Here is a 50,726-nt window from a genome sequence, read left to right as displayed (position 1 = left end):
TCTTCCCCTCAGTCAGGGTGATTCAGGTTTCTTTCAACCTGACGGGTTTGCCAGCTTCGCTGGGCAAACAAAAAAGGAGGCCAACATGACCTCCTTTCATTCAAACTGTAAATCAACCTGTAACCTTACAATTAGAAGGAAAACACTTTCAGTGTTTGACGGTTAATTCCCGCCTTATTCTAACAGGTTATTCTTACTCGTAGTTGCGTTCCATCCACATTAACTGCATTTTAAGCTCGTTAATTTCTTTTTGCGCTTCCGCCAACTGCTCTACCACAGAGCGTGATTGCATAACGTTTTCTTCGGAAGTATTTACTGAAACTGCGCTGTCATTATGTGCCATGAGAATTCAACCAAGTTAATTATTAATCAAAGATTCAAAGTGAAAGTCACTTTGTAATATTACATTTTTAATTACACAAAGTCATGTTTTCAACACGCAAAAATGCATAGTTTTGCTAAATAACCACAGTTTTTTTAAGGAATGAAACACGAGCAAAGATTTGCTTCTAGATGAGTGGCCATCACTTTAAGTTGCCTAACAAAAAAAGAGACCTTATGGTCTCTTTTTCAATAATATCAAAGCGATAACGTCGTGAAATAACACGACGTTAGATGGAAAACTAGATAATTCTGACCCTATCTCGCCTTCACATCCGAGCTACGTAATTAGCCGTGCTTTTCAGCCAGGTAAAGCCAGGTTTCAACCACGGTATCAGGGTTAAGTGATACCGAATCAATCCCTTCTTGTACCAGCCACGCGGCGAAGTCTTCGTGATCTGATGGACCTTGACCACAAATGCCCACGTATTTTCCACGCTTCTTCGCTGCCTGAATTGCCATTGACAACAGTGCTTTGACCGCTTCATCACGTTCATCAAACAAGTGCGCGATAAGACCACTGTCGCGATCTAGACCTAGGGTTAACTGCGTTAAGTCGTTAGACCCAATAGAGAAACCGTCGAAAATGTCTAGGAACTTATCAGCAAGCAAAGCGTTTGATGGCAGTTCACACATCATGATAACGCGAAGGCCATTTTCACCTTTCTTAAGTCCCTGCTCTTCAAGAAGCTCGATAACTTGACGACCTTCTTCTAATGTACGAACAAACGGGATCATGATCTCAACATTGGTCAAGCCCATTTTGTTGCGAACGCGCTTTATGGCTTCACATTCAAGGGCAAAACAATCGCGGAAATCTTCAGAGATGTAGCGGCTTGCACCACGGAAACCCAACATTGGGTTTTCTTCGTCTGGCTCGTATTGATAACCGCCCACTAAGTTGAAGTATTCGTTCGATTTGAAATCTGACATACGAACAATAACTTTCTCTGGCGAGAATGCAGCGCCAATGGTTGAAATACCTTCCACCAATTTCTCGATGTAGTATTCCGTAGGCGACTCGTAGCCTGCAATCATATCGCTAATTTCTTCTTTCAACTCTTCAGGCTGGCTGTCGAAATTAAGTAGTGCTTTAGGGTGCACACCAATCATGCGGTTGATAATAAACTCAAGACGCGCAAGACCAACACCTGCGTTTGGCAAGCGAGCAAAATCAAATGCGCGGTCGGGGTTACCCACGTTCATCATGACTTTCAGCGGTAGGTCAGGCATTGCGTCAATGCGTGACGTCACTACATCGAACTCTAGTTCGTCACCGTAGATAAAACCGGTGTCACCTTCAGCACAAGACACAGTAATTTTGTCGCCGTTCTTGATACTGTCAGTCGCGTTCCCACAACCAACCACCGCTGGAATGCCCAACTCACGCGCGATGATTGCCGCGTGACACGTACGGCCACCACGGTTGGTAACAATAGCAGAAGCCTTCTTCATGATGGGTTCCCAGTCAGGGTCTGTCATGTCAGTTACCAGAACATCACCCGCCTGGATTTTGTCCATCTCTTCAATTGAATCAAGCACTTTCGCTACACCAGCACCGATTTTGTGACCAATTGCACGGCCTTCAACAACGATGTTGCTTTGACCTTTTAGTTGGAAACGCTCAATGCTCTGTGAGTCTTCACGGCTGCGTACTGTTTCAGGGCGAGCCTGAACAATGTAAAGCTTGCCGTCTGCGCCGTCTTTGGCCCATTCAATGTCCATAGGACGCTTGTAGTGCTGTTCAATAATTTGTGCCTGCTTAGCAAGCTCCATTACTTCATCGTCTGTTAGTGAGAAGGTTTTGCTGTCAGCTGCATCAATATCGACAATAGACACCTGTTTACCGTGCGCTTCATCGTCTGAGTACACCATTTTAGTAAGCTTACTACCAAGGTTACGACGAACGATAGCAGGCAGGCCTTTATCAAGTGTTGGTTTGTGAACATAGAACTCATCAGGGTTAACCGCACCCTGCACCACCATTTCACCTAAACCAAATGAGCTGGTAATAAATACAACGTCTTCAAAGCCAGACTCGGTATCGATAGTAAACATAACGCCTGATGATGCGATATCACTGCGCACCATGCGTTGAATGCCTGCAGATAGCGCCACACCTTTGTGGTCGTATCCTTGGTGAACGCGATATGAAATAGCGCGGTCGTTAAATAGCGATGCGAACACGTGCTTAATTGCCACAAGCACGGCTTCATAGCCTTTAACGTTTAGGAAAGTCTCTTGTTGACCTGCGAAAGACGCATCAGGCATATCTTCAGCCGTGGCTGATGAACGCACTGCAAATGACGCTTCTTCACCTGCATCACCCTGTAATGTGACAAACGCAGTTTTGATTTCTTCTTCTAGCTTTCCTTGGAAAGGTGTGTCGATGATCCACTGGCGGATATTCTTACCCGCTTCGGTCAGTGCGTTTACGTCATCTACGTCTAACGAGTCTAAGACTTCGTGGATACGCGCTTCTAGGCCACTTTGCTCTAGAAACTCATTAAATGCCTCGGCGGTGGTAGCAAAACCTCCCGGCACCTGCACACCGGCGTTCGCCAGGTTTGAAATCATCTCGCCTAATGATGCATTTTTGCCGCCTACGCGACCCACATCATGCATGCCCAGTTCTTGATACCAAAGTACGTATTCTTGCACAGCCCAAGCCTCCAGCTTTTTTATGTGTAGGGTATGAGGTTAATTTCAGGTTTGTGCTTTTTGTCACCTGAAACTCATCAAATTGTAGTCGATATGTGGTGAAAACCACTGTTAACGCTGTCCATTACGTTTGACAGCAAACCTATTGATATTTGCCATCATTCACAAGAACCGTGTAGCTTTTCGACGAAATCATCTTAGAATGGGGAAATTCAGAATGTAAACCCTTTATTACTTTTGTAATAAAATTACACCAATGTTAAGGATATGTTGTGCGCACAGCTTTTTATATTTCAGATGGTACAGCCATCACTGCAGAGGTCTTCGGCCACGCCCTGCTTTCCCTGTTTCCCGTTTCTTTCAATCACAACACCATTCCTTTCGTTGAAACTGAGGAACAAGCTCACAAAGTTTTACAGCAAATTTCTGAAAGTTTTCAAGACACCGGAGAAAGGCCGCTCGTTTTTTATACAATTGTGAATGTAGATATTCGCAAAATAATCTCGAAATCTGTGGGCATTAACTATAATTTTCTCGATCAATTCGTAGCGCCACTGGAAAAAGTATTGGGTGTTCCTTCAAAACCAGAAAAACATCGTACACACAGTATCCACGAAACCACCTACGATATTAGAATTGAGGCCGTGAACTACGCATTGGCTAATGACGATGGCTCTAACCTAAAAGATTACGATGAAGCAGACATCATTCTTACTGGTGTTTCACGCTCGGGTAAAACGCCAACAAGTCTTTACTTAGCACTTCAATACGGAATAAAAGCAGCGAACTACCCTTTTACAGAAGAAGACATGGGCGACATGCTTAAGCTTCCCCCTGCCCTACGCAGGTTCAAACATAAGCTTTTTGGGCTAACGATTGCAGCGGATAGACTCCATCAAATACGTTCAGAGCGCCGTGCAAACAGCAAATATGCATCGCTGCCACAATGTCGAATGGAACTGCGTGAAGTAGAAAACTTGTATAGAAAGGAAAAAATCCCGTTTTTAAATAGCACTAAGTACTCGATTGAAGAGATCTCAGCAAAAATATTGGCAGAGACGGGGCTCAAACGTCGTAAGTACTAAGCGGGCTTTTAAGTATTCAGTAACTTTGTACGAAGCTGCCATATTTACCCGCTGTATTTTATACAACACTTTTTATGTCGCGGTGGTGCCTTTAACTATGTAAAGCGACAAGGCACCACATTACCTAGATTCTGGTCAAGTTTAGGCTAACTAGGCGATAGTAGCTCTAGTATTTGCGGTCTCGCTTGCCCTTTTATTATTTACTATTGAAGCGTCACTTCTTGTTGCTTTCTACCAATTCTTCAAGCGCTACACCTGGGTCTTCTTCACCTGCAACAGATGATGCATAAGGGCTCGCAGCTTCTGCATCCTGATGTGAAACGTCCGCTTTACTATTGGATTGTTTTTCTTCATCTGAAGACAACGTCGTTTTTTCTTGTGAACTTTTTTCTTTTGCTTTCATACCTCTAATCAACTCCTCTACATAAGGTAAAAATTCTAGCACGGTAGCAACGGCGATAACTGATAGTAAATACCATGTTGGAAGGGGCTCTTGCTTAAACCGCAGACCAAAATCAGCAGGACTTTCGCCCAGTCCGAATAACGCTATAAAATGAGACCAATGTCTGGCAATTACCAAAATTAATGCGAGCAGCGGTATCATTTCCAAAAAGCTGTGCACATGCTGCTCAATAGGCCCCACTCTTCTTTTCGATACCGCATAGCTAACGTCCCACAGTGCTGTTAATTCATGTAAGAAGAAAAACAGAATACCTGCAGCAATAATTAAACTATTCACCTCAAAGAGGAGAACCATAAAAAGAGGAATTCCTACCTCTATAAACATCAGTAGATGAATTAAGGACTCCTTCGGCCCCGCGGTAGCAGCAATATTACTGCTGCGGTGGCAAAACCAGTCGACTATCCCTGCTGTGAACCACAGCGGTATGATGAAATACATCAATATTAGCTGTGTAACGTCATTCATGACTAAACCTTCTACATTAAGTCTAAGCATTACAGATGTAATAGCTTGTAAACTCGACATCAGATAACGTTGTAACGTTGAAAACAGAAGATTAGATTAAGAATGATTAACATTTTTTAATGTCTAATAGGTAACAGGTTTTCTTATTGAAAAAATTGAAGTTATGCAATCGACAGGTCTTAGCGCTTGCTGATAGAAAATGACTATCACGGATAAACAGTTACAATTCATTAATTTATCGATATTGTAAACAAATCATAATGATACAATATAACATTGCACATTATCTTGGGAGAAATAACATGTTCACAGAAGAAATGGTTCATACCGCACTACAAACTTGGTGCGACAATGTAGTAGCGGTAGGTAAAGTGCACGCTGAAGGTGGCGATGTAAAAGCATTCGCTTCACAAGTGCTGTCAGATAACTACGACTACGATAATGGAAAAGTACTCTTTAAACCTACGCTTACTTTTGGCTCTCAAACATTTCGCCCAACAAAAGAAGGCGCTTTATCTTATTTCGTAGGCGGTAATAGCGACTATCCAAACGACAATGGCTTTAAATTAAAGCCATGGGTGAAGGTTTGGTATAGCGAAGAAGACTTTATCTTAAACGGTGAGCTTGCCATTGTTCAGTGTAACGTACACTTTATCGGCGAAGACGACAGCCATATTTTTGTAAACAAGAGCTTTGTTTTCAAACAATGTGAAGACGGAAAAATTCGCATTATCCTTCATCAATCTTCGCTTCCGTATCAGCCTTAAAAGGTAGTTGATACGTTTTAACTAATTAAAAAAGAGTCATGACTTAAAGACAGCCATGACTCTTCATTTTTGACTATCCATTAATTATCTGGCTTTGAGGTGTCTCTGCCTAGTGCTTGTTTAAGCTCAGCTAAATAGTTTTCGAAAGGCTTCCACTGCCCCATCCCTGTTTTGTATATAGGTTGGCGAACCTGTTCAGAGCTTGGCGTCTTTATCACCCGTTTGGTTTGGTGAAACGCTAAGCATGCTTCTTCAAAATCTAACCCACAAAAATCTAGAATGCGTTTAACTTGCCCTTCCAAATCATCCAGAACATCTTCGTGCTGTACAGTAAGAATTTCCCCAGGCAACACACTATGCCAATGATCCATAAGCTGTTCATAAGCATTATAGTAACGGCCAATATCGTCAAGCGAATAGCTGAACTCTTGCCCCTCACCGAATAACTGTTTAAAGCCACTAAAACAGCAGTCCATTGGGTTTCTGCGTGCATCAATAATTTTGGCGTTAGGCAGTATCTTTTTAATTAAGCCTATGTGAATGAAGTTATTGGGCATTTTATCAATGAAAAATGCCGCGCCTTGTCGGTAAGCTTTAGTCTGCTCAATATAACGGGCACCAAGCTTTTCGAGGGTTGCACTATCTAGTTCGCTCACGTTAAACGGATAAGGTGTTTTTTGATGACTTAATGATGAAGCAATACCTAATATATCGTGTAGCTCCATGGTGCCGTCTACCTGCGAATGTGACGCGAGGATTTGCTCTAATAATGTCGAACCAGCGCGAGGCAAGCCCACAATAAAAATAGGATCGGGAGCTTGGCAGCCCTGTTTTGAACTGAAAGAATCCGCCGTGAAAGCCTGCTGCTGAGCGTCTAAGGCCTTCTCTGTTCTACTAATATCAAATTGAAGCGTACTGTGTTTAAGTTTATTGCCTTGGTCATAGTAGGCAAACGCTTTATCTGCCTGGCCTTTGTCTTCAAACCCTTTACCTAACGCAAAACAAATGTGAATTTTATCGTCTAACTTTATCGAGCTAGCTTCAACTTGCTTGCACATTTGCGACAGCATGTTGTCGCTAAATTTGTAGGTTTTTGTATTCGCTAAACTCCAATAAGCGTCGCCGTAATCATTCGCGTATTCAACCGCTTTTTCATAGGCGTTAACGGCATCCGTAGTATCGCCTTTTGCTTTTAACGCATGGCCCAATGCAACCCACACTTTAGGTCTATCAGCATTTTGTGACAACACTTCTTTGTATAGGCTTATTGCTTCATCTAACTGACCGACGCCAACAAGTGCATGGGCCAAGCTGGTTTTAATAGCAAAGCTTTCTGGGTTCAGCGCTAATCGCGCCTTCGCTACCTTCACCGCATCTGGGAATTTGCCTAGTTTAGATAAAACATTTTGATAGGCTAATGCGGCACGCTCATTGTCAGGATAAAGCTCAACGCAGCTTTCTAAAAGAAATTCAGCATCGCTATATACCTTAAGCTGCATGCCTATTTCAGCAAGTAACATCATTGCTTCTGGATGATGTTTTTGCTTAGTTAAAAACTGTCGGCATACTTGCTCTGCTGCTGAAAACTGCTTTTCATACATTAAATCGTAAGCACCGAGTACCGGTGCAGGAAACGACTGCAAATGTTCGATTTGCTGGGTCGCCATTGATACTGCAGGTACGTCGTCATGGCTTTTATAAATGGTAAGGAGCTTTTTCCAACTGCTAATTAGCGCGGGGTTAAAATGCGTAGCTTTAAAAAATGCGTTAGCCGCTGCTTGATGGTTGCCGGTGGCTTCATGGCAATAAGCTAACTCTTGATATCCTCTACCATAATCTGGCTTAAGACCAAGTAGCGCATCAATATGTTTAAACGCTTCGTTATATTGTTTAGACAGCCTTTGAATAACCGCTGTTAAATAGTGTGTTTCCGCCTTCTGTTGATCGCTCAACGATGCAGAAAAAAGCGTTTGCATGCTTTCCATTGCAATTGAGAACTGTCCACGCTGCAGTGCCTGCTTTACAGCGCGTACTTGTTGTTGAAATTCTTCTGGTGTCATAGCCTACTTTATTATTCTATTTGCGAAATATAGCGCGCTTTTATGAGCCTAATTAAATACATAAATACGAGCGTTTCAGCACAGCTGCTATTTTAGTATACGCGTTAGTTACTAAATACAGATACTACCGAAATTTTTAGCTTTAGTAATGAGAACGGCAGACTTATGTCTGCCGTTTGATAACGCTATTGCGTGGTTAACGTTACATCAACCACTGATAACTATTAATAATAGTCGTAAGAGAAGCGAAGACCTATAGTACGAGGGCGATTAGTCACAACCTTAGGCGTATACTGCTGTGTATCAATGTTCAAGATTGCTGATTTGTCGAAAACGTTGTCAACGAATGCTTCAACTTTCCAGTTTTGATACGTCATCCCCACAGATACATTACCAATCACGTAACTTTCCTGAATGTAGCGGCCACCGCGAATTGTTTCACCATCTGCACCTGGGTACGTTGCACCTTTAAACTCGTCACCCTCATCTTTAATTTTCAGACCCGAGCCCGTGCCATAAATCAATCGAGTTGCATCTTCCATGGCATAGGCGTTCATCACCATGCCAGCAAGACGGTCGCCGGTGTAGGTAAGTGATGCATTAACATACCCTTCTTTACCGCCATCTAACTCAAAGAAATAACGTGCGCTAATGTTACCTGAGAAATCAGCAGAGTACGGAAGCTCACTGCCTACGCCAGCCGCAATACCTTCTAGTTCAGGGTTAATACTAACCAGTTCAGTATCCAGTACGCTAAATGCTGCGTTAATGACTAGGTTATCTGTCGCTAACCACGTAATGTCTGCATCAATCCCTTTAACTTCTGCATCACCAACATTATCGGTAAAGACTAAGAAACTAATATTCGCAGGATCGAAACGCGACGTTTGCAAGTCGCTGATTTCTGAATAGTAACCAGTGGCATTAACACGCAAAATACCGTCTAAGAAGTCACCTTTCAGGCCAATTTCGTAGTTATCCAGCGTATCTGTTGTTGAGTAAACCGGAACACGGAAATCCGCAAACGCCCCAGTGTCATTTGCCGCTGCGTCACCGCCTAGTCTGTTTGTTACTGGTGGACGGAAGCCTTCTGAATAGTTCGCGAAAAGCAATACGTTTTCATTTACTTTCCAGTCGAGGCCAAATTTGAAGATGGTATCGTCAACCGTGAGTACTCCGTCACCGTCTAGTAAGCCAATTTCCAATGAACCATCTTGGATAGCATTGACAACACCTTGGCCGTCAAGACCCAAACCATCATAAACGGCGGGATCTAGCACGCCTTGACCATAGGCTTCTAATCGACCTGTTACGTCGCGTGTTGATGTAGCGCCGCGATAAATATCGTCAATTTGATACCAGCGCGCACCAATGGTAGCAGTAAGCGTATCAGTAATTTCATAGCCTAGCTGACCAAATACTGCGATCTGCTCGATAGTATGCGTAACGTCGTTTACAAAGCTAATTTCAGGAGAGAAAGGGCCACCATCGCTGTTAATTCCACGGTCACCCGCCAGCGCATTCCATGAACTTGCAAGGTTCTCAAAGATTTCAGGGCTTGCGATTTTAAACTGGCCTACCGAGCCTACTTCCTGTTCGTCATAAAACACACCCGCCGTCAGCTGCCATGGTGTATCCATCGTTGTGCTGAAACGTAGTTCGTGGGTTAAGCGAGTGCTAGTAGTGTCTTCTTTGTAGTATTTACTTGGATCGAGGCAGCGCGCGTCATCTGGATTATCTGGCGTTTCATAGTGCGTACACACATAGTACGCGGAAAATAAGCCGCCGTTGGTGTAGCCGGTGTAATCGGTAAGCGTGTCTATTTCACGATCAAGGTAACCACCGGTATACACCACATCTAGTTTTTCCAAACGACCATTTAGGGTCCATGTGGTTAAGCCAAATTCGTCAGAGTTTTCATCGCTTTGAAAGCGTATTGCCGAGCTTTCGCCTTCCACTGTTGGGTCGTAGGCAAACACACCTTCAGTATCAAGTGTTTGTTGAGTGTGTTGAACCAGAACATCCCAATCTTCGTTGATAATGTAAGACAACCCGAATCGCGCCCCTGAGTAGACCGCGTCATTAAAGTTATCTTCAACATGTTCGCTGTTTCTTGGCGACACAACAGCGGCTTCACTGCGAGTAAAACCATTAATTTCACGACGTGCATCCATCGCAGCCGGATCGATGCCCTGTTTCTGCAATGCATTTCCAGAAATACGATCAATAACTACTGCACTTCCAATGTAACCACCATTTCCTGGCTCATTTTCAATGTTATCAATCCAACCGCCCTGACTTTCATTGTAGGCAGCCACACGCAGCGCAAGATTGTCAGTTGGAGTAACGTTGAAATACGCCTCCACCGTGTTACTCATATCTCCGCCTTTTGTGGTAGAGATACTGGTATCGAAGCCTGCAGCAAATCCAGAATGATCTGGCTTGTTTGTAATTAGGCGGACTGTACCTGCCTGAGAACTCGCACCAAATAACGTACCTTGCGGCCCAGGTAGAACCTCTACACGCTCAACGTCGGTAGCAAAAATATCTAAGTTTCGGCCAGCCATAGAAACAGGCATTTCATCAAGATAGAAAGCCACTGAGGGCTGAAGTGCTTGAACAGATGACAGGGTAATGCTTGATTGCGTGGTCGCCGCACCACGAATGTATATTTCGTTTTGCCCTGGACCTGTACCTTGGAATACCACATTCGGTAAAAACTCTACGTAGTCTTGGAAGTTATCAATACCGAGGTTTTCTAATGCTTTTCCATCTAACGCAGAGACTGCGACAGGGACATCTTGGATTGATTCACTTCTTTTCGTGGCGGTAACTTCTATGGTTTCAAGTTTAGCGGGCGCCTTAGATTCTTGCGCAGCCAGAGAGGTGGATGCCAGTGCAGCGATGATTGCACAGCTAAGCTGAGTTTTTCGCATTTGTGTGTGTTTCCTTCAATTGTTTTTTTATTCTTCGGACAGTGTTTACTTAAAACACATATCAAAAAGATCATATATTACGATACACAATCTATTAATTATTTCTACTCTAACGATTAATAATTAACCAAAAACACCTAAAACCTAGCAGAAAGTCTAATTTTTATCGTAAAAACAATTGCAAAAAAAAGAATGCACTTTGACTCATTGACCAAATACATACAAATCAAATAATTTCATCTGATGTTTATAAAAAATGCTCCATGCGGTATATTTCTGCGTATAAACCGAAATTTATAAAAGGTGAAAGGAATTTACTGCGTGATTGAGAACGAAAATAAATCTCCACTCAACAAGCCGGTGTTTATTACATCGTCAGCTTTAATCCTATGTTTACTTATCTTCGCTGCTGGTACTCCTGAAACAGCAGACGCGCTTTTTCAAAAGCTTCAGAGCGCAATTGTGACCAACGGTAGTTGGTTTTATGTATTTACTGTCGCAGTAATTGTGGTGTTTGTTGTTTTCCTCGGCATGTCACGCTACGGCGAAATTAAGTTAGGCCCAGATCACGCAAGCCCCGAATTTAGCTTTGGGACTTGGCTTAGTATGTTGTTTGCAGCAGGAATGGGAATTGGGCTTATGTTCTTTGGCGTTGCCGAGCCCTTAATGCACTTTTTAGCGCCCCCCACTGCACAGGCTGAAAGTATTGATGCTGTTCGCGAAGCAATGAAAACCACATTTTTCCATTGGGGTGTTCATGCTTGGGCAATTTATGCGGTAGTGGCGCTGATTTTGGGCTATTTTGCGTACCGTCAAAACTTACCTCTTACACTGCGTTCTGCTTTATATCCTTTGATTGGTGACCGGATTTACGGCTGGCCTGGGCACGTGGTTGATATATTCGCGGTTACATCAACGGTGTTTGGTGTATCGACGTCGCTAGGCTTTGGCGCTTCGCAAGTAAATGCGGGGTTTAACTATTTATTTGGTCTACCGTCAAATACTGGTGTTCAAATAGCTATAATGGCAGGCGTTGTTGGCTTAGCCGTAATTTCTGTAACTACTGGCCTGGAAAAAGGCATACGCCGTCTGTCAGAAACCAATATGGTTTTAGCCTTACTGCTACTTTTAATTGTTCTTGTTTTAGGCCCAACCGTATTTTTACTACAAGCGTTCATGCAAAACACTGGGGCTTATCTGTCTGATTTAGTGCGTAACACATTTAACCTGTTCGCCTATGAAAAAACGGACTGGATTGGTGGCTGGACTATCTTCTACTGGGGTTGGTGGTTAGCTTGGGCACCGTTTGTTGGCCTGTTTATCGCGCGTATCTCATACGGTAGAACCATCCGTGAATTTGTAATGGGCGTACTGCTTATTCCATCAGCATTTACACTATTTTGGATGACCGTATTCGGCAACGCCGCTATTGATCAGGTGTTAGTACAAGGCAAAGACGTACTTGCACAAATGGTAAATGAAGATACCTCAGTGGCACTGTTTGTATTTTTAGAGCAGTTCCCTTTCGCTTCAGTACTAAGCCTTATAGCAGTATTGATGGTCATTGTGTTCTTTGTAACCTCATGTGATTCGGGTGCCATGGTTGTCGATATGCTGTGTTCACACGGTGAAAACAATACGCCGTTGTGGCAACGAGTATACTGGGCTGTTGGTGTTGGTGTGGTGAGTTCAGTGCTGCTTTACGCTGGTGGGCTTGGCGCGCTGCAAACTATGACGATTGCCGCCGCACTGCCATTTGCTATTGTGTTGCTTATCGCTATATCGGGACTATTGAAAGCCCTTCGTATCGAGGCGTACAAACGTGAAAGTTTACAAGTACTAACGGGTACACCGCAGCATAATGACTCTGACAAAAACTGGAAAGAGCGCCTTGAAAATATTGTGACCTTTCCAGATGAAACTGCCGTTCGTCGTTACATCAACAAAGTGGTGAAGCCTGCGCTAACAGAAGTAAGCGAGGAGTTTAAAGCGCAGCAATTCGAAATAAAAATTGAAGATACCGACGAAGCACTCGTATTAACCGTTGATATGGGCAATGACCCTGAGTTCATTTATGCTGTGCATCCTGTATCGACAGAACAGCCTGAATTTGGTCCAAGTGACACACCAGCACTGGACGAAAACAAAAAGGCCACGTACTATCGCGCCGAAGTGCACCTTAGTGAAGGTGGTCAGAACTATGATATTATGGGCTGGTCGAAGATTTCGGTCATTAATGACGTCATCGATCACTATCATAAGCACCAACATTTTATTCATTTGCTTAAGTAACCGCTGGGTTACGCATTTGTTGGAAGTAACATGCGAAAAGAAGAAGAACTATTAGTGGCACTACGGCGCGTAATACGCGCTGTAGACCTACGCAGCAAGCAGCTAAGTAAACACGTGGGTTTAACAGGCCCACAGCTATTGGTGATGCAAAATATTGAAGAGCGCCCGGGTATAATGGTGCGCGAAATTGCAGAGAATATTAACTTAAGCCCTGCAACCATCACGAATATTCTAGATAGACTAGAATCACGAGACTTAGCTACGCGCATAAGAAGTACGCAAGATAAACGAAAAGTGGGCGTATTCTTAACCGAACGCGGTAAAGAGGCAGTGGTTGACGCACCTCGCCCGCTTCAAGAACACTTTGTCGAGCGTTTTTCACAGCTTAAAGAGTGGGAGCAAAGCCAAATGGTCGCTACCGTTCAGCGAATTGCTAGCATGATGGATGCTGAAGATATTGATGCCTCCCCTTTCCTGGAGTTAGGCAGTATTTCAGAAAAAAGCTAATAGCCTTTGTCTTCTTTAAAAAAAATGGCCTTCACTTGAAGGCCATTTTTGTATCTATCTTTGGTGCTGGCGTAGAAGTGCTCAGCTGACTGCTATGACTTCGCCTTAAGTGGATTTACCTTTCCACCTGTGATTTTGTCAGCGCGCCCTTCCTCTTTCGCTTTCTCAGCACGGCGCTTGCGGATTTCTTTAGGGTCAGCAATAAGCGGGCGGTAAATTTCAATACGGTCGCCATCGGTAAGCGTGTCGCGAAGCTTAACCACGCGGCTCCAAATACCCACTTTCGTTGCTTTCAAATCAATCTCGGGAAACTGCTCAAGCACGTTAGACGCGTTTATCCCTTCTTCCACCGTCGCATTTTCATGAATAGCAACATCAATGATAGTTTGCTTGGTGGGTAACGCGTAGGCAACCTCAATATTGATGAGCTTCTTACTCATGCGTACACGCTCCGCGCTCGGTCTGTAAACGCTGCAACCATACTGCTGGCTAAACTGTTAAACACTTTACCAAAAGCCATTTCAGCTAGCTTATTGCTGAATTCAAACTCTAGGTTTAATTCAATTTTACAGGCTTCTTCTGATAACGCTGAAAATGTCCAGCCACCGGTAAGCGAGCGAAACGGACCGTCGACCAGTTGCATTTGAATACTTTTACCTGGCTCTAACACGTTGTGCGTTGTAAACCATTGCTTGATACCAGCTTTTGCCACTAACAATGACGCTTTCATGCTTTGCGCTGACGTGTCGAGGATCTTGCTATCGGTACAGCCTGGCAAAAACTCTGGGTAGGAAGCTACATCGTTGACTAAGTTAAACATGGCTTCTGCGCTATGAGCTACCAGCGCGCTTCTATGAATACTTGGCATTGATTCCACTACAATTAAAACTCTTGGCCGCATTGTATCACAGAAAATTTGGTTCGCTCGTATTCGGTTTTGAACCAAATGCCCCAATATAAGATAACAATGACAACTAAAGACATTCCTTTGAACAATCAGTATAATAGCCAGCATGAAAAAGAATAAAGCCAACAAAAACACCACAGGAAATATCGCGCAGAATAAAAAAGCGCGTCACGACTATTTCCTAGAAGACAAGTTCGAAGCCGGACTTGAGCTTCAAGGGTGGGAAATTAAAAGTATTCGTGCCGGTAAAGTGAACATTACCGATGCGTACATTATTATCCAGAATGCCGAAGCGTATTTGGTAGGGTGTAGAATTAGTCCGCTGAATCAAGCCTCTACCCACGTTATCGCTGCTCCAGAGCGTGCTCGCAAATTGTTGCTGAACAAACGAGAAATTGACCGCTTAATGGGTGCACGAGACCGCCAAGGTTATTCAATCGTTGCCACGTCTATGTATTGGAAAAAGTGTTGGGTGAAACTAGAAATTCACCTAGCAAAAGGTAAGCACGCCCATGACAAGCGTGACACCATTAAAGACAAAGATTGGCAACGTCAAAAAGAACGAATGATGAAACACAGCGTTTAACGCTGTGTTTTTATTTGGGCTGCCAAAAAAGAAGTGTAATAGGTTTAACCTACGTCTCGTTTCGTCATTTTCTTGCGATGTAGCATATCAAGAATCAGACTCCACAGCGGTGACGGGTTTCTTAAAGTGGTTAGGTTGTTCCCAAGGCGTCTAAGTTGTCTTCGCACCATGGCCATATTCGCAAGGCTTGCAAGCGATTTATCTTTCCAAGAGCAGTGTGGAATTATGCCCGAATACGCCCATTCTTGTTGCCACTTTTTAGCTAAGTCGGGCGTAATAGCAAGGGCGCTGGCTAATCCAACAAGAGCACAGCCCTGCTCAATCACTTCCTCTGCTACCTCGGCCCTTTTTATACCGCCTGTTGTCATAAGCGGAATATCAGTTTTACTCACCAGTGCCTGCGCAAATTCCAAAAAGTACGCTTCTCTGGCCAGTGTGGTGTCGTCACGGGTTTGCCCTTGCATGGCAGGCGCTTCATAACTGCCGCCAGACAACTCTACAACATCAACACCCAAGGCTTCCAAGCGATTTACCACCTCACAGGCATCATCAAAAGAAAAACCATTTTTCTGAAAATCTGCAGAGTTAAGCTTTACCATAACAATAAAGTCTTTAGCGCAAACCGCTCGAACCTGACTGACTATGTTTATCAGCAAGCGGGCGCGATTAATAATAGAACCGCCCCACTCGTCTTGACGCTGATTAGTAAGCGGAGACAAAAACTGCGTAAGCAAGTAACCGTGAGCGGCGTGAATTTCAACGCCATCAAACCCGGCTTTTTCAGCTTGCTTAGCAGTTTGAACGAAACGTTTGCACACATCGTGAATGTCTTGGCAGGTCATTTCTCGTGGTTGAGCAAACAGCTTGGAGTGTTTACCCATATCAAGCGGTACAGCAGAAGGCGCAATAGCTTTGCCTTTCATCGCTTTAAATACCTGTCGTCCAGGGTGATTAATCTGCATTATGGCTAAAGCGCCATTAGACTTAATGATTTTTGCCCACTTTTGAAACGGTGCGATGTCGGTATCTTTTTCGAGTGCAACGCCACCTGGCCCTGTCATGGCGCCTTTATCGACCATAACGTTGCCTGTGATCACCATGCCTAAATTGCCGTGGGCCCAATATCGATAGAGTGAGTACAAAGACTCTCCGGGAATATTTCCCATACTCGACATATTTTCTTCCATAGCAGCTTTAACAAGACGGTTTCGCGCTGTTACGCCACATGGCAAGGTATACGGAGAATACAATATGGAATCTGAAGACATTTACACTACAAGCCTTTTAATTATGCTCACGTACTTTAATGGTTCTTGCTACTAATTGCATCATTACATCAGCACTATTTCCTTAAAAATTCGCTAAAGTAATCAAATAAAAAGCGCTATTTTAGTTTATAAATTGCGTTTCTTGCACAGCCCTTGTGCGCTCGGCACTTGAATTTTACTCAAGCATCCTCATATCTATGGTAGTTCAATAATACTCAATGTTTGTGTGTTGCTGTTTAAGCAAAGCTTCAACTGAAAGCCACACAGCTAAGCTTTTGAAAAACTAGATGTTATTTTTGGTTGATTTATAGCCAAACCCTTAAAATTTATAGTAATTTTCAAAAGAATGTATTTAACCATGTAACAATTGTGCTATTATTGAAAATCACACTCGGGGCTGATTAGGATTCGACAGGATCTAGGAAGCCGGAGGTGCATGCAGAGGAGCGGTTTGCCTCTTAAAAAGCCGCATTTAAATAGTCGCAAACGACGAAACATACGCACTAGCCGCTTAATAACCGGCATAGGCCCTTCCACCCTAGTCTTTTCCTGCTAGCGGGGATTCGGAAGGTCATCCAAGTAGGATAGCGAGGGAACCTTGTCTAAGGGTGAACCGCGAAACAGTATTAGGCCAGCTGCAAGGAAATCCTGTTTGTCGGAGTTCCAAGCAGTTAAATAAATGACAAACTAAGCATGTAGTACCAAAGGTAGACATTTTCTGGACGCGGGTTCAAATCCCGCCAGCTCCACCAATTTCAAAGGCTTGCCACTCGGCAAGCCTTTTTCGTTTCAGCTTCCGAAATTTGTAAATTGTTTCTAATTAAGACAAAACACACACTACCTAAATAAAAGCTATTCCCATCTAGATGGTTATATTATAACATTGCAGCACGATTCTAATGTATAGCTTCTCCAAACAATGCAAACAAATTCAGTGATATGCGCGGATGCGCTTACCGTGTGTGTTGACGATCGCACGCTTCTAGACAATCTAAATTTTAATGTAGGAAAAGGCGAAGTATTTGCACTTTTAGGTGGAAATGGTGCAGGTAAATCCACCACCCTTAAAACTTTTTTAGGGCTTTTGAAGGCAAGTAGCGGTAGCGCCACTGTATTAGGGCATAACGCCTCTACCCAGCCAAACCAAGTTCAAAAGTCTGTTGCCTACTTACCCGAATCTGTCACCTTATATGGCCATCTTTCTGGCGTAGAAAACATTCGTTATTTCTTGTCAGTGGCTGGAGTCGATAAGTCTGACGACGATATGTTCGCCGCACTTCGCAAGGTCGCACTTCAAGAAGATTCGTGGAATAAGGCGCTATCTAATTATTCAAAAGGCATGCGTCAGAAGACCGCAATTGCCCTGGCGCTACTGCGCAATGCGCCTGTACTGTTCTTAGACGAACCGACATCTGGGCTAGATCCAGCAGCCATCGACGAATTTAATGCGCTAGTGTCAGAGCTGGCAGCGGGTGGCGCTACTATTTTTATGGTTACCCACGACGTTTATGGTGCCTGCCAAGTTGCCCATCGAATTGTGCTTTTAAGTAATGGCAAATTAACCGGTTCCTTCGAGCGCGCTGGCGATACGCCAATAGATACTGAAGCCGTTCACGCAGCATTTGCAGGGCGTAATGTATGATACTGAATGTTGCTAAAATCATTTGTGCAGAACAGTGGCGCTATTGGATGCGAACAAAAGTAGCAGCGACCGTTTTATTGCTAGGCGCTATGCTTACCATAGCTGCACTGGTAGTTAACGCCTTTCACGTCGATGAGGCTGCCCACACCAGAGACCACCTTCAAACAGAAGCTGAACAACGCTTTGAGGCACAGCCTGATAAGCACCCTCATCGCATGGTGCATTATGGTCATTATGTATTTCGTGCCCCCACTCCACTGAGCGTAATTGAACCGGGTGTCGATACCTACACGGGGAACGCTATATTTTTAGAAGGGCACCGCCAAAATAGTGCGATGTTCGCCGAGCAGCGCCAATCCGCAGGACTTACACGCTTTAGTAGTTTAACACCCAGCTTTTTAGCTTTGGTTCTTGCACCTTTATTTATTATTCTAATTGGCTACGGCAGCGTGTCACGTGAACGCGAAGCCGGCACGCTAACCCTACTGCTTTCTCAAGGCACCACCCGTTGGCAATTGCTCTTAGGGAAGCTTCTGGCGCTTATAACCGCTAGCAGCCTATTTTTACTCCCGCTACTGCTTGCCTGTCTTTATGTCGCGTTTTCAAACGAAAGTGCACTTGTTGTAATACTCTTTTGCTTTAGTTATGTGGTTTACTTTTTACTGTGGGCCACGGTAGTTACTGCGTGCTCGGCAATATTTGAGAAAAGCAGCGTTAGCTTCACTGTACTTGTTGTCATTTGGATGAGCGCTTGTGTGTTACTTCCTCGTTTAGGGAGCAGCGTTGCCACAAACGTTGCCCCTTCAATGGGAAAACTTGAAGCCGATTTCAAAGTGGAAAAAAAACTTAGAAGTTTAGGTGACGGTCATGACGTTAACGATCCTGCATTCAAAAAGCTAAAAGAAGATTTGCTCGCTAAATACAATGTAGATTCAGTTGACGACTTACCCGTTAATTTCAGGGGCATTGTTGCCCAGTACTCCGAAGGTCGACAAGCCAAAGTGCTTAATGAGTTTGCTGAAACGCGAATGTCCGAAGAGTTGGAACAAGCCCAAATAGCACGGCAGTTTGGCTGGCTTTCGCCCACAGTTGCGGTGCGCTCTATTTCTACGATCCTTGCGGGAACTAGCCTCGAGACACATCACCGCTTTTTAAGGGAAGCGGAAACGCTAAGACTTGAGTTTGTTCAGGCTTTGAACAAGGTTCACGCTGAAAAACTCGATTACAAGTTAGATATGAACCGCAACGCCAGTGAAGAAGCAGCAGACAAAGCTGTGGTTGGCGCAGATAACTGGGCGATCTTAGTAGAGTTTGATTTTAAACCAGAAGCAGGAAGCACACGCATTAGTAACGCGTTGATTTATTTTATTCAGCTGTTGCTTTGGATGGGACTTACCGCACTACTTCTTCAAGCTGCAGTTAGGAATTTAAATCCATGATGCGTTATAGCGATATTAAACGAGAAGCGGGTTTCGTATTTGGCCATCGTCAGATAAAACTAACGCTTTTGGTCGTCTTTCTTTTAAGCTCGGTGTCGTTGTGGTCTGGCTATTCGGAAATGCAAGAGCAGCAAGCCACTATAGAGCGCTTGTTAGAGAAAGATGAAACAGAACGTAACGCTGTCCTTGCTCACCAATCTAATTATGGCATGGTAGCCTATTACGCCTTTCATTTGACCTATGCCCCGCCCTCGCCGTTGGCGTTTGCTGCCGTAGGAGAGCGCGATGTGTTTCCGTGGAAGCACCGTATTAGAATGCTAGCGCTAGAAGGTCAGATTTATGAAAGCGATACAGACAATCCGGAGCTTGCTTTCTTAGGGCGTTTTGACTTTGCTTTCGTTACCAGTGTGCTGTTGCCTCTGTTTATCATTTTGCTCCTTTACGACTTAAAAGCGAAGGAACGCGAAGCCCGCCGTTTTGACTTACTTAATGTAACCGCACGCAATTCGCATGCTATTTGGTCATCACGCGTATTGGTAACCCTGGTGCCCTTGGCACTAGTTACACTTATTCCGTTTATTGCCTTTAGTGTAGTGAATGGCGCGTCTGTGTTTCAAACAGTAACGGTTTGTACCATCGTCATTGGCAGCATAATTGTTTGGAGCGCTATTGTGCTTGCTATAGGTGCTGCTAAGCGTTTTGCCAATTTCAGCGCCACGCACCTAGCTTCAATCATGTTAGGCGTATGGCTTGTCACAACGGTTATTGTGCCAGTTACCGGGCACACCATAATTAATGCGTCGGTCGATACACCTGAGGGCGGCGACATTGTGCTCACGCAGCGAGAAGCCGTTAACAGTGCATGGGACAAACCTGTTGAACAAACATGGGATGCGTTTATTGAAACTCACCCACAGTGGGCGGATAAAACCGACTTTGATCCACAGCGAGACAGTTCATTTAATTGGAAGTGGTATTACGCATTTCAACAAGTTGGCGACCAAACGGCAAAGGAACTTTCAGAGGCTTATCAAGCCGCCACCTTACGCAAAGATAAAATTGCAAGCTATGTTGCTCTGCTATCCCCGTCTTTGTTAACACAACGCTTATTAACGAGTGCGGCTGATACCGATGTTAAAGCCATGGTTAACTACGAAAATAATGTTCGCGAGTTTCATGCGTCGTTGCGCAAATTCTACTATCATCACTTGTTTGAAGCCCCGGAGTTTTCATCGGCCAGTTTTAAACAGCTACCTCAATTTTCACCAAAAATAAGAAAGACACAGGAAAACACTAATGAAGACTAGTTGGGTAAAATTTACCCTCGCCCTTTCTATCGCAACGCTTTTGAATGCGCCTGCAAATGCGCAAAACACTAATACTCAATCGGAAGCGGATGTAGAGAAAATTACGGTGCATGGTATGCACCGTGCGTATCAAGGGGCATTTGAGTATAAAGAGGTGCCGGCAGCAGCGCAGGATATCGACCTTGGTCTCATCAATGATACAGGCGCTATAAACCTCAACGACGCTTTAGACTTGTCCGCTTCGGTAGCCAGACAAAATAACTTTGGTGGCCTTTGGAACAGCTTTGCTATTCGTGGTTTTTCAGGTGACGAAAACTTACCTAGCGGGTTTCTGGTAAACGGTTTTAACGCAGGACGCGGATTTGGCGGACCTCGTGATCTTTCTGGCATTGATCATGTTGAAGTATTAAAAGGCCCTAAAGCTGCGCTGTTTGGTCGCGGTGAACCAGGTGGAGCGGTAAACCTTGTTACAAAACGCCCCCAGTTTCGTCAAGGTGGTGAAATTAAAGCAACTTACGGAAGCTGGTCACAAAAGCGCATTGAGGCTGATGTACAATCGGTTGCAGGCAGTGCTGAAAATGTAGGTGTACGCTTAGTAGGCTTTTATGAAGATGCTGAAAGTTTCCGCGATACAGTAGAAACTGAGCGTTTGGGCTTTTATCCATCGGTTACGTGGGAAGCATCAGCAGACACCACGGTTACGTACGAACTCGAATACACCGAGCAAAAAATTCCTTTCGACCGTGGCGTAGTGGCCATCGATGGTGAATTGGGCCACCAGCCAATTGAAACCTTTACCGGCGATCCTAATGGCGACACCATCGATACGGAAGTGGTTGGTCATCAAATTGAGGTTTCTCATAAACTTGCTGACGAATGGAACCTGCTTTTGGGTGCTGGCTTACGCGATACCACTTTCGAGGGTAATGCATTAGAAAACAACTTTGGTGGCCGCCAAACATTGTTTATCGATCCTAATCAAGCTTTGTTGTCTCGTTTTAAGCGCTACCGTAATTTCCAAACCGATTACTTCGTTTTACGCGGCGAAATAGCGGGACAATTCGATACTGGGTCGCTATCACATCGCGTGATTATTGGTGCTGACTACGATAAGTTTGAAAATGACCAGATTATTCTGCGCTATCGCCCGCCATTCTTTTCAAGCGATACTGACATTAACGACTTGGACTTAGAACAGTACTTAGTGGTCGATATTTTTAATCCGGATTACTCACCACTTCCAGATGTGGAATTGTCTGACAACTTGGACCGTTTTGAAGTTCAGGAAGCGTGGGGTATCTATTTCCAAGACCAAATCAACATCACTGATAATTTCCAAGTTAGGCTGGGTGGTCGCTTCGATAAGTTCGAGCAGGAAATTGATAATCGCCTGGCGTCACCTGTAAGTACCACATCACAAGACGACACACGCTTTTCTCCACAAGTGGGTGCTGTTTATCTGTTTGATGACACCACAAGTGTGTACGCAACTTACGGTGAAGGTTTCCGTCAGCTGACGGGGTCGGATTTCGCCGGAAACCCGTTTGAACCTAACGAATCGAAGTCTGCGGAAATTGGTGTTAAAGCCGACCTCACATCAATGTTTAATACTATACGGGGTGATATCACCTTCGCCGTGTTTAATATCGAGCAAAGTAACATCCTTGTTTATGATGATAGCCCTGAGGCGTCTGACGGCTTCTTCTTAACCCCTGCTGGCGAAGCGCGTAGCCGTGGTGTTGAGTTAGACATTAACGCTGAATTTGAAAATGATATTTCGCTTTGGGTGTCGTACACCTTCGTAGATGCTGAAAGTACAAACGATGCGGCGGATGCTAACTTTGTTGCAGCCATTGAATCTGGCGATCCTTTAATTAACGTTCCAGAAAACCAATTGAGCATTCAGTTGAGCAAGGGACTTATATTTGCTGATATGCCAGTACGTATCGGTTCAGGGCTGTTGTATGTTGATGAGCGTTTAGGTCAAACCGCTACCGACTTCTACTTACCAAGCTACACCACGGTTCGTGCGTTTGCTGAAATAGAGCCTATAGAAAACTTGTCAGTTAAAGTTGCAGTAGATAACCTGTTTGATGAAGAGTTTTATACTAACTCTTTCGCAGATGTGTGGGTTGAACCTGGCGCGCCTCAACGCTTTAGGCTTACCGCCGCCTATCGCTTTTAAGGTCTAGAATTTAACGTAAAAGGAAGCGGGACTTATTACCGCTTCCTTACTACGACTTTTGAATGTTTAATTTTTGTGTAAATTAAGAGTTTTGTAAAGTCTGGATTGGCTCGATGTCAGACGTATTATTCTTGATAAATGACTCTATATCGTTAATTTTCTCTTTAGAAAATCCGAGTCTTGCTTCTATACCAGTAGTTCCGTCAGCGTTTTCAATGATATCAAACTCGTTTACACCTAAGGTGCGCGAAAATGCAGTGTGAACCTGATTATTGTTGATATCGACAATTTTAATTTTCGTCGACGTTCTGTATATAGCCAGTGGACCTGACTGCGTTTGTACCCAATTGATTGACCAGAAATAGTGACTGTAATTAGGTAAGCCAAGTTTTGTGTAAAGCGACTCTTTGAAATCCACGTTTTCGCACTTGTTCATCACAGCATTTTGACGTTCGCAGTTTGAGTATTCTGCAACATCCTTACCTCCTAATCCAACATCCATTGGAACGATGGTCTTTCCGTCTAGGCTAACTAAAACATAGTCATCAAACTTGTTAAGTCCAAACGTATTACCTATTTCTTTAAAGGAGTCTAGCAATCCGCCCACGCTGTCGCCTTTGTCTCGAGGATCTTTCTCTAACAAAATAAAACCTGTAGATGCAGCATCGCCTTTCTGATGTTTAGCGATGTGGTAGTTATCTAAGAGTGTTATATTTTTTACGTTATCATTGTCTATAAAATAGCGAAAAGCAGACCCCGGACGGCCAATAATAAAACCGTCTGAAGTAGGAATTACACTACTACCTGTTGCAGTTTTTCCAGTAACTGTTTTTACTTCATACCGGTCACCACGCTTCCACACTGTTGCAATTTTTATAGGTGCTTCAGTTGATTTGGCTTTGTGATATTTGAGTGTAAATGAGCCATCGAAATTTTCTACCGCATAGGTAAACTCACCAGTAAATCTATTACCTCCGAAGTTGGCAACTTGTCCTTCGAAGTCATGAAACATCTCCCCATCTATCATGATGCCATCTTTCTTACGATAAAAAATCGCTGCTCCGCCGGTTTCGTCAATTTTCTGTTTTTGTGCTGTAAGTTCAGTCGCACTGATAACGATTTCCGGCTGGGGTGCAGCTTGCTGTTGCTGTTGGGCTGCAACAGGTAAGGACATGCCTTGAATTTTCGCAAGAAACGCCTGCTTCATTTGGTTCGCCATTGCCTGCTCTTCTGGCGAGGGTGGTGTACTACCACACGCAGTAAGAAGTGAAACTGCTAATAAAGATGGAACTAATAGTTTTGCATTCATGTGTTTTCTCTGTTTTTCGCTTTAGCTAAAATATTTAGAACTGAAGCTTTTTTATGAAAACAAAGGATTGCACATGACGAGACTTCACCATGCCGTCCTGCATAGTTGAGTGTACTATTAAAATGTCGCAATCCCTTGCGAGCACTATTAAAGGATATTCCAGTCTTTTTTTCAATTATAAGATTCTGTTTTTAGTTTATTTTTTAGTCACTTAGCATCGAAACAAATGAGTATCTAAAAACGAGCTCAAATTTCATTGGAGACAGGCCACTCTCGCTCTGTCAGAATATATGTATTGATAAGACGTTGACGCTTACTTTCAATAACCTGTTTTAATTCATCTCTAATTAATCTTACCGCTGGCGTAATAAGATGTCGGCTAGGCAGCATGAGCCACATTTCAGTTAGCGGTACGTGGTAACCAATCAAAATACGCTGCAGCTTTCCGCTCAGTAAATCCTCCGCAACGTCTATACATGACTTTTTAGCGATCCCCTCTCCATCTACGCACCAGCGTCGAACAATATCACCGTCATTCACAGCGCGATTACTGTTCACTTTCACTTTAACTCTCTCGCCCTCGTTGATAAGTTCCCACGTATTGTGGGTTTGGTCGTAGAGCTTATAAAGAAGTGCGTTGTGCTGCGCTAAATCAGTCAAAGTTGTAGGCTCACCGTTTCTTTCTAAATAATCGGGAGACGCGCAAATCACATGCAGAATATTGCACACTTTAAAACCATACATCTGCGATTCTTTAACCGCTTCTTTTGTCATGGCTCTAAGTGCTACATCTACACCATCGCGGTAGAAGTCCACCCGACTGTCGCTCACATGTAATCGCAATGAAAGTTCTGGATTTTCGCGTTGCACTTTATTTAGCAGTTCACGCATTAAGTTGCGACCCATTTCCGAAGACATCGCCATGCGAAGCTCACCATGAATGCTCTGCTTCTGCTCTGTCACTAATGCAAGGCCCTGCTGTAAGGTGTCGAGTGCCTGCTTTGCCATAGGCAAATACTGCTCTCCTTCAGGTGACAATCGAATTTTGCGTGTACTTCGCACAAATAGCGCTACGCCAAGCTGCTCTTCTAAACGTTTAACCGCCATACTTGCAGCAGATGAGCTAATATCAAGTTTTATCGCAGCAGTGGTTATCGAGCCCACTTCAGCCACCTTTACGAACACAGACAGGTCTTCGGTTTTCATACTTCCCTCAACGTTTATTTCACTCTTTTGATTTCAAGGCGAAAAAGACAAAGCAAAATGGATCACCTCTATTATCCACATTTTCAGGAAAGTCTTTATTGATTTTGGTCGTTTATGAGACTTATTCGAAATAATAGACTGTGCCTGTCTGTTAAATACAACCTACGACCAACAATTAGGAGGTTTGAATGAAACCAACGAACCGAAGCAAGCTGACAGTAGCATCGCTATTATTGAGCACCTGTTTTCTTCTTGTACCCGGCGCACACGCACAAGACAACGTTATTGCAGCCAAGGATGTAGAATGGGGTTACTTGAACCCAGCCCGTGGCGACAAAAGCCCCGGGGCAGCAGACTTGTGGGGAGACCGAACAAAAGACACGGCAACGGGGATGTTAGTGCGATTTAACAAAGGCTTTGAATCGCCACCGCACATTCACAACATAACCTATAGAGGTATTGTGATTGAAGGTGAAATGCACAATGACGATCCAAACGCAGCAAAGATGTGGATGCCAACAGGTTCGTTTTGGACTCAACCTGCAGGTGAAGCTCACACGACTGCAGCAAACGACAAAACCAACCTGATTTACCTGGAAATTGATGAAGGCCCATACCTTGTAAAGCCATCAAAAGAACATTTTGACAACGGTGAAAGGCCAATCAACGTTCACGCAGACAATATGGTGTGGCTGCAAAAAAGCGACCTTGTAAATATAGCGGCCGACGGTGTTTCTGTTGCCTATTTGTGGGGCGAGACAAGTAGTGTATACGGTACCCTTGTCAAGCTTCCAAAAGGATTTAAAGGTTCAATAAAATCTAATGGTGATGAATTTAAGGCAGTGGTTATCAAGGGAAGTATCAATTATACCCAAAACAATACCCCCAGACAGATTGAATTAAACGCAGGAAGTTACATTGAATCATCAACTGCCGCACACCATTCTGTTGAAAGCGCAAACCAAAGCGAAACCATTGTATACGTAAGAACGTCGTCAAAATTTAGCGTTACAGATTAGTACGCTTTTTTCAGCTCACTTACGCGGGGCATTTCCACGCTTGCTTCGCGTATTTTCTAGGTGTTCAGCAATCATAGTCAACAAGCCTTTGCAAAAGCAGTACGTTAAGGAGGTTTGCTAAGACTTTATGGGTAATTGCCCTAATGCCGCTGCGCATGCCAAGCCAATGGCAAAGGTCATCGCCACACTGGTGAAGGTGCCCAAAAGTACATATTCAGTTAGCTTTCTGTCTTGGTGTTTAGTGAGGTCGCCAAAGCGAAATATAGATTTAGCCGCAATAAGAAAACCTATGGCAGAAAATTGATTTAACAATACAAAGGTAAGCATGAGTACGCGCTCTAAATAGCCAATTCGTTGACCTGCCAGTGATAAAGTTTGTTGTGCCTCTGTACTTATTGTGGGCGGGTCATTGGGATGAGAAGACGGCATTTTGTTAGCCAATACTTCATCGCTCCAAGGCGACAGCAGCTGTTTAATAATAACTGAACTGGGCTTGAGTACCGCCAAATAGGCTAAGACCACTAATAGATGCGATGTACCTACCTGCTGAAGTAGTCCCACTGCCTCGCGCCACTGGTTGGTGGCATACAAAAATACGCCAAAGATCACGACAATGTGCGCTATTTGATCGACAACAAAAGATGTAGTGTTTTGCTTACAATACGATTTAATCACGTCAATTTTGAAGTGAGAAACGGCGACTACAATTGCCCCAATACCTACACTTGCGATACTTATCGTTGATGAAAACGAGAACATTGCTGCTGCCGCGAGTATACCGTGAATGATTGCGTGTAGGTATAAGGGCAAAGCCAGTGCGTGTCGTTCGTTTCTTTGCTGTACCCAGGTAAACGGTTGAAAATAAAAGTCTGCTAATAGATGCGCTAACACAAGTGCCACCAGCAGTTGAGGTTCAGCAAGCATGTGGCTCTCCTATCACAAGCATTATGTTTTTTGTATAACCCGTCATCACGTTAGTATTCCTTGGTCAATTGTTCCGTTTTTAATGAGGTTCCACCTTGAACCCATAAAATGAGCGCTCTCTCCATATAGTCGAGATATTCTGCTATCAGTTTATAGTTACTGGCATTGAGAATTCGACTTACATTGCTGCGATTCTTATCTAGTATGGCCGCTACACTTTCATGGCTCTTATCCGTGGCTTCAAGATACGCGAGTAAGGTTTGCGACTGGGTTTGTGTCAGTCCATTGATATGCGCGTCGGCAAAACGTGTTAAGAGCTGCGTTTTGTCGTCGAGTGTTTGTTCACCGCTACAAAAAGTAAGATGGTGCGGCTTTATGTTATCTAACCCTCGTCCTGACAACACAAACGCGTCTCCAGTCCCAGTTTTTACTTCTGAAGGGCGAAATTGCGCTTCTCCCACAGCAACACTCATTCGCACGTCCACACCTGAAGCGTGCGCCTTAAGAGCTAGCCGCAATCCAACTGCGGCTGCAATGCTATGCTGTGGTTGTGCAACAACTAGCTGGAATGCGTCTCCTCGATAAATATCAAAGTCTCCACCGTAGTACTCGGCGTAGTATGTTAAACGCTCTCTCAGCGTAGCAATTATCTCTCTGAATTCAGCATCAGAATAAGACTGAGAGTTGGAGACGTCACCGGTAATCACACCAGCGCGCTTTTTTGTATTGCTTGTTAAAGCACTCTTTCTTGTCATTTCACTATGCGCCGCGTTGTCTTTTCTACTTTCAATAGACACTTTTTTCCCGTTCAGGGGTCCACTATGACACGCTACCATCTCAAATTCAAAAACAATCACACAGCAAAATGTGATTATTATTAATCACAAATTCACATGTGACTAAATTGCGTAACGGAAAGCAAAATATAACAAAGAACGTATAGCGGCTGTTGATTAAGTAGAATACTTATTCTACCCTAGAGTAGAATATTCATTCTACTTAAAATCTGTTTAATTGGATAACAAGCGATGTGCCAAGCAGACGAAAATAACAAACGCTTTCGAGGAGACCCGGTATGACCGCGCCCAAACAATCTGAGTTAGCTTCGAAACTAGAGCAAGCTTTTGCCCTTTACGGATTCGCAGAGCCTAATGTGGCTAAACTCAAGGACTACACTGGCACCACACTTAAAACCTTGTACAAATACTTCCCTTCAAAAGAAGACATGATTATTGGCGCGCTTGACTATCGTCACAGCCGTTACATCGCGTTTCTGGAAGAAAACTGTCCCTCGACGCGTAACGAAGCAATTAACCACATATTTGAACGCTTGTCGGTGTGGCTAACGACATTCGCTCCCAGAGGTTGCATGTCATTGCAGGCTTTGGCGAGTTACCCCAATAACCTTCAAATTGAAACCGCTGTGAACAACCACAAACACGCGGTGCTAACGTGGCTGAATGAAAAGCTCGAAGACCCAGCCCTTTCAAACAGCGTGTTCCTGCTACATGAGGGCATGTCATCAGCATGGCCAACGATTGGTGATGAAGTGTTAACCGCAGCGAAAGGCGCACTAACAGTGCTACTTGATTAGCCCTTCTTAGCACTTGCATCAACCATTACCTTTCTCGTCTAAAGCAAAAATTCTGGAGGACAATATGAAATCATTGCCAAATGAAATGTACGGCGTGCAGTTAACCAAACATGGCGCTCTCGACGCGCTTACATTTAACGAAAACATACCTTTGCCTACACTCAGCGACAACGATGTACTTATTGAAGTACGCGCTGCGGGGGTAAACAACACCGACTTAAATACGCGAAAAGGTTGGTATTCCAAAGGCGACAACAATGCAGAAGATGCTGGATGGGCCGGCAATGCGTTAAACCTACCTCTAATTCAAGGCGCCGACGTATGTGGCTATATTACCGCTGTGGGTAATAACGTGAGCAAAGAACGTATTGGTGAACGCGTCATCATTGAGCCTTGTTTGGTAGAAGTTGACAGTAAACCGCTAAGTACCCCTTGGTATTTCGGCTCGGAATGCAATGGAGGTTTCGCACAGTTTACTAAAGTCGCATCGCGCCACGCCCATGCAGTAAATTCAACGATGACAGATGTGGAACTAGCCTCGTTCCCCTGCTCTTACTCTACAGCCGAAAACATGCTGCACAGAGCAAACGTAAAAACAGGTGAGCGAGTATTTATAACCGGTGCCTCGGGCGGCGTAGGCTCAGCTGCCGTACAACTCGCTAAAGCACGTGGCGCCTATGTTGTTGCAGTAACCAGCGAACAAAAGCAATCAGCCATACAAGCATTAGGCGCCGACAAGACCGTTTTGCGTGATGAAGATTGGCAACACATGGCAGAAAGCGAGCCGTTCGACGTTGTTATCGACCTTGTTGCGGGCCCACGATGGCCTGAGCTACTTGAGATCCTAAAACCGTTTGGCCGCTATGCTACGTCGGGCGCAATTGCTGGTCACGACGTTTCTTTGGATGTTCGGACTCTGTATTTGAAAGATTTAACCCTGTTAGGCTGCACTATTTTAGGACACGATGTATTTGCCAACTTAGTAAAACACATCGAAGCAGGCAATATTAAACCACTAGTATCGAGCACATTCCCACTAAGTGAAATACACCTAGCGCAGCAAGAGTTTGAGCAGAAAAAACACATTGGTAAGATGGTATTGACGTTACAGCCCAAATAACGTCGATATGCCCGAGAGAACATAAACCAAAGTCCTTTGACGACGGGCGTTCCTATGAGCTTCGCCGAGTAAATGCTTGGCGAAGCTCTTAACACTAATTCTTACACAGCTGAGCATAATTTTCTGCCAGCATATCTTGCGCGATAACGTGCTTCGTCGGATTGTTCTACAAGCCAGGGCATTATAAGAAAAGCCACTGCTAATCGCGTTTTCAAACATAGGTATTTGTTTTTGTACTCTTTGTAACATTAGGTACTATTTCCTGACATTTTAGACCTGTACTTTGGTACAGCCTGTAAAACGCAGGCGTCTAAAAACAAAAGGAAATATAATGAAAAAGCTCATCGCGTTCACACTAACAATTTGCGCATTTAATGCGTTTGCTGATAACTGTGTTTACAACTGCCCCACTGGTCAATCTGGACAAACCATTACCCGTTCCATTTACACCCTAAACAATAATGCACAAACAAAGTTCGCCAACTGGGTGGCCTATCATGTAACCCCAAGCACTATTGACGGCCCATCAAGAAGTCGTAATTGGAAAGCTGACCCTTCAATTAACTCTGCGAATACTTTAGAGCCGAACGATTACAGCGGAGCATGGGCTACAATTGGCACTGACCGCGGCCATCAAGTTCCTCTTGCTTCGTTCAGCAACACAGCCGATTGGCAAATGTTAAATTATTTATCAAACATTACACCTCAAGATTCAGACCTAAACCAAGGTCCTTGGGTGGATCTAGAAAATGCGGTGCGTGATGTAGTGAGAACTGGGCAAGACGTTTATGTGGTTTCTGGGCCGTTATATGAGTGGTATTTCGCTACTCTGCCAGAGGCAGATGAGTCGCACAGCATTCCTAGTGGATATTTTAAAGTCGTCATTACCGATGTTAACGGCTGGGTGGAAGCCTCTGCTTTCATCCTAGAGCAAAACGCAGCTCGCAGTGATAACTTTTGCGCAACTGAGGTAACGGTTAATGAAGTTGAATCCAGAACAGGTCTAAACATTATGCCGTCACTACCAAGCTATAAAGAAAATGCTGTTGAAGGGGGATTAGGAGGCTTAACCGCTGCGCTCGGCTGTTAATAACCCATCTAAAAAGGCAGGGATGCCTACCTCTTTTTAAATGGCTGCTGTAAAAGCGCAATGATACTTGCGTTCTTCTTAGTGGCTGGCACGTCTTTTTGACCAATGGGCAATGTTTCGTCGCTAAACGCAGCGCGAGGCGTAAAACTATTAAAGAGCCTATCCCACCACGATACGCTAAAGCCATAGTTAGAATTAGATTCATTTTTAGCCTGGCTATGGTGAATGCGATGTAAGCGCTGTGTGATTAGCACAAGCCCAATTCTATCATCCCACTTTTGTGGCAACCTAATATTGGCATGATTAAAAAGGGCAAAGCCATTTAGCGCTACTTCAAAGATAATAATAGCAATAGCTGGCACGCCTAGTATCACTACCGCCCCGGCTTTAATCCCCAAGCTCATAGCAATTTCAACTGGATGAAAGCGAAGGCCTGTAGTGGTGTCGACATGACTATCGGCATGATGCATTTTATGAAAGCGCCACAACATAGGCACGGTATGAAAAAGTCGGTGCTGCCAATAGATAAGCATATCAAGTAGTAAAACACTTAAGGTTACGATGGCTATATGAACAAGATACGTTGAAGAATTACTGAGAGGCTCACCACTGTTTAGCAGTTGATTAGAGCTTGAGGCATCAGCCGGCACGGCATCCAGTAAAACGTTGAACACACCTATGCCTTTCTGCTGCGCCCATAAAGACACACCGACGAGTGTGGCCGGAAGCAAAATACGCGATACTAGTGCCCCCATTACCACCATGGACAAGTTACCCAACCAGCGTGTTTTCCTACTAAGCACGGCTTCACGCGCTGGCAACAGTGCTTCAAGTACTGCCATAAGCACAAAAACGCCAAGAAATACGCTTAAGCGAATAACCGCGGTATTATCCAAAGCAAATTACCTTTATCACGTTAATTACTTTCAAAATTCAGATTACTTTTACTGCTACGAGAACTTTCACCATCATTCATAACCTGAAGAAGGCACTGTACGTTCTGACTTAGCAGCGTCGCGCTCTACCCTATGAAGCGTAGAAAAGCCCCCTACTATGCGAGTAATGACTGTTACGGCACAGGCTGCAGCGAACACATAGGCAAGCGTTGCAAAATACTGCGGCCAAATACAGAACGCCAAAAACACAAAAATGGTTTCAGTGCCTTCGGTTAACCCCTGCATATAATAAAAGCTTTTGTTAGCAAACTGGGGCCTATCTATTTGAAACTTCTCTGCTGCAATGGCAAAGGCTAAAAAACTGCTGCCAGTGCCAATAAAGGTAGCTAACAGCACCATTGCTGGTATGCCCCACTCTTGAGGGTTAGCAATGCCAAACGCCAAAGGAATAGAAGCGTAGAATAGAAAATCTAAGCAAATATCTAAAAAACCACCCGCACTACTGCTACTTTGCTGATAGCGCGCCAATTCACCGTCAATTCCATCAAAAACACGATTCAATATGATGCAGGCTAGCGCCATATTCCACCAGTTAAGAATAATAAAGGGAAGCGCAAGAACACCGATGACAAACCCGGCAAGCGTAACCTGATTTGGGGTAACGCCCTTGCTGTCTAGCGCTTTTATCAACGGTTTTAAAAGTGGCTTTATAAAAGGGGTAACTTTGGCATCTAACATGACATGTCTCTTTACTCGCTCTGCAGTATTTTTTTACTATTTCAGTACTACCTTCGGCAGCACCTATGTAATACCGCTATAAAATTTCTATGACGTTACCGCCTGCGGCTAGCGCATCATCTTTATCGTGTGTCACTAATACTGCGGGAATATTACGTGCTTTTAGCTGCGAAAACGTCCAGCTGCGAATTTGACTTCGAAGGGCTACGTCTAGTTTGCTGAACGGCTCGTCAAGCAATACCACATCAGGCTCAGAAGCTAACGTTCTGATAAGGCTTACTCTGGCCTGCTGACCACCAGAGAGCGTATTCACAGTCCGGTCAGCGATGCCGTCAAGTTCGACGGCCACTAATAACGCGTTTATGGCGTCGTGTTTCAATTGCTTGTTTTTATATGCCTTATCAGGCATAGCGAACGCAATGTTTTCGCCCACGGTCATGTGTTCAAATAAAAGCGCATCTTGAAACATAATACCCACTTTGCGAAGGTGCGCATCGATTTCGTTTATCACCACGTGGTTAATTTTAATTTGTCCAGTAACGCTAAAGGGGGCCTGAAGCTGTCCGGCGATGGCTTGAAGTAAAGTAGACTTACCTGCGCCGCTAGGTCCCATAACGGTCAGCACTTCTCCCTTTGCTACCTCAGCACTTAACTGAAGCAGCGGCTTGTCATCGCGATAAATAACGATGTTTTCTAAACTAAGCACTATAAATTACGCCCTTGTAGTTTTTGCTCTTATGTTAGCCATGCGCTTTTACTGCACCGGGTCTGCGGAACGATTGCTGTGAGTATCTGATACCAGCATTTGCCTACTTCGTCTTCTCGTTGCAACTGCAGGCATGTACCAAGCGATCATAAAGCCAATTAACGGCATTACCGCTTGAATAATGACATACACCGCAGTAAGTCGCGTACTGCTCCCCGATACTGACGCTACAGCCTCGGTAGTAACAGTAGGGAGCGTCCCGCCAGACGCCAGCAAGGTAGGTAAATACTGGCTAAAACTAATTGCCAGCCCCAACGCCCATGCCACCATAATGGCGCTGAACAACGAAGGCAGCTTAACATGATAAAACACCTGCCACGGCGTTTTGCCCAAGCTCTTCGCCACCATGGCGTATCGGTTGTCGAACTTCCTATACGCCACCGCCATCGATAAAAACACGTAAGGCAAAACATAAACCATGTGCGCTACATAGGTGTGAAACCATACGGCGTTTTGAAAAACAAGCTGCTGGAACCAGACCAGACCATATAGGAAAGCTACGCCAGGTACCAATAGAGGCAAAAATAGAGAGACAGAAAATGCATTCTCAGCAACAGCACGCGCTGGCTTTAACTGTTCGCTTTCCAGCGTAAATAAAACAAGTACCAATGAAGTTGTACTCACCAGCACGCCAAGTAATAAGGTATTAATAAGCGGTGTTGTCAGCGCACTTGTTGCCGTATTCCAATGCAGCAGTGTTAGTCCCTCTGGCAATAGCAGCGGGAAATGCCATTGCTTAGCAAAGGAGTACACAACAACCGTGTATACCACTGTGCAAATCAAGATAATGTAAAACGCCATGATGACAAAGCCACACGTGCGTAACACTGCATCGGCAAAATATCGATTTCCACCTGAAAGGCTGCGCTTACCGGTGTAAGTCACTAATCGCTCTATACCAAAAAACAACAGTACCGCCACGGCTGAAACTGCCACCTGAACCACAGCAGCGCTACTTGCAAGCAGTCGCATGGACAAATCAATATGATTAAACCAGTGCATAATGGCGACAGCCAAAGTGCTCGGGTTATTTGGGCCTAGAATAAGTGGAATTTCTACATTTGAAGTGGCGAAAACTAGTACTGCTAAAAGCGGTAACTTTATCTGGGAAAAAATTGTCGGCAGCACCAGTTTAAAAAAGCTCGCAGTAGGCGAATAACCTAACGCTGTCCCCACCTTTACATACCCCGTGAGTTTCTTTTTCACCAGCGGCTGAGACATAACGCTTAGCGTCATTAACAAAATAAACGGCAGCTCTTTCAGGCTAAGCGCGATAAGTATACTTAGTCCTAGACTGTCATAAAGTAGCGTTCCATCATTCGCAGCGGGCAATGCCATTTCGCTGATTTCATTAACAAAGGGGGTTGTGAAAGCATGACTAAAATACGCATTCAAGCGCGTGGTGACTGCTGCAAAGATACCAGAAGGGCTAACTACAAATAAAAGGGAAATGGCCGCAGCCGCGTGGGGAAACACCAGAAACGGGCTTAACACACCCTGGATTTTGCCTAGCAGGGAAGATTGGTAAAACGTGGCGAGAATACAAAACGCTGCTATTACGGCTAAAAGGGTTGAGCCTATGCCCGTAAAAAGCGACAACCACATCATTTGCCAAATGTCTGGAAGACCGAATAGCGTCGCAAACACTTGCGTTGAAAAGGCGTTTGCGCCGATAGCTGGGAAGTAACCTAACGCAGGAAATATTACCCCTACCAGCCCTGCCAATACGGGAATACAAAGTAAAAGCAGCAAGCACCAGCGTGCAACAAGTGTAATGTGAGTAAACATTAGTAGCGTGCCCCGTAACGTTCATACCAGGCTTCGCGCAATTTATCAGTCCAGCTTGCATGGGGCTCGGCCAACAGCACCGCTGACTGAGATTTGTCGAGGGCAGATTTGTGCACAGCCTCGTCTTTAAACAGCATAGCTTGTGCTTGTGTCAGCGATGCCATATCAAGAACCGTATCGTCACCCCACACTTCCAGCTTTTGCTTCTCGGCCTGTGCTTCTGGCGAAAGCAAAAAATTTACTACTGTCTTTGCTGCTGTTTTGTTTTTCGAATTGTAGGTCAGCCCCACAAAATGGACATTAGCAAGGCTACCGTCTTGCATGGCATAGGTGCGAACATCATCGGGTAAATCAAAACGATTTACGGCTGATGGAATTTCAGCGGCGGTAAATGAAAACGCGAGTGTTAGCTCACCTGTGCCAACCAAGCGTTGAAGTTGTGAGGCTTGGCGAAGCATATACTTCCCTTGCTGCCACATAGTGGGATGCAATTGGTCCAAATAAGCCCAAAGCGCGGGCAATACAGCCTGAAGAGACGATTCAGTAACGGGTTGGTAAAACAAAGACTGCTTATCGCCGTTAAGAGCAATTGCTGCGTATTTTATAAAGCTAATGCCTAAATAATCGCTCGGCACTGGATAAGTGAAGCGTCCTGGCGCTTTTTGAGAGAACCGAAGCAGTTCATTAATGGTTTGCCCCGGCGTAGTGCCTAGCGCTTTCATGTGCGCGCTGCGATAATAAAACACCATGGACGCTTTCCCCCACGGTGCTTCCATACCAAGCGTGGGTTCACCAAAGTCAGTTACCATGGCAGAGTTCTTTTCCGGGCGGGTTAGCGCGAAATGATCAAGTTCTTTAACCCAGTCTTTAGCGAGCAAGCCATGCTTTTTCATTGCCGCAAAGTTTTCGCCATTTATCCATATTAAATCTACGCTGCCGTTATCGTGATTACCGGCCGCTTTTTCTGCTAATACGCGTGACACGGCGTCACTGGTATCAGCAAGCTTAACGTGCTGCAGTTCAATGTTAAAACGCTGGCTAACTTGCGCGGCGACCCATTGCAAATAACCATTTACTTGAGCGCTTCCCCCCCATGCATGAAAACGTACCAGAGGTTTGCTTTGTGTGTCGTCTTTAGGCGATTGCGCTGAGGTGCGCTTGAGCACCGTTGACGCACGTACTGGCGATTGATGCTGGCTCTGTATTTCATTGCCAGAAACATCTACACTGGGAAAATCAAACGGTACCGCAAATGAATGAGAAGCCGTGATTAGCTGAGAACTGAAAACAGCTGACGCCAGTGCCAGCCCCTTAATGAGGCGACTAAACTTGCCAAAGCGGCGTAAACAAGCCGCTTTCGTGCTAACTGAAGCGCTATTGCGTGGCATTGAGTGCCCAGTCGTAATCTAAGAATTCTAGCTCTGCGTTATCTTGCTCAAGCACTGAAACCTGCTGACTCGATAGGTTTAATGCATCTTTGTATAACAGCAAAAATTGGCTGAGATTTTCCGTGTTTACGTTTTTAATACCTTGCCAACTTTCACTTTTCCGATTGGTGTTTTTTTCAAAATCTTCGCTGTACCAGTCGAATATTTTTGAAAGCTTCAAGGTGTTACCGTCCATTCTGTTGCGAGACGTATCGGCTAAAAAACGCTTGGCTTGTGCGTCAAGCTGGCTATCTAGCCTTGCGCCAACATACGCTTCTTCTCGCAGCGCAGGGCAACCAATACTGGCACAGTTTACGGCGAAATGAATTCGAGGTTCGTTATATCCTTCCGTGGTTTTATTTTGTCCGCGAATAAGTTCGTGCTCTATTTCATCCAGCGTACGGGTTTTACCAAGTAGCGGCGCAATTTCCTTTTTCCATGGCGACGAGAAAAAGCTGCCTAAATCTCGAATAGAGTCTATGTCTGGGAATTCGGTGAGGATTAGCTCAACGGTATAAGCATTGTAAGCATTGATAAGAAATGCCAGTTGGTCGGCCTTGCTCCAGCCGTCAAAGGTACTTTTTTCTACCTTAGCTAAGCTATTTAAATACTGAGTTAAACGTTCCCTATCTTGTTTAAACCCATGGTAATCAACTTGCGTGCTGGCACCATTGTCTATGGTTTTCACATGCTCGCTTAGCAACGCACTAAACGGTTCGTGTAGCCTGTTCAATTGCTTTGGCACCGCTTCATCAGAGAGAGCAGACAAGCTTACGCTTGCAGCAAGCAGCATGATGCTGCTTACTGCCAATCGACCAAATTTTCTAATAGTGATTCGTCTGGACATCGCGATTACTCTTGTCATTACTTGTTCTCTCGCCATCACCAATGCGTTTTTCACCGCTAAGCCTTTTGTCACCGCTAATGCTTTTTTCACATTAACTATCCTCTGCGCCATGTATGGAATTTCTCTACATAGCTGAGCAATTTTTCAGGCGCGTTTGCGCGCTTCCAATTCCCTGCTGCATACTTTGCGCCTTCAGCCCATGTTGGGTAAGCGTGGATAGTGCCAAGGATCTTGTTTAACCCCAGATCGTGCTTCATCGCAATAACAAACTCAGCCAGTAAGTCTCCTGCGTGTTCCGAGACGATAGTAACGCCCAGTACCTTGTCTTTACCCGGTGGCGTGAGTACTTTAATAAACCCTTTTCTGGCACTTTCCGCAACAGCACGATCTAACTCTGCAAACTCGTATCGCGTTACTTCAACGTCAATGTCTTGCTCGGCAGCGTCACGCTCGTTAATGCCCACGCGCGCTACTTCCGGATCGATGAAGGTTGTCCATGGGATAACACGATAATCAACTTTGAATTTTTTAAACGTGCCGAAAAGTGCGTTGACTGCAGCGTACCATGCCTGGTGGGCGGCCACGTGGGTAAATTGATAAGGCCCTACTACATCGCCAGCGGCAAAGATATTAGGCATCAGGGTTTGCAAGTATTCGTCTGTTTCAATTGTTCTATCAAATTGAATACCTAAGTCTTCCAGACCAAAACCATGTAAACGGGCTTTTCGTCCCACAGCCACAATGACTTCGTCGTAGGCGATAGTAGATTCAACACCCTCTTTCGCTACAACAAGTACTTTTTCACCGTCTTGTTGTTCAAAGCGAAGCGCATCATGGGACGTCAATACGTTTACGCCGCTCTCTCTAAGCACAGACTCAGCATACTCCGCCACATCCGCATCTTCTCGGCCCATTAAACGCGGGGCACGCTCAACTTGCGTTACGTCACTGCCAAGGCGTGAAAAGGCTTGGGCGAGCTCACAACCAATAGGTCCGCCACCTAATACGATTAAACGTTTTGGCGCGTCTTCAAGTTCAGCAAACTTGGTCCACAAGGTATCAGAGGTGACATAGCCGCTTTGCTCAATGCCTGGTAATTCGGGAATAAATGGTGCTGCACCTGTAGCAACCACAATATTTTTTGTGGTTAGTGTTTGGGTGCCGCCATCGTTCTTTTTGATTTCCACCGTCCAAGGGTCGATGATTTTCGCATAGCCTTTTACAACATCAACACCCAAGCTAGTGTAACGCTCTACACTGTCATTAGGCGCGATTGCCGCAATCACTTCGTGCACACGTGCCATCACCCTTTTAAACGACATAGCGGGTGTTACCGGCTCTAAACCATAGTTATCAGCATGACGCATTTGATTGGCCACTTTTGCCGTTTTTATAATGGCTTTGCTCGGTACGCAGCCGTAGTTGAGACAGTCGCCGCCCATTTCGCTGGCTTCTACCAGCGTGACTTTTGCTTTCACCGCAGCAGCAATATAGCTGGTAACCAAACCACCTGCACCCGCTCCAATAACCACTAAGTTGCGATCAAACTTCTTTGGCTTGCTGTAGCCTTTGTAGACGCGACGGCGATTGACCACTGCTACGATAGCTTTAGCTATCCAAGGGAATATGCCTAAAAGTACAAATGAAAAGATAAGCCCAGGTGAGACAATGCCAGACAAACTGTCTATTTGGGCAAGTTGAGTACCCGCATTTACATATACCGCGGTGCCCGCAAGCATGCCCACTTGGCTTACCCAGTAGAATGTCCAGGTTTTAAGCGACGTTAACCCCATCAACAGGTTGATTAGGAAGAACGGGAATACTGGCACTAGGCGCAGGGTAAATAAGTAAAACGCACCTTGCTTTTCCACGCCCTCATCAATCTTTTTAAGCTTTTCTTTAAACTTACTTCGCACGGTGTCGCGCAATATGAAGCGTGAAACTAAGAACGCCAGCGTTGCCCCTACGCTCGAGGCAAACGATACAATAACTAAGCCTTGAACCAGGCCAAACAAAGCCCCTGCTGCCAGGGTCAAAATAGCTGCTCCCGGCAAAGAAAGTGCAGTTACGGCAACATAAATGGCAAAGAACACACCTATACTTAATACCGGGTTTTGAGCAATCTGCGATTGAAACGTATCGAGTGAATCCTTCATACCTTGAAGGGTTAGATAGCTATTTAAATCAAAATAAAAAAAGCTAAATATGGCGGCAACAATAACCCCTAAAAGCGCTATTTTCTTAAACATAAATATCCTTAGCGCTTAAAACGCATATTGCATGGTAACTTGAGCGTGACGAGGTACGTTTGGCATGACAAGTGTCGCACCGAAATACCCACCTTCAAACAGCGGCTGCCAGTTTTCTTCATCGGTCACATTAATGATATCTAAACGCAATCGAAGGTCATCTGTTACTTGATAGTCTGCATTTACATCAACCGTATATTGGTCGCGAATATGCACCGTTTGCAGAAAGTCTAGTGGGAATGACTTGGTATAGAGCGCACTTGCCCCCACTTGCAGGTCATCCGTAATTTGCCAGCCAGCGTTAATAGAAGCAATTTGTGGCGGGATCCCCTGAACGCGACTGTCTGATGCAGGGAACGCGGCAAAAGAAGGTGATCCTACTCCTGTACCTTCAATAATATCAGGACGACTATTATCAAACGCATCAATAACCTGCGCCGTACCTTGAAACGCCGCTGAATCATCAAAACGCGCGTCTAAATAGCTATACGCGGCATTGATCCAAACATCGTCTGCTTGATAGAACATTTGTAGTTCGAAACCTTGCGTTTTCACACCACTGTTACTGCCATCACGGTTACGTAGGCTTCGGGTTTGGTCAAACACAGCGGCCTCTGCATACCAGCTGCTGTTTGGCGCATATTTTACACCCACTTCGTACAGCGTATTTTCAGTAGCAAAGTTAAGCGGGTTAATCTCGTTATTACCGCCTAACACCGTGCCACCCGCCATGCTGTTCGATGTTGCGTCGTTTTCTGAAAACGCCGCGTAAACATTTACATCACCCGTTAATTTGTACACTGCACTTAACTGGTAGCTGGTTAATGTATCACTGTATGAATCTGAAGCTGCTTCAACACCAATCGGCGCTAGTGGGTCACGCGCGTCTACGTCATAGTAATCAACACGTAAGCCAGCAATCGTTGAAAATTTGTCGGTCCAAATAGAGCGCTGCTGAAGCGCCAGGCCTGTTTGCCATGCGGTAGAGTCGGTGGTGTCTGACAAGTTAAAATCGCCGTTACCATCACCGTCTACGTCGTATTGCGCACCCGGTGAAACATATACGCCAGGACGCAACTCAACTAATCGGGCTTTTTGGGCATCGGTAAGCGGAATAACGCGGTTTGAGATAGGCCCGGTCAAATCAATCGGATTATCAGCCTCAGTGGTAAACTGGCTATAGCCCAACACGTCGTTGTAGCGTAGCGCTAACCCTACGGTCGTGGTTTGGCTGTCGTTCCACTTATAATCTAGCTCAGTGTGGTTTTCGAACGTGTCAGCCCCGTCAATGATCTCAACAAAACTATTTTGCGCAATTTCTTCGCGTTCAAGGAATTGGTAGTAGGTAATGTTGCGAAGCGCCACGTTATCAGTCATTTTGTATTCGACACTGCTTCGAATAACCGTAGTTTCAGCACCGTTAATATCGTCTGGATTTGTGAATACGCGGTTGCGAGGAATAACCACTTCTCCGGTAGGAGAAATGATAGCACCTGCCCCCGGTACTGTACTGCCATTCGACTGAATACCTTGGCCTGTAATGTAGATGCCGTTATCGATAAGGTCTTGCGTTGGGCGGTTGATACCTGCGTTGTCTGGATAGTCTGTGTCATAATACTCCGCGCTGATATCCCACGTCAGTACATCGCTTGGCGTATAGCGATAGGCTACAAACAGGTTCGTGCTATCGCGCTCGGCAAAATCGTAGAAACTGCCATGGTCTAAGTACTCTGCACTAAAGCGAATACCACTTTTACCTTCTTCTATAGCTGTGCCGTAATCCACTTGCGTTGAATACTGATCCCAGCGCCCGGCGCGAAGGGTGACTTTCCCCTTGCTTTCTGTGGTAGGCGCAACCTTTGTTTGAAGGTTTACAAAGCCACCGTTGCGCTGCGTGCTACCAAACAACACTGGCGACGGCCCTTTCACCACGTCAATTTGCTCAACGCTATTGAACGACAAAGGCAAACCAAAGCCATTGTTGCCTGCTTGACGTCTTATACCATCTTGAAAAAGCTCACCTAATTGGCCGCGTATACTGGGCAGGCTTGGCGTGCCAAAGCCGCTAGAGGCGTACGCGTTGGGCGCCGCTTTTACGATGTCGTGTAAATCGTTAATGTTAAGTGCCTCTATCGCTTGTGCCGACAGTGACGTCACCGCTCTAGGTGTCTCAGCTGCACTTAAACCGCTACCGAAAATGCCTTTAAGTGTGTTATCACCAGGATTTAGCGTATCTAAACTCTGCTGGTTTCCGGTTACCTCAACCACTTCAATATCTGCCGCTTGTTGGGCATAGAGCGATTGACTGATGGCAAGTGCGAGTGTGCTAACGGCTAGGCCGATTACTTTTTTCATTAACAGATCCGTATTTTTAATTCTTGTTCGACAAGACCGATACGCGTCACAAAAAATTTCAGTACATTTAATTTTCAAAAAAATATTAAAAAACACAAAATTAATTGAAATTTTTATTTTGAACGGTCGTTCTAGTATGCTTGCACTATTATACTTTTGGAGCATGTATGCAAAACAACACCGATATTCAAAACCGACTACAATGGTCGCTACTCTCTCTTCGCGTAACAATATTTATCGTTATGTTCGTATGGACACTCGATAAGTTTGTTAACCCAGCCCACGGCATGGCCATTTTTGAAAAGTTCTATGGTATCGGCGGCGTGCCTGAAATGGCCGTTTACGTTATGGGCGCACTGCAGCTTGCGCTGGTTTTGGCGTTCTTAGCGGGACTTGCGAAAAAATACACCTACGGTCTTATTTTTATGCTTCACGGTGGGTCTACCCTGTCTTCATTCCAGCAGTATCTAGATGCCTTTAATCACCTGCTGTTTTTTGCTGCATGGCCAATGTGGGGCGCGTGCTTTGCACTTTTCCTATTGCGCGATGCCGATACTAAATTTGCCTTTGGCAAGTAGCAGCTATTCGTTAGCTAAACACGCTAGATACACAGCACGCTAGAAAGTTAGCGCATAGCGATAGCCCTTATATTTATCTTTAGCAAGCTAACAAGATATGACGGCTACGCTTTTTAGCATTTAACTTACTGTTTGGCAGCAGCATACAGTTGCTGCCATTCAGCCTCTTCTACAGGCATGATTGACAGTCTTCCACCTTTTTTGACCAATGGCAGTTCATTAATACCGTCCATCGTTTTAATCACTGAAAGCGGCAGAACGCTTGAAAATTTCTCTACAAATTTCACGTCAACGCGATACCAGCGGGGGTTATCCTGACTTGATTTAGGATCGTAGTATTTTGATTCAGGGTTAAACTGCGTGGTGTCCGGGTAGCCGTCTCTTACCACTTCAGCAACACCTGCAATGCCCACCAGCTTGCAACTTGAGTGATAGATAAATACTTTGTCACCCCGTTTAACGCCGTCTCGTAAAAAGTTACGCGCCTGGTAATTTCTTACGCCATCCCACGGTTCCGTTTGCTCTGGGCGGTTTGCCAAGTCATCGATTGAAAATGCATCAGGTTCTGTTTTAAATAGCCAATACGCCATAGTCGTCGTTAATTCTCTTCGTTGTAAATAGACAAGCCTGTCATTCGCTAAATGCGGGCATTTGAAGCGCTTATAAAAACCTGCGCTCATGGCTAGCTTTACAGCTTGTTGATTTAAGTGAGTATACAAAGCTCTTTAATTTAATGACAGTGCTATACCTTAGCTTGGCCAACACTGCTATAATTACGCACTTATTCTGAGCTACAGCCTAATTTAAGCTCAGCAACTCTCTGATTTATCTAGATGTGATTACTATGCAAGCCACCATTAAGGCCGATCGCGGTCTGTTTTCTTACCCTAAATATTGGCCACACTGCCTGGGTACTGCGCCGTTTCTCCCCATGTCGAAGGAAGAAATGGATGCCCTTGGCTGGGACAGCTGTGACGTTATTTTGGTAACGGGCGATGCGTATGTAGATCATCCTAGTTTTGGTATGGCGGTGATTGGCCGAGTACTTGAAGCACATGGTTTTCGCGTGGGAATTATTTCTCAGCCAGACTGGACCAGCAAAGACGACTTCATGAAGTTGGGTAAACCCAACCTGTATTTCGGCGTAACAGCCGGCAATATGGACTCTATGATAAACCGTTACACGTCTGACAAAAAGCTTCGTCACGATGACGCTTACACGCCAGGTAATGTAGGTGGCAAGCGCCCTGATCGTGCGGTTACCGTGTATTCACAGCGCTGCCGTGAAGCGTTTAAAGGTGTGCCTGTGATTGTGGGTGGCATAGAAGCCAGCTTACGTCGCATTGCGCACTACGACTATTGGAGTGAAAAAGTACGCCGCTCTGTACTGTTCGATTCCAAAGCGGACATGCTCTTTTTCGGTAACGCCGAACGTCCTCTTGTTGAAGTCACTCATCGCTTAGCGGCAGGTGAAGATATTGCCGATTTGCGAGACATTCGCGGTACTGCGATTATCGTTAAAGAAGCCTTACCAGAGTGGCAAGGTGTTGACTCGACCTCTCTAGACAGGCCGGGCAAGATAGACGCCATTCCAAGCCCCTACCAGATGGAGCCCGAGTGCGATTCGCAGGATAAAGACGCCAAAAGCAGTGAAGCGCCAGAAGCCGCCCCCATTGTGATTCAGCCTGCGCAAAAAGAGAAAGAAAAGCGTAAGCCTTGGGAAAACGTGTACGTTAAGCTACCTGCGTACGAGACGGTGAAAGACAACAAGGTGTTATACGCACATACGTCGCGTATTTTGCACCAAGAAACCAATCCTGGTTGTGCGCGTGCGCTAATGCAGCGCCACGGCGACAGACACATTTGGATTAACCCACCGGCCATGCCGCTTGAAACCGAAGAGATGGACGCGGTATTTGATTTACCCTATCAGCGTGTGCCTCACCCTGTCTATGGCGATGCTAAAATCCCCGCATACGATATGATCCGCTTCAGTATTAATATTATGCGCGGATGCTACGGTGGCTGTACCTTCTGCTCTATTACTGAACACGAAGGGCGTATTATTCAAAGCCGCTCTGAAGACTCTATTATTCGAGAAATAGAGCAAATACGCGATACTGTACCGGGCTTCACTGGTGTTATTTCAGACTTAGGCGGCCCGACGGCGAACATGTATCGCCTGCGCTGTAAGAGCCCTAAAGCAGAAGCTACATGTCGTCGCCCGTCTTGTGTGTACCCTAGCATTTGTGCGCACATGGATACGGACCATAAGCCAACTATCGACTTATACCGCCGTGCTCGTGAGTTGCCTGGAATTAAAAAGATATTGATTGCTTCAGGCGTACGTTACGACCTAGCAGTAGAAGACCCAGAATACGTGAAAGAGCTGGCCCTTCACCACGTAGGCGGCTACTTAAAGATCGCTCCAGAACACACCGAAGATGGTCCGCTTTCAAAAATGATGAAACCGGGCATGGGCAGCTACTACCGCTTCAAAGAGCTATTTGATAAGTACTCACAAGAAGCAGGTAAAAAGCAGTACCTTATTCCTTACTTTATTGCATCGCACCCGGGTACCACCGACGAAGATATGCTAAGCCTTGCGATTTGGCTTAAAGAAAACAAATTTAAGCTCGATCAGGTACAGAACTTCTATCCGTCGCCAATGGCAACGGCTACCACCATGTACCATACCGAGGTAAATTCCCTTCGCAAAGTCACTAAAGACAGTGAAGAGGTGCCTTCTGCAAAAGGTGAAATTCACCGTCGATTACACAAGGCGATGCTGCGTTATCACGACCCGAAAAACTTTGCGCAAATTCGTGAAGCACTTAAACGTATGGGGCGCGAAGATTTGATAGGCCGTGGTCCTCAGCACCTTGTTCCGCCAGAAACAGCAGATGAAAAACGCCAAAAAGCGCAAAAAGGCCGTCGTGGTGAACGCGCACTGACCAAACATACTGGGCTTCCTCCTACCTTTCAGGGCAAGAGCAGCAAAGGCGGTAACGGCGTAAATAAGAGCCGACGTAATTCCAACGCTAACAAGCAAGGTCGTGGTAACACAGCACAGCAGCGTAACGACACTGGCGGGAATAAGAACAGAGGCAACGCTTCGAAAGGAAATAATAGCGGCGGCAACAGTCGCGGCCGCACGCAAAAGCAGCCAAGCATGCACAAACGATAGAAACAAAAACGCCCGGAGCTTGTAAACTCTGGGCGTTTTTTTAAGGCCTATTGTCAACGATGACATTGCGCTTTCGTCGATTTACCTCGACTTATGCCTCGTCCACTATATAACAGGTCACATTTTCAAGCTTGGTAAGTTCCCCACTTTGGTCGTTACGCAACACGCACTGTTCACCATCACTTAGCAACGTAAAACTATAAACAGGGTTGTCGTGCCTTCCGTCAATAGGTAATCCCCTACTATCAACCTTTGCTTTACGCTCAATCGTAATGCTAGCGGTTTGACTGAATGCATCCTCGGCTATCGTTATGTTTAGACCACCAAACCAGTTGCTGATCCTACTTTCAATAGCTTGCTTTTGACTCACACTGATGGATTTGGTTACTGCCTCGTGTAACTCAGCCTCCTGCGTTGTCGCGCATCCGCTCGCCGAGAGCAAAAGTATGGCGAGAGGTGCAGCTAGCAGTCTTCCTTTTAGCAGTTTTCCTTTTTTATTAGGAAGCGACATTACTTGCGCTCCTGAATAACAGGCTGATTTATTTTGTTGTGTAAAATAAAGTTCTCTTTGCGTTGTTCAGGCTTGTCGATAGGAATGAGCTTTTCGCCCCCTAACGCACTTTGGTTACTGCGCAGTGCTTTGACATCCGCCACGCCGTTTGACGTGACAACTTCGGGACATGAGCCTGTAGCAGCATATTCCAATGCAGCTGACAGCATCCCTTCATTTGGATCACCCAAGCTTGCGGTAAAGTCATCTTCAACTTCACACCCCGGCAACTCAAAATCGAAATTAGGCGTGGTGGTAGGCATGAAACCATCAGCATAATCACCAAACCCTTTGTTATTCACCCCTTGGAACTGGATAGTAAAGTAGGTCTCACCGCAATTGTCTGTTGGGTAGAACCCATACGGCTTACCACAAGTAGTAGAGCCAATTTGCACTACTTCTACATCAATACCACGAAGTGCATTCATTACCGCTTCACTTGCTGAACATGTTGCACCCGTTGCTAAAACGTAAACCTTCGTCAGCGAAAGGCTAGGCAGAAGCGTGTCGGTAAGTTGCCCTGCGTTATAGTCAATAACATTGCGGTAAAACGGTGTTGGACGAATAGTCTCTCCGGTGACAGGGTTGGTGTTTGGGTTTTTATCGTTAAAACGCAATGTTTCAAAGGTTGCGTTATTGGTTTGGTTCGGACCCGCTATCATATAGGAAAGCTGTGAAGCTAGCGCCAAACGTCCTCCGCCGTTGTAGCGAAGGTCAATAACGAGCTCGGTCACATTTTCTTCAACAAACATATCGAACGCATCAATTAATCCTTCTTGCGCGGTAACGATAAAGGTATTGAATTGGAAGTAGCCCGTTTTGCCGTTTTCGGTATCGAGTACCTTTGCGTTTTGAACCGGCGTTACGCTGATATCGCCGGAGGTGATGTCTACTGAGAGAGTTGAACCATCAACCTGCACAAACTCAAAGCTTGTAACCGTACCTGCGTCTTCCGGAAACAGAGCAGCATTAATCGCATTGACGCCCTGCTGCGTGTTGTCATTGACAAAGTCGACGCCGTTTATACGCGAAAGGGTTGCACCGCGAGGCACGCCAGCAGTAGCTGCAGGTGAACCCGGCTCAGTGAATCGCACTGTCAGTACTCTCGGCACGGTTGTTGAACCAAATTCCCAATCAAACCCATAGCCCGATGAAATCCCCGATTGAGACAGTTCGTTATATTCGGCAGTGTCCTGTGAAAAGTGGAAGTTATCTTTTGGCGTACCGCTTGGCGTTAGCTCATTGGTTTTAAGCTGATCAAAATATCCCAACACTGAGAAATTTGCAGGGTCATTGTCATCTACTTCGTCGTACCACAAGTAAGTGTCATTAGTCCAAGTACGTAGCCACAGCTTTTCATCCATGGCGGTACCTTGTGTATCTGGGTATGCCCTATTAGTAAAAGGATCAATACCGCTTCTAGGAGTCTCACATTTCGCTAGATATTGAGATTGCGGTTCATACACCCCCGCTTCCCATTCTGGCTCTGTTGTTACAGGTGTCGTTGGCGTGGTAGGCGTTGTCACCACAGGAGGGGTATTAGACGAGCCTGAGCCGCCTCCACATCCAGCTAGAAGAGAAATCGTGACTGCAAGTGCAACAGAAGAATACGTATACGCTTTCATGATTTAGAAAATATCCTTTTAAAACGGCTAGCCCAAAACTATTAAACTTGTGCTAAAAACAACTTTTATTAGCATAGCCGATAGTGACATATCCTTCTAAGCGTAACTACATAACAAAAGTTTAAAATGTTTCGAAATGTAAGAAAACGTGTTGCAGTGTTGATGAGTAAATGTCATTCGTGACGCGTATCGCTCTATCACAGTAGAAAAGAAGACTACTTATTCTGCCGTAACAATATGCTTATTATCGTCTCTAGTTTAACTGCAACACACCTACCGACCGTGCAGTTAAGCTACTCACATATACACCTTCATCTGTCTGTATTGCGCCTGTAACAAAGGGAAATGCACCACTAGGGTCTTGATAACTTTGTAAAACCTCTCCGCTTTCGCTTATTTTAACAAGGTGCCCGTATGCTTGACCTTGTGGGCGCATGAACTGTGGCAGACGCTGTACAATTTTACGAATGAAAGGCTTGTCAGATAGAGCGTCAACGGGAGCGGAGCGAGGCGAAGCAAGACCCAGAAAGTACGCGCCGCTAGTTGCCTGGCTGATGTTGTCTGGGAATCCAGGCAAATTATCAATCACGACCTCCACTTGACCCTGTTTTGGCCCTACTAGCCAATAGCGCAACACGCGATATTTACCGGTTTCGTTGACCAACACTGAATTTTGATCATGGCTTATTGCGACACCATTCGCAAAAACCAAACCATCCATCAGTACATTACTCGTTCTACGTACTGGGTCGTACTCTATAAGCCTGCCATTGCCTCTATGTTCCAAAATTTCTAGCAGGCTCGCTTGCAGCGTTCCCCCATACTCTTTGGCAGAGAACTTGGTAGTTGCGTCAGTGAAGTAAATATTGCCGTTGTCGGCAACATCCACATCGTCCGCATATACAACTTTAGAATTTTCTACTTGGTTAACCAATACCGTTAGCTCACCTTCAGGGTCTGCAATTAGCAATCCGCGATGAGCATCGGCGATTAATAAGTTGCCGTTGGTATCAAACTCGATACCGAGCGGGCGACCGCCAGTATTAATCCACGGTGTAAATGTTGCCTCACCTTTTTTCTTGAGTAATACCGCACCAGAATGAGTGGCGGTTGCAATAGTTCCCGCAGCGTTTATCGCAAAATCCTCCGGCCCTTTATCTTCGCCTAATTCAATAAACGAAAGGCCCGCCAAACGGTTGTTTTCAATAAACTCCCCCGAAAATCCGCTACTGCTCGGTGCATGCCAGCCTATTGGCGCAATGGGAACTGGCCACAATAGTAAATACCCTAAAACCAGAATGACAACGCCACCGAATACCTTCATTTATGCTCTCCTACAAGCAACACATGTTGTGTACCTATCAACCATAGCAAGCAACCCTCCGATACTCTGCTTTCGTTTATAAATAGAACACTATCATCCAGAGCTTTCTAAATAGCGCATATTTGAATATGCATTACAAATTCGTTAGGTAGCATCCATTCCCCCCTTCAGATCGTTTGTTTATAAAATGCTACAGAGGTACGACATGCCATTTTATGCAAAAACACTCGGAGATAATCACGCTAAGCAAGTAGACAAAGAACTACGTGCGAGCCACGCGGGAGAGACGGGAGCCGTTTGGATATACCGTGGTGCTCTATTCGCCGAATGTGTTTTAAAACTGGTTAATCTTTCTGGCACAAAAAGCGAGGCACAACCCTTCATACATGAGCACCTTAAAACGGAAAGACGACACCTCGCCGTCTTTGAAAACGAAATGCCGCTTTTCAGGGGAAGTTTTATTTTACCTTTATGGATAGCTTCTGGGTTTATCACCGGCTTTATTCCAAGACTTTGCGGTATAAATTGCTTTTACTACACCATTTACCGAGTAGAGCAGTTCGTAGATTCGCATTACGAAGAACAATGTAAGCGCATTTCTGCGTTAGCCATCCCCCCTTCAAACGTGATAAATCGGTTTAGACAATGCCAAGCAGATGAACAACATCACAGAGATGAAGCGCTGCTCCTAATGACGAAAAGGCCGTCGTTATTAATGAAATTATGGGGCGCAGCCGTTGAAAAAGGCTCTTCTATTGCCGTTGCAATCGCAAAAGTGATTTAAGTTTTCGAGCTTATGCGCAGTGACCTGTGATAAAAAATAGGCATCAGAGAATTTATTAATTGAAAAAAAGAGACGCTTTTAGAGTGGGAAAAAAGGACAGAGTTCGGCTACCAAAACCCTGTGACAACTGCGGTATCAATGCCGACACACAGTTTCGTATTCGATGTGGTGATGAAGACTCGTGGCGTATAGTATGTAAAGCTTGTCAGGAACGAGCAAAGGCCAGCAATGACTATATGTATGGCGGTACGTGGAAAAGAAAGAAGCGTAACTAAGGGGCTTCCTGTGAGCCCCTAATAGTTACGATAAGATTTACGCATTCATACCAATTGTCTTAAAAGTTTGATCTAATAGTGGTATTCATATTCGAGTGATTTTGATATGCATACAGCCGACGAC

At 45.0% G+C, this 50,726-nt stretch carries 40 protein-coding genes and 1 other RNA gene; 17 read left to right on the top strand and 24 right to left on the bottom strand.

The annotated features are described in order from the left end of the window. Positions 1-193: 193 nt before the first annotated feature. Both NO989_RS16700 and ppsA read right to left on the bottom strand, forming a co-directional pair. On the bottom strand, positions 194-343 hold the full coding sequence (locus NO989_RS16700) for a hypothetical protein (RefSeq protein WP_155279892.1): 150 nt from the start codon (positions 341-343) through the stop codon (positions 194-196). Between the two features lie 326 nt (positions 344-669). After that, positions 670-3,042: a phosphoenolpyruvate synthase gene (ppsA, locus tag NO989_RS16695; protein WP_321825402.1), complete on the bottom strand. Its 2,373-nt coding sequence runs from the start codon at positions 3,040-3,042 to the stop codon at positions 670-672. 272 nt (positions 3,043-3,314) lie between these two features. On the opposite strand from ppsA, the gene NO989_RS16690 reads away from it, so the two are divergent. Further along, positions 3,315-4,127, top strand: coding sequence for a pyruvate, water dikinase regulatory protein (locus NO989_RS16690; protein WP_049586695.1), 813 nt, complete (start codon positions 3,315-3,317; stop codon positions 4,125-4,127). A 214-nt stretch (positions 4,128-4,341) separates the two neighbouring features. On the opposite strand, the gene NO989_RS16685 is transcribed toward NO989_RS16690, so the two are convergent. After that, the gene (locus tag NO989_RS16685; RefSeq protein ID WP_049586720.1) at positions 4,342-5,055 is read right to left on the bottom strand and encodes a hypothetical protein; all 714 of its coding nucleotides are present in this window, start codon (positions 5,053-5,055) and stop codon (positions 4,342-4,344) included. 302 nt (positions 5,056-5,357) lie between these two features. Between NO989_RS16685 and NO989_RS16680 the strand changes: the two genes are divergently transcribed. Then, positions 5,358-5,822, top strand: a complete 465-nt coding sequence (locus NO989_RS16680; RefSeq protein ID WP_321825401.1) for a hypothetical protein — start codon at positions 5,358-5,360, stop codon at positions 5,820-5,822. 80 nt (positions 5,823-5,902) lie between these two features. On the opposite strand, the gene NO989_RS16675 is transcribed toward NO989_RS16680, so the two are convergent. Further along, entirely contained in the window at positions 5,903-7,882 is a 1,980-nt protein-coding gene (locus tag NO989_RS16675; protein ID WP_321825400.1) for a sulfotransferase, read from the bottom strand. A 224-nt stretch (positions 7,883-8,106) separates the two neighbouring features. After that, on the bottom strand, positions 8,107-10,818 hold the full coding sequence (locus NO989_RS16670; RefSeq protein WP_371342906.1) for a TonB-dependent receptor: 2,712 nt from the start codon (positions 10,816-10,818) through the stop codon (positions 8,107-8,109). Positions 10,819-11,139: 321 nt separating this feature from the next. Between NO989_RS16670 and NO989_RS16665 the strand changes: the two genes are divergently transcribed. Continuing rightward, positions 11,140-13,110: a choline BCCT transporter BetT gene (locus NO989_RS16665; protein ID WP_039229500.1), complete on the top strand. Its 1,971-nt coding sequence runs from the start codon at positions 11,140-11,142 to the stop codon at positions 13,108-13,110. Positions 13,111-13,140: 30 nt separating this feature from the next. Next, positions 13,141-13,617, top strand: a complete 477-nt coding sequence (locus NO989_RS16660) for a MarR family winged helix-turn-helix transcriptional regulator (RefSeq protein WP_012518305.1) — start codon at positions 13,141-13,143, stop codon at positions 13,615-13,617. A 92-nt stretch (positions 13,618-13,709) separates the two neighbouring features. Here NO989_RS16660 and NO989_RS16655 read toward each other — a convergent pair whose 3' ends face one another. Next, positions 13,710-14,057, bottom strand: coding sequence for an RnfH family protein (locus NO989_RS16655; RefSeq protein WP_014976384.1), 348 nt, complete (start codon positions 14,055-14,057; stop codon positions 13,710-13,712). Then, positions 14,054-14,485 (bottom strand): type II toxin-antitoxin system RatA family toxin, encoded by a 432-nt coding sequence (locus NO989_RS16650; protein ID WP_014949308.1) that lies wholly within the window; start codon positions 14,483-14,485, stop codon positions 14,054-14,056. Before NO989_RS16650 ends, NO989_RS16655 begins: the two co-directional genes overlap by 4 nt. 145 nt (positions 14,486-14,630) lie before the next feature. Between NO989_RS16650 and smpB the strand changes: the two genes are divergently transcribed. Beyond that, positions 14,631-15,110: an SsrA-binding protein SmpB gene (smpB, locus tag NO989_RS16645; RefSeq protein WP_014949307.1), complete on the top strand. Its 480-nt coding sequence runs from the start codon at positions 14,631-14,633 to the stop codon at positions 15,108-15,110. 44 nt (positions 15,111-15,154) lie between these two features. Here smpB and NO989_RS16640 read toward each other — a convergent pair whose 3' ends face one another. Continuing rightward, the gene (locus tag NO989_RS16640; RefSeq protein WP_014976383.1) at positions 15,155-16,378 is read right to left on the bottom strand and encodes an NADH:flavin oxidoreductase/NADH oxidase family protein; all 1,224 of its coding nucleotides are present in this window, start codon (positions 16,376-16,378) and stop codon (positions 15,155-15,157) included. A gap of 393 nt (positions 16,379-16,771) precedes the next feature. Between NO989_RS16640 and ssrA the strand changes: the two genes are divergently transcribed. The 5 genes from ssrA to NO989_RS16615 all read left to right on the top strand — a co-directional run bounded on the left by ssrA (position 16,772) and on the right by NO989_RS16615 (position 22,951). Then, positions 16,772-17,130: a transfer-messenger RNA gene (gene ssrA, locus NO989_RS16635) on the top strand. A gap of 167 nt (positions 17,131-17,297) precedes the next feature. Next, on the top strand, positions 17,298-18,020 hold the full coding sequence (locus tag NO989_RS16630; RefSeq protein WP_321825397.1) for an ABC transporter ATP-binding protein: 723 nt from the start codon (positions 17,298-17,300) through the stop codon (positions 18,018-18,020). After that, positions 18,017-19,459, top strand: a complete 1,443-nt coding sequence (locus NO989_RS16625; protein WP_371342905.1) for an ABC transporter permease — start codon at positions 18,017-18,019, stop codon at positions 19,457-19,459. Before NO989_RS16630 ends, NO989_RS16625 begins: the two co-directional genes overlap by 4 nt. After that, positions 19,456-20,766, top strand: a complete 1,311-nt coding sequence (locus NO989_RS16620) for a DUF3526 domain-containing protein (protein WP_156086365.1) — start codon at positions 19,456-19,458, stop codon at positions 20,764-20,766. Before NO989_RS16625 ends, NO989_RS16620 begins: the two co-directional genes overlap by 4 nt. After that, complete coding sequence (locus NO989_RS16615; protein WP_156078299.1) at positions 20,756-22,951, top strand: TonB-dependent siderophore receptor; 2,196 nt, start codon at positions 20,756-20,758, stop codon at positions 22,949-22,951. The genes NO989_RS16620 and NO989_RS16615 overlap by 11 nt, the downstream gene beginning before the upstream one ends. 82 nt (positions 22,952-23,033) lie before the next feature. On the opposite strand, the gene NO989_RS16610 is transcribed toward NO989_RS16615, so the two are convergent. Next, positions 23,034-24,260, bottom strand: a complete 1,227-nt coding sequence (locus NO989_RS16610) for a hypothetical protein (RefSeq protein WP_156078298.1) — start codon at positions 24,258-24,260, stop codon at positions 23,034-23,036. Positions 24,261-24,506: 246 nt separating this feature from the next. Then, complete coding sequence (locus NO989_RS16605; protein WP_371342904.1) at positions 24,507-25,466, bottom strand: LysR family transcriptional regulator; 960 nt, start codon at positions 25,464-25,466, stop codon at positions 24,507-24,509. 188 nt (positions 25,467-25,654) lie between these two features. On the opposite strand from NO989_RS16605, the gene NO989_RS16600 reads away from it, so the two are divergent. Then, complete coding sequence (locus tag NO989_RS16600) at positions 25,655-26,485, top strand: DUF4437 domain-containing protein (RefSeq protein ID WP_156078296.1); 831 nt, start codon at positions 25,655-25,657, stop codon at positions 26,483-26,485. Positions 26,486-26,602: 117 nt separating this feature from the next. Here NO989_RS16600 and NO989_RS16595 read toward each other — a convergent pair whose 3' ends face one another. Beyond that, complete coding sequence (locus tag NO989_RS16595; protein ID WP_156078295.1) at positions 26,603-27,409, bottom strand: DUF3307 domain-containing protein; 807 nt, start codon at positions 27,407-27,409, stop codon at positions 26,603-26,605. A gap of 50 nt (positions 27,410-27,459) precedes the next feature. Continuing rightward, positions 27,460-28,206 (bottom strand): hypothetical protein, encoded by a 747-nt coding sequence (locus tag NO989_RS16590; RefSeq protein ID WP_156078294.1) that lies wholly within the window; start codon positions 28,204-28,206, stop codon positions 27,460-27,462. Positions 28,207-28,484: 278 nt separating this feature from the next. On the opposite strand from NO989_RS16590, the gene NO989_RS16585 reads away from it, so the two are divergent. From NO989_RS16585 to NO989_RS16575, 3 genes are all read left to right on the top strand, one after another. Further along, positions 28,485-29,003, top strand: coding sequence for a TetR/AcrR family transcriptional regulator (locus NO989_RS16585; RefSeq protein WP_371342903.1), 519 nt, complete (start codon positions 28,485-28,487; stop codon positions 29,001-29,003). A 64-nt stretch (positions 29,004-29,067) separates the two neighbouring features. Next, positions 29,068-30,123 (top strand): alcohol dehydrogenase family protein, encoded by a 1,056-nt coding sequence (locus tag NO989_RS16580; RefSeq protein WP_156078293.1) that lies wholly within the window; start codon positions 29,068-29,070, stop codon positions 30,121-30,123. Positions 30,124-30,454: 331 nt separating this feature from the next. Beyond that, complete coding sequence (locus NO989_RS16575; protein WP_014949288.1) at positions 30,455-31,213, top strand: DNA/RNA non-specific endonuclease; 759 nt, start codon at positions 30,455-30,457, stop codon at positions 31,211-31,213. A gap of 26 nt (positions 31,214-31,239) precedes the next feature. On the opposite strand, the gene NO989_RS16570 is transcribed toward NO989_RS16575, so the two are convergent. The 8 genes from NO989_RS16570 to NO989_RS16535 all read right to left on the bottom strand — a co-directional run bounded on the left by NO989_RS16570 (position 31,240) and on the right by NO989_RS16535 (position 42,279). Continuing rightward, on the bottom strand, positions 31,240-32,109 hold the full coding sequence (locus NO989_RS16570; protein WP_156078292.1) for a sterol desaturase family protein: 870 nt from the start codon (positions 32,107-32,109) through the stop codon (positions 31,240-31,242). A gap of 72 nt (positions 32,110-32,181) precedes the next feature. After that, the gene (locus NO989_RS16565; protein WP_156078291.1) at positions 32,182-32,847 is read right to left on the bottom strand and encodes a CDP-alcohol phosphatidyltransferase family protein; all 666 of its coding nucleotides are present in this window, start codon (positions 32,845-32,847) and stop codon (positions 32,182-32,184) included. A 76-nt stretch (positions 32,848-32,923) separates the two neighbouring features. Beyond that, entirely contained in the window at positions 32,924-33,553 is a 630-nt protein-coding gene (locus NO989_RS16560) for an ATP-binding cassette domain-containing protein (protein WP_014949285.1), read from the bottom strand. Between the two features lie 48 nt (positions 33,554-33,601). After that, positions 33,602-35,401, bottom strand: a complete 1,800-nt coding sequence (locus tag NO989_RS16555) for an ABC transporter permease (protein ID WP_371342902.1) — start codon at positions 35,399-35,401, stop codon at positions 33,602-33,604. After that, a complete protein-coding gene (locus tag NO989_RS16550) occupies positions 35,401-36,789 on the bottom strand; it encodes an ABC transporter substrate-binding protein (RefSeq protein ID WP_371342901.1) in 1,389 nt (462 codons plus the stop codon). Before NO989_RS16550 ends, NO989_RS16555 begins: the two co-directional genes overlap by 1 nt. After that, positions 36,776-37,765, bottom strand: coding sequence for a DUF547 domain-containing protein (locus tag NO989_RS16545; RefSeq protein WP_156078288.1), 990 nt, complete (start codon positions 37,763-37,765; stop codon positions 36,776-36,778). Before NO989_RS16545 ends, NO989_RS16550 begins: the two co-directional genes overlap by 14 nt. 5 nt (positions 37,766-37,770) lie before the next feature. Then, a complete protein-coding gene (locus tag NO989_RS16540) occupies positions 37,771-39,924 on the bottom strand; it encodes an FAD-dependent oxidoreductase (RefSeq protein ID WP_342341122.1) in 2,154 nt (717 codons plus the stop codon). A gap of 15 nt (positions 39,925-39,939) precedes the next feature. Then, positions 39,940-42,279, bottom strand: a complete 2,340-nt coding sequence (locus tag NO989_RS16535) for a TonB-dependent receptor (protein WP_371342900.1) — start codon at positions 42,277-42,279, stop codon at positions 39,940-39,942. A 167-nt stretch (positions 42,280-42,446) separates the two neighbouring features. On the opposite strand from NO989_RS16535, the gene NO989_RS16530 reads away from it, so the two are divergent. Further along, on the top strand, positions 42,447-42,857 hold the full coding sequence (locus tag NO989_RS16530) for a hypothetical protein (RefSeq protein ID WP_371342899.1): 411 nt from the start codon (positions 42,447-42,449) through the stop codon (positions 42,855-42,857). 125 nt (positions 42,858-42,982) lie between these two features. On the opposite strand, the gene NO989_RS16525 is transcribed toward NO989_RS16530, so the two are convergent. Continuing rightward, positions 42,983-43,447, bottom strand: a complete 465-nt coding sequence (locus NO989_RS16525; protein WP_101566579.1) for an EVE domain-containing protein — start codon at positions 43,445-43,447, stop codon at positions 42,983-42,985. Positions 43,448-43,701: 254 nt separating this feature from the next. On the opposite strand from NO989_RS16525, the gene NO989_RS16520 reads away from it, so the two are divergent. Further along, a complete protein-coding gene (locus NO989_RS16520; RefSeq protein ID WP_371342898.1) occupies positions 43,702-46,044 on the top strand; it encodes a YgiQ family radical SAM protein in 2,343 nt (780 codons plus the stop codon). A gap of 91 nt (positions 46,045-46,135) precedes the next feature. Here the strand turns inward: NO989_RS16520 and NO989_RS16515 are convergent, their stop codons facing one another. The 3 genes from NO989_RS16515 to NO989_RS16505 all read right to left on the bottom strand — a co-directional run bounded on the left by NO989_RS16515 (position 46,136) and on the right by NO989_RS16505 (position 49,543). After that, on the bottom strand, positions 46,136-46,555 hold the full coding sequence (locus NO989_RS16515) for a hypothetical protein (RefSeq protein ID WP_014976363.1): 420 nt from the start codon (positions 46,553-46,555) through the stop codon (positions 46,136-46,138). Then, positions 46,555-48,219: a S41 family peptidase gene (locus NO989_RS16510; RefSeq protein WP_014949275.1), complete on the bottom strand. Its 1,665-nt coding sequence runs from the start codon at positions 48,217-48,219 to the stop codon at positions 46,555-46,557. The genes NO989_RS16515 and NO989_RS16510 overlap by 1 nt, the downstream gene beginning before the upstream one ends. A 253-nt stretch (positions 48,220-48,472) precedes the next feature. Next, positions 48,473-49,543 carry a strictosidine synthase family protein gene (locus NO989_RS16505; RefSeq protein WP_371342897.1) on the bottom strand — a complete coding sequence of 357 codons (1,071 nt, stop codon included), beginning with the start codon at positions 49,541-49,543 and terminating at the stop codon, positions 48,473-48,475. 205 nt (positions 49,544-49,748) lie between these two features. Here NO989_RS16505 and NO989_RS16500 point away from each other — a divergent pair, with 205 nt between their 5' ends. Then, positions 49,749-50,327, top strand: a complete 579-nt coding sequence (locus tag NO989_RS16500) for a demethoxyubiquinone hydroxylase family protein (RefSeq protein ID WP_281715293.1) — start codon at positions 49,749-49,751, stop codon at positions 50,325-50,327. The last annotated feature ends 399 nt before the right edge of the window (positions 50,328-50,726 follow it).

It is taken from the genome of Alteromonas sp. DY56-G5, assembly GCF_041414725.1.
GTDB classification, from domain to species: Bacteria; Pseudomonadota; Gammaproteobacteria; order Enterobacterales; family Alteromonadaceae; genus Alteromonas; species Alteromonas macleodii.
This window is presented reverse-complemented; position numbering and strand designations above follow the sequence as displayed.

Coding starts and splice junctions, on each gene's coding strand:
- NO989_RS16540 (WP_342341122.1), bottom strand. CDS start 39,924: ATGTTTAAGAAAATAGCGCTTTTAGGGGTTATTGTTGCCGCCATATTT.
- NO989_RS16515 (WP_014976363.1), bottom strand. CDS start 46,555: ATGTCGCTTCCTAATAAAAAAGGAAAACTGCTAAAAGGAAGACTGCTA.
- NO989_RS16580 (WP_156078293.1), top strand. CDS start 29,068: ATGAAATCATTGCCAAATGAAATGTACGGCGTGCAGTTAACCAAACAT.
- NO989_RS16620 (WP_156086365.1), top strand. CDS start 19,456: ATGATGCGTTATAGCGATATTAAACGAGAAGCGGGTTTCGTATTTGGC.
- NO989_RS16530 (WP_371342899.1), top strand. CDS start 42,447: ATGCAAAACAACACCGATATTCAAAACCGACTACAATGGTCGCTACTC.
- NO989_RS16600 (WP_156078296.1), top strand. CDS start 25,655: ATGAAACCAACGAACCGAAGCAAGCTGACAGTAGCATCGCTATTATTG.
- NO989_RS16670 (WP_371342906.1), bottom strand. CDS start 10,818: ATGCGAAAAACTCAGCTTAGCTGTGCAATCATCGCTGCACTGGCATCC.
- NO989_RS16575 (WP_014949288.1), top strand. CDS start 30,455: ATGAAAAAGCTCATCGCGTTCACACTAACAATTTGCGCATTTAATGCG.
- NO989_RS16510 (WP_014949275.1), bottom strand. CDS start 48,219: ATGAAAGCGTATACGTATTCTTCTGTTGCACTTGCAGTCACGATTTCT.
- NO989_RS16605 (WP_371342904.1), bottom strand. CDS start 25,466: ATGAAAACCGAAGACCTGTCTGTGTTCGTAAAGGTGGCTGAAGTGGGC.
- NO989_RS16655 (WP_014976384.1), bottom strand. CDS start 14,057: ATGAGTAAGAAGCTCATCAATATTGAGGTTGCCTACGCGTTACCCACC.
- NO989_RS16700 (WP_155279892.1), bottom strand. CDS start 343: ATGGCACATAATGACAGCGCAGTTTCAGTAAATACTTCCGAAGAAAAC.
- NO989_RS16640 (WP_014976383.1), bottom strand. CDS start 16,378: ATGTCTTCAGATTCCATATTGTATTCTCCGTATACCTTGCCATGTGGC.
- NO989_RS16650 (WP_014949308.1), bottom strand. CDS start 14,485: ATGCCAAGTATTCATAGAAGCGCGCTGGTAGCTCATAGCGCAGAAGCC.
- NO989_RS16675 (WP_321825400.1), bottom strand. CDS start 7,882: ATGACACCAGAAGAATTTCAACAACAAGTACGCGCTGTAAAGCAGGCA.
- NO989_RS16595 (WP_156078295.1), bottom strand. CDS start 27,409: ATGCTTGCTGAACCTCAACTGCTGGTGGCACTTGTGTTAGCGCATCTA.
- NO989_RS16505 (WP_371342897.1), bottom strand. CDS start 49,543: ATGAAGGTATTCGGTGGCGTTGTCATTCTGGTTTTAGGGTATTTACTA.
- NO989_RS16585 (WP_371342903.1), top strand. CDS start 28,485: ATGACCGCGCCCAAACAATCTGAGTTAGCTTCGAAACTAGAGCAAGCT.
- NO989_RS16565 (WP_156078291.1), bottom strand. CDS start 32,847: ATGTTAGATGCCAAAGTTACCCCTTTTATAAAGCCACTTTTAAAACCG.
- NO989_RS16680 (WP_321825401.1), top strand. CDS start 5,358: ATGTTCACAGAAGAAATGGTTCATACCGCACTACAAACTTGGTGCGAC.
- NO989_RS16520 (WP_371342898.1), top strand. CDS start 43,702: ATGCAAGCCACCATTAAGGCCGATCGCGGTCTGTTTTCTTACCCTAAA.
- NO989_RS16625 (WP_371342905.1), top strand. CDS start 18,017: ATGATACTGAATGTTGCTAAAATCATTTGTGCAGAACAGTGGCGCTAT.
- NO989_RS16500 (WP_281715293.1), top strand. CDS start 49,749: ATGCCATTTTATGCAAAAACACTCGGAGATAATCACGCTAAGCAAGTA.
- NO989_RS16685 (WP_049586720.1), bottom strand. CDS start 5,055: ATGAATGACGTTACACAGCTAATATTGATGTATTTCATCATACCGCTG.
- NO989_RS16550 (WP_371342901.1), bottom strand. CDS start 36,789: ATGCCACGCAATAGCGCTTCAGTTAGCACGAAAGCGGCTTGTTTACGC.
- NO989_RS16630 (WP_321825397.1), top strand. CDS start 17,298: ATGCAAACAAATTCAGTGATATGCGCGGATGCGCTTACCGTGTGTGTT.
- NO989_RS16555 (WP_371342902.1), bottom strand. CDS start 35,401: ATGTTTACTCACATTACACTTGTTGCACGCTGGTGCTTGCTGCTTTTA.
- NO989_RS16535 (WP_371342900.1), bottom strand. CDS start 42,279: ATGAAAAAAGTAATCGGCCTAGCCGTTAGCACACTCGCACTTGCCATC.
- NO989_RS16525 (WP_101566579.1), bottom strand. CDS start 43,447: ATGGCGTATTGGCTATTTAAAACAGAACCTGATGCATTTTCAATCGAT.
- smpB (WP_014949307.1), top strand. CDS start 14,631: ATGAAAAAGAATAAAGCCAACAAAAACACCACAGGAAATATCGCGCAG.
- NO989_RS16615 (WP_156078299.1), top strand. CDS start 20,756: ATGAAGACTAGTTGGGTAAAATTTACCCTCGCCCTTTCTATCGCAACG.
- NO989_RS16610 (WP_156078298.1), bottom strand. CDS start 24,260: ATGAATGCAAAACTATTAGTTCCATCTTTATTAGCAGTTTCACTTCTT.
- NO989_RS16660 (WP_012518305.1), top strand. CDS start 13,141: ATGCGAAAAGAAGAAGAACTATTAGTGGCACTACGGCGCGTAATACGC.